Annotated in this window: 50 protein-coding genes and 1 tRNA gene (1 of these 51 cut by a window edge); 30 read left to right on the plus strand and 21 right to left on the minus strand. The window is 68.5% G+C overall.

Features of this window, described 5'->3' with window-relative positions; all coding sequences use genetic code 11:
• On the minus strand, positions 1 to 1,633 hold a 1,633-nt coding region (locus FL344_RS19875; RefSeq protein ID WP_141619634.1), incomplete at its 3' end, for a CpaF family protein.
• A gap of 178 nt (positions 1,634 to 1,811) precedes the next feature.
• Between FL344_RS19875 and ung the strand changes: the two genes are divergently transcribed.
• Complete coding sequence (gene ung / locus FL344_RS19880; protein WP_141619635.1) at positions 1,812 to 2,489, plus strand: uracil-DNA glycosylase; 678 nt, start codon at positions 1,812 to 1,814, stop codon at positions 2,487 to 2,489.
• Positions 2,490 to 2,557: 68 nt separating this feature from the next.
• The gene (locus FL344_RS19885) at positions 2,558 to 3,370 is read left to right on the plus strand and encodes an acyl-CoA thioesterase II (RefSeq protein WP_141619636.1); all 813 of its coding nucleotides are present in this window, start codon (positions 2,558 to 2,560) and stop codon (positions 3,368 to 3,370) included.
• A gap of 88 nt (positions 3,371 to 3,458) precedes the next feature.
• Here FL344_RS19885 and FL344_RS19890 read toward each other — a convergent pair whose 3' ends face one another.
• On the minus strand, positions 3,459 to 4,049 hold the full coding sequence (locus FL344_RS19890; protein WP_141619637.1) for a DUF1629 domain-containing protein: 591 nt from the start codon (positions 4,047 to 4,049) through the stop codon (positions 3,459 to 3,461).
• Between the two features lie 348 nt (positions 4,050 to 4,397).
• Here FL344_RS19890 and FL344_RS19895 point away from each other — a divergent pair, with 348 nt between their 5' ends.
• The 10 genes from FL344_RS19895 (at position 4,398) to FL344_RS19940 (ending at position 12,282) form a co-directional block, all read left to right on the plus strand.
• The gene (locus FL344_RS19895; protein WP_228565201.1) at positions 4,398 to 4,967 is read left to right on the plus strand and encodes a DUF6484 domain-containing protein; all 570 of its coding nucleotides are present in this window, start codon (positions 4,398 to 4,400) and stop codon (positions 4,965 to 4,967) included.
• 10 nt (positions 4,968 to 4,977) lie between these two features.
• A complete protein-coding gene (locus tag FL344_RS19900) occupies positions 4,978 to 6,270 on the plus strand; it encodes a TIGR02270 family protein (RefSeq protein ID WP_141619638.1) in 1,293 nt (430 codons plus the stop codon).
• A gap of 9 nt (positions 6,271 to 6,279) precedes the next feature.
• On the plus strand, positions 6,280 to 7,305 hold the full coding sequence (locus FL344_RS19905) for a DUF2169 domain-containing protein (protein ID WP_141619639.1): 1,026 nt from the start codon (positions 6,280 to 6,282) through the stop codon (positions 7,303 to 7,305).
• A gap of 1 nt (position 7,306) precedes the next feature.
• Positions 7,307 to 8,371: a beta-ketoacyl synthase N-terminal-like domain-containing protein gene (locus tag FL344_RS19910; RefSeq protein WP_228565202.1), complete on the plus strand. Its 1,065-nt coding sequence runs from the start codon at positions 7,307 to 7,309 to the stop codon at positions 8,369 to 8,371.
• A gap of 3 nt (positions 8,372 to 8,374) precedes the next feature.
• Entirely contained in the window at positions 8,375 to 9,388 is a 1,014-nt protein-coding gene (locus tag FL344_RS19915; protein WP_141619640.1) for an AHH domain-containing protein, read from the plus strand.
• 36 nt (positions 9,389 to 9,424) lie between these two features.
• Positions 9,425 to 9,973 (plus strand): DUF1629 domain-containing protein, encoded by a 549-nt coding sequence (locus FL344_RS19920; RefSeq protein ID WP_228565203.1) that lies wholly within the window; start codon positions 9,425 to 9,427, stop codon positions 9,971 to 9,973.
• Between the two features lie 9 nt (positions 9,974 to 9,982).
• Positions 9,983 to 10,366 (plus strand): DUF4150 domain-containing protein, encoded by a 384-nt coding sequence (locus tag FL344_RS19925; protein WP_141619642.1) that lies wholly within the window; start codon positions 9,983 to 9,985, stop codon positions 10,364 to 10,366.
• Positions 10,363 to 10,503, plus strand: coding sequence for a hypothetical protein (locus tag FL344_RS19930; protein WP_153881178.1), 141 nt, complete (start codon positions 10,363 to 10,365; stop codon positions 10,501 to 10,503). Before FL344_RS19925 ends, FL344_RS19930 begins: the two co-directional genes overlap by 4 nt.
• A 301-nt stretch (positions 10,504 to 10,804) precedes the next feature.
• Positions 10,805 to 12,079, plus strand: coding sequence for a TIGR02996 domain-containing protein (locus FL344_RS19935; protein WP_141619643.1), 1,275 nt, complete (start codon positions 10,805 to 10,807; stop codon positions 12,077 to 12,079).
• Positions 12,079 to 12,282, plus strand: coding sequence for a hypothetical protein (locus FL344_RS19940; RefSeq protein WP_141619644.1), 204 nt, complete (start codon positions 12,079 to 12,081; stop codon positions 12,280 to 12,282). Before FL344_RS19935 ends, FL344_RS19940 begins: the two co-directional genes overlap by 1 nt.
• Positions 12,283 to 12,307: 25 nt before the next feature.
• Here the strand turns inward: FL344_RS19940 and FL344_RS19945 are convergent, their stop codons facing one another.
• Positions 12,308 to 12,673, minus strand: a complete 366-nt coding sequence (locus FL344_RS19945; RefSeq protein WP_141619645.1) for a response regulator — start codon at positions 12,671 to 12,673, stop codon at positions 12,308 to 12,310.
• A gap of 73 nt (positions 12,674 to 12,746) precedes the next feature.
• The gene (locus FL344_RS19950; protein ID WP_194863171.1) at positions 12,747 to 14,087 is read right to left on the minus strand and encodes a Xaa-Pro peptidase family protein; all 1,341 of its coding nucleotides are present in this window, start codon (positions 14,085 to 14,087) and stop codon (positions 12,747 to 12,749) included.
• Between the two features lie 167 nt (positions 14,088 to 14,254).
• On the opposite strand from FL344_RS19950, the gene FL344_RS19955 reads away from it, so the two are divergent.
• Entirely contained in the window at positions 14,255 to 15,034 is a 780-nt protein-coding gene (locus FL344_RS19955) for a M48 family metallopeptidase (RefSeq protein ID WP_141619647.1), read from the plus strand.
• A 168-nt stretch (positions 15,035 to 15,202) separates the two neighbouring features.
• Positions 15,203 to 18,031 carry a DNA gyrase subunit A gene (gene gyrA / locus FL344_RS19960; RefSeq protein WP_194863172.1) on the plus strand — a complete coding sequence of 943 codons (2,829 nt, stop codon included), beginning with the start codon at positions 15,203 to 15,205 and terminating at the stop codon, positions 18,029 to 18,031.
• Between the two features lie 67 nt (positions 18,032 to 18,098).
• Here gyrA and FL344_RS19965 read toward each other — a convergent pair whose 3' ends face one another.
• From FL344_RS19965 to FL344_RS19975, 3 genes are all read right to left on the minus strand, one after another.
• Positions 18,099 to 18,479, minus strand: a complete 381-nt coding sequence (locus FL344_RS19965) for a DUSAM domain-containing protein (RefSeq protein ID WP_141619649.1) — start codon at positions 18,477 to 18,479, stop codon at positions 18,099 to 18,101.
• 427 nt (positions 18,480 to 18,906) lie between these two features.
• Positions 18,907 to 19,743, minus strand: a complete 837-nt coding sequence (locus FL344_RS19970; RefSeq protein ID WP_141619650.1) for a PfkB family carbohydrate kinase — start codon at positions 19,741 to 19,743, stop codon at positions 18,907 to 18,909.
• Between the two features lie 10 nt (positions 19,744 to 19,753).
• Entirely contained in the window at positions 19,754 to 20,371 is a 618-nt protein-coding gene (locus tag FL344_RS19975) for a nuclear transport factor 2 family protein (RefSeq protein WP_141619651.1), read from the minus strand.
• 144 nt (positions 20,372 to 20,515) lie between these two features.
• Between FL344_RS19975 and FL344_RS19980 the strand changes: the two genes are divergently transcribed.
• The 5 genes from FL344_RS19980 to FL344_RS20000 all read left to right on the plus strand — a co-directional run bounded on the left by FL344_RS19980 (position 20,516) and on the right by FL344_RS20000 (position 25,476).
• Positions 20,516 to 21,499 carry an iron ABC transporter substrate-binding protein gene (locus FL344_RS19980; RefSeq protein WP_141619652.1) on the plus strand — a complete coding sequence of 328 codons (984 nt, stop codon included), beginning with the start codon at positions 20,516 to 20,518 and terminating at the stop codon, positions 21,497 to 21,499.
• A complete protein-coding gene (locus FL344_RS19985; protein WP_141619653.1) occupies positions 21,499 to 23,064 on the plus strand; it encodes an iron ABC transporter permease in 1,566 nt (521 codons plus the stop codon). Before FL344_RS19980 ends, FL344_RS19985 begins: the two co-directional genes overlap by 1 nt.
• A 48-nt stretch (positions 23,065 to 23,112) precedes the next feature.
• Positions 23,113 to 24,171, plus strand: a complete 1,059-nt coding sequence (locus FL344_RS19990; RefSeq protein ID WP_141592450.1) for an ABC transporter ATP-binding protein — start codon at positions 23,113 to 23,115, stop codon at positions 24,169 to 24,171.
• A 113-nt stretch (positions 24,172 to 24,284) separates the two neighbouring features.
• Positions 24,285 to 24,551 (plus strand): YkvA family protein, encoded by a 267-nt coding sequence (locus FL344_RS19995; protein WP_194858531.1) that lies wholly within the window; start codon positions 24,285 to 24,287, stop codon positions 24,549 to 24,551.
• Between the two features lie 97 nt (positions 24,552 to 24,648).
• Positions 24,649 to 25,476 (plus strand): SDR family oxidoreductase, encoded by an 828-nt coding sequence (locus tag FL344_RS20000; protein WP_141619654.1) that lies wholly within the window; start codon positions 24,649 to 24,651, stop codon positions 25,474 to 25,476.
• A 6-nt stretch (positions 25,477 to 25,482) separates the two neighbouring features.
• Here FL344_RS20000 and FL344_RS20005 read toward each other — a convergent pair whose 3' ends face one another.
• The 3 genes from FL344_RS20005 to FL344_RS20015 are packed head-to-tail and all read right to left on the minus strand — an operon-like array spanning position 25,483 to position 29,742.
• Positions 25,483 to 26,643 (minus strand): hypothetical protein, encoded by a 1,161-nt coding sequence (locus FL344_RS20005; protein ID WP_141619655.1) that lies wholly within the window; start codon positions 26,641 to 26,643, stop codon positions 25,483 to 25,485.
• 22 nt (positions 26,644 to 26,665) lie between these two features.
• On the minus strand, positions 26,666 to 29,248 hold the full coding sequence (locus FL344_RS20010) for a VIT domain-containing protein (protein ID WP_141619656.1): 2,583 nt from the start codon (positions 29,246 to 29,248) through the stop codon (positions 26,666 to 26,668).
• The gene (locus FL344_RS20015; RefSeq protein WP_141619657.1) at positions 29,245 to 29,742 is read right to left on the minus strand and encodes a MerR family transcriptional regulator; all 498 of its coding nucleotides are present in this window, start codon (positions 29,740 to 29,742) and stop codon (positions 29,245 to 29,247) included. Before FL344_RS20015 ends, FL344_RS20010 begins: the two co-directional genes overlap by 4 nt.
• A gap of 217 nt (positions 29,743 to 29,959) precedes the next feature.
• Between FL344_RS20015 and FL344_RS20020 the strand changes: the two genes are divergently transcribed.
• A complete protein-coding gene (locus FL344_RS20020; protein WP_141592444.1) occupies positions 29,960 to 30,421 on the plus strand; it encodes a DUF2721 domain-containing protein in 462 nt (153 codons plus the stop codon).
• A gap of 6 nt (positions 30,422 to 30,427) precedes the next feature.
• Here the strand turns inward: FL344_RS20020 and FL344_RS20025 are convergent, their stop codons facing one another.
• Genes FL344_RS20025 through FL344_RS20035 form a run of 3 tightly spaced genes read right to left on the minus strand, consistent with a single transcriptional unit; the run spans position 30,428 to position 33,934 of the window.
• Positions 30,428 to 31,267 carry a slipin family protein gene (locus FL344_RS20025; RefSeq protein ID WP_141619658.1) on the minus strand — a complete coding sequence of 280 codons (840 nt, stop codon included), beginning with the start codon at positions 31,265 to 31,267 and terminating at the stop codon, positions 30,428 to 30,430.
• On the minus strand, positions 31,267 to 32,622 hold the full coding sequence (locus FL344_RS20030; RefSeq protein WP_141619659.1) for a nodulation protein NfeD: 1,356 nt from the start codon (positions 32,620 to 32,622) through the stop codon (positions 31,267 to 31,269). The genes FL344_RS20025 and FL344_RS20030 overlap by 1 nt, the downstream gene beginning before the upstream one ends.
• A 1-nt stretch (position 32,623) precedes the next feature.
• Complete coding sequence (locus FL344_RS20035) at positions 32,624 to 33,934, minus strand: glycosyltransferase (RefSeq protein WP_141619660.1); 1,311 nt, start codon at positions 33,932 to 33,934, stop codon at positions 32,624 to 32,626.
• A 214-nt stretch (positions 33,935 to 34,148) separates the two neighbouring features.
• Here FL344_RS20035 and FL344_RS20040 point away from each other — a divergent pair, with 214 nt between their 5' ends.
• Both FL344_RS20040 and FL344_RS20045 read left to right on the plus strand, forming a co-directional pair.
• Positions 34,149 to 34,367 (plus strand): hypothetical protein, encoded by a 219-nt coding sequence (locus FL344_RS20040; RefSeq protein ID WP_141619661.1) that lies wholly within the window; start codon positions 34,149 to 34,151, stop codon positions 34,365 to 34,367.
• Positions 34,368 to 34,467: 100 nt separating this feature from the next.
• Positions 34,468 to 36,066 carry an amidohydrolase gene (locus FL344_RS20045; RefSeq protein WP_141619662.1) on the plus strand — a complete coding sequence of 533 codons (1,599 nt, stop codon included), beginning with the start codon at positions 34,468 to 34,470 and terminating at the stop codon, positions 36,064 to 36,066.
• 16 nt (positions 36,067 to 36,082) lie between these two features.
• Here the strand turns inward: FL344_RS20045 and nhaR are convergent, their stop codons facing one another.
• Positions 36,083 to 36,982, minus strand: coding sequence for a transcriptional activator NhaR (gene nhaR / locus FL344_RS20050; protein ID WP_026113871.1), 900 nt, complete (start codon positions 36,980 to 36,982; stop codon positions 36,083 to 36,085).
• Positions 36,983 to 37,099: 117 nt separating this feature from the next.
• Here nhaR and FL344_RS20055 point away from each other — a divergent pair, with 117 nt between their 5' ends.
• From FL344_RS20055 to FL344_RS40055, 3 genes are all read left to right on the plus strand, one after another.
• Positions 37,100 to 37,894, plus strand: coding sequence for a sigma-70 family RNA polymerase sigma factor (locus FL344_RS20055; protein ID WP_026113872.1), 795 nt, complete (start codon positions 37,100 to 37,102; stop codon positions 37,892 to 37,894).
• 88 nt (positions 37,895 to 37,982) lie between these two features.
• Positions 37,983 to 38,055 (plus strand) — tRNA-Phe (locus FL344_RS20060).
• Between the two features lie 10 nt (positions 38,056 to 38,065).
• Positions 38,066 to 38,350, plus strand: coding sequence for an SNF2-related protein (locus FL344_RS40055; RefSeq protein WP_368667443.1), 285 nt, complete (start codon positions 38,066 to 38,068; stop codon positions 38,348 to 38,350).
• Here the strand turns inward: FL344_RS40055 and FL344_RS20065 are convergent.
• The gene (locus FL344_RS20065) at positions 38,281 to 42,117 is read right to left on the minus strand and encodes a DEAD/DEAH box helicase family protein (RefSeq protein WP_228565206.1); all 3,837 of its coding nucleotides are present in this window, start codon (positions 42,115 to 42,117) and stop codon (positions 38,281 to 38,283) included. The two genes, FL344_RS40055 and FL344_RS20065, sit on opposite strands and share 70 nt — an antisense overlap.
• A gap of 19 nt (positions 42,118 to 42,136) precedes the next feature.
• On the minus strand, positions 42,137 to 42,880 hold the full coding sequence (locus FL344_RS20070; protein ID WP_141619664.1) for a phospholipase D family protein: 744 nt from the start codon (positions 42,878 to 42,880) through the stop codon (positions 42,137 to 42,139).
• 203 nt (positions 42,881 to 43,083) lie between these two features.
• Here FL344_RS20070 and FL344_RS20075 point away from each other — a divergent pair, with 203 nt between their 5' ends.
• From FL344_RS20075 to FL344_RS20090, 4 genes are all read left to right on the plus strand, one after another.
• The gene (locus FL344_RS20075; RefSeq protein WP_186817903.1) at positions 43,084 to 43,629 is read left to right on the plus strand and encodes a hypothetical protein; all 546 of its coding nucleotides are present in this window, start codon (positions 43,084 to 43,086) and stop codon (positions 43,627 to 43,629) included.
• Between the two features lie 101 nt (positions 43,630 to 43,730).
• Positions 43,731 to 45,140, plus strand: a complete 1,410-nt coding sequence (locus FL344_RS20080; RefSeq protein WP_194858529.1) for a pitrilysin family protein — start codon at positions 43,731 to 43,733, stop codon at positions 45,138 to 45,140.
• Positions 45,137 to 46,597, plus strand: coding sequence for a pitrilysin family protein (locus FL344_RS20085; RefSeq protein WP_141592432.1), 1,461 nt, complete (start codon positions 45,137 to 45,139; stop codon positions 46,595 to 46,597). Before FL344_RS20080 ends, FL344_RS20085 begins: the two co-directional genes overlap by 4 nt.
• 155 nt (positions 46,598 to 46,752) lie before the next feature.
• Positions 46,753 to 48,369 carry a hypothetical protein gene (locus FL344_RS20090; RefSeq protein ID WP_141592431.1) on the plus strand — a complete coding sequence of 539 codons (1,617 nt, stop codon included), beginning with the start codon at positions 46,753 to 46,755 and terminating at the stop codon, positions 48,367 to 48,369.
• Positions 48,370 to 48,395: 26 nt separating this feature from the next.
• On the opposite strand, the gene FL344_RS20095 is transcribed toward FL344_RS20090, so the two are convergent.
• From FL344_RS20095 to FL344_RS20115, 5 genes are all read right to left on the minus strand, one after another.
• Positions 48,396 to 49,742 carry a DUF1615 family protein gene (locus tag FL344_RS20095; RefSeq protein ID WP_141619666.1) on the minus strand — a complete coding sequence of 449 codons (1,347 nt, stop codon included), beginning with the start codon at positions 49,740 to 49,742 and terminating at the stop codon, positions 48,396 to 48,398.
• Between the two features lie 170 nt (positions 49,743 to 49,912).
• Positions 49,913 to 50,608, minus strand: coding sequence for a hypothetical protein (locus FL344_RS20100; protein WP_228565207.1), 696 nt, complete (start codon positions 50,606 to 50,608; stop codon positions 49,913 to 49,915).
• A gap of 143 nt (positions 50,609 to 50,751) precedes the next feature.
• The gene (locus FL344_RS20105) at positions 50,752 to 51,561 is read right to left on the minus strand and encodes a hypothetical protein (RefSeq protein WP_090485701.1); all 810 of its coding nucleotides are present in this window, start codon (positions 51,559 to 51,561) and stop codon (positions 50,752 to 50,754) included.
• Between the two features lie 57 nt (positions 51,562 to 51,618).
• A complete protein-coding gene (locus FL344_RS20110) occupies positions 51,619 to 53,427 on the minus strand; it encodes an acyl-CoA dehydrogenase (protein WP_141619667.1) in 1,809 nt (602 codons plus the stop codon).
• Between the two features lie 21 nt (positions 53,428 to 53,448).
• Entirely contained in the window at positions 53,449 to 53,757 is a 309-nt protein-coding gene (locus FL344_RS20115) for a hypothetical protein (protein ID WP_141619677.1), read from the minus strand.
• 679 nt (positions 53,758 to 54,436) lie between these two features.
• Here FL344_RS20115 and FL344_RS20120 point away from each other — a divergent pair.
• Positions 54,437 to 56,392, plus strand: partial view of a PAS domain-containing protein gene (locus tag FL344_RS20120; RefSeq protein WP_141619668.1) — the 5' portion only. It continues 627 nt past the right edge of the window; the window shows 1,956 of its 2,583 coding nt (coding positions 1-1,956); its start codon is at positions 54,437 to 54,439; its stop codon lies off the right edge, out of view.

Below are 56,392 nucleotides of genomic sequence, written 5' to 3' on the forward strand. Positions count from 1 at the left end.
GGTTGGGTGAGGGTGCCCGCGAAGGCGGGGTGAAGGGCGGCGGCCGGCGCGGGGGCACCGTGCTGGGGCCGTCATCCTCCGCGAGCAGGTCCTCGGAGACCTCGACCTTGGCCTCGGTGGGGATGGCGGTGCGCGTTTCCTCGGGGGCCTCCGCGAAGGGGTTGCGCGTGGGCGGCGGCGTCGCATCGTCGTCCATGGCGGGCGGCGGGCGCGGCGGCGCCGCGGGCCGGGCCACGGGCGTTGCGGGCTTCACGGCCGGCGGAGGCTCCGGCGGCCGGGCGCGCGCCGAGGGCGGCGGGGTGGGGTGACTCGCGGGCACCTGCACCTGAACGGCTGGCGCGGGAGGCGGAGGCGGCGCGGCGGCGGCCTTGCCGGCCTTCGCGTCGCGGGCGTCCTGCTTGAGGCGCTGCTCGAAGGCGGCCCATTCCTGCTTGAAGTGGTCCGGGTCTGGCCTTCCCTGCTCGCGGTGCTTCAGGGACGGGGCCCAGCGCACCGAGTACGACTCGCCCGCGTGGAAGGTGGGCGGCGGCGGCAGGCCGTAGGTGGCCGGGTCGAAGAAGGACTCGTCCAGGTCGTGGAAGCCGTACGCGCGAGCCTTGCTGACGAAGTTGGGGATGATGCCGGTGGGCGCGTGGTAGCCCAGGATGTGGTCGTCCTCGTCCTTGGTGACGGGCGTGAAGACGAAGATGTCCTGGGTGCGGTAGTCGCCCTTCTCGTTGAGGGGCAGCACCTCCGACAGGGCAATCGTCTTGCGGCTGCCGTCGTGGAGGCGCTCGCAGCAGATGATGAAGTTGATGGCGCTGGCCACCTGGGCGCGCACGGCCACCATGGGCAGGTCCACGCCGGACATGAGGCACAGCGACTCGATGCGGCGCAGCGTGTCCGTGGGCGTGTTGGCGTGCGTGGTGGCCAGCGAGCCGCCGTGGCCGGTGTTCATGGCCTGCATGAGGTGGAAGGCCTCGCCGCCGCGCACCTCACCGACGACGATGCGGTCGGGGCGCAGACGCAGCGCGGAGTGGAGCAAATCACCCATGTCCACCGCGCCCTTGCCGAACTTGTCCGGCGGCCGGCTCTCGAAGGGCACGACGTGGGACTGGTTGAGCTGGAGCTCGGCCGAGTCCTCGATGGTGAGGATGCGCTCCTCATCCGGGATGAGCGACGACACGATGTTGAGCAGCGTCGTCTTGCCGGAGCCCGTGCCGCCGGCCACCAGCATGTTGAGCTTGGTGGCGATGCCGGCCTCGATGAGGCGCGCCATCTGCGGCGTGAGCGACCCGAACTTCATCAAGGATTGGACCGTCAGCTTCTCCTTGAAGAACTTGCGGATGGAGATGGTGGTGCCCTTGCGCGCGATGGGCGGAATCACCACGTGGATGCGGCTGCCATCCGGAAGGCGCGCGTCCAGGCGGGGGCGCTCCTCGTTGAGCATGCGGCCGACGAACTGGGCCATGTTGCGCGCAGCGCCGAGCAGGCCTTCGTCGGTGAACGATGCATCCACTTTCGTGAGCCGGCCCTTGCGCTCAATCCAGATGTCGGTCGGGCCGTTGATCATGATTTCCGACACGGCCTCGTCATCCATGTAGGGCAGGACGGGCTTGAGGAACGCGCGGAGTGACTCGGTGTACATCGTCATGGCGCCACCCAGGCTAGCGCGCTCTGGCCCCAGGGCCCAAGAACCCGTCCCGCCTGTTCGGCTGCTTTCTGGGGCAGGGGCCGCCCACCGCCGGTTTCCCGCGCGGGTGGGCGGAAAGCAGTGGGCGCTCCCGGGACCCGGTGTTTCAATGCCGCCGCCGCTGGAATGGGAGGCGTGAGTGCTCGCGGAAGGGTTGCCGGAAGACTGGAAGCAGGAGCTGAGCGCGGCGCTGGCGTCGCCGTCGTTCCAGGAACTGGAGCGCTTCGTCGAAGCGGAGCGGCGGGAGGCCACCGTCTTTCCGTCGGAGGAGGACCTCTTCTCCGCCTTCCGGCTCACGCCCTATGAAGACGTGCGGGTGTTGCTGCTGGGGCAGGACCCCTACCACGGGCCGGGACAGGCGCATGGGCTGGCCTTCTCGGTGCAGCCCGGGGTGCCGCCGCCGCCCTCGCTGGTGAACATGTTCAAGGAGCTGGAGAGCGACGTGGGCGTGCCCCGCCCGAAGGACGGCTCTCTGATTCCCTGGGCCCGGCAGGGTGTGCTGCTGCTCAACGCGGTGCTGACGGTGCGGCAGGCGAAGCCCAACAGCCACGCGGGGCACGGCTGGGAGGACTTCACGGACGCCGTCATCCGCGCGGTGAGCGCCAAGAGCGACCCGGTGGTGTTCCTGCTGTGGGGCCGCTACGCGCAGAAGAAGAAGAAGCTCATCGATTCGAAGCGGCACGTCGTCATCGAGGGCACACACCCCTCGCCGCTGTCGGCCAGCAATGGCTTCTTCGGCAGCCGCCCCTTCAGCGCCGTGAATGCGGCGCTCGAGTCCCACGGCCGTCCGCCCATCGACTGGCGCCTGTCCGCCTGAAGGGGCGGCGAGCCGCGTGAGACTCGGGCCGGACACACCGGGTCCGCGTTGATACGCTGCGGCGCGACATGACCGCTGCCTTCCTCGCCGCCACCACCCCCGAGCCGCTCTCTCCCAACCGCTACGGCATCCGCTTCACCGCGCCCTGGTACCAGGGCAAGGGCGCCTATGGCGGCATCGTCGCGGGGGCGACGCTGCGCGCGTTGGAGCACACCCTGGCGCAGGCCAACCAGCCGGGCCGTCCCGTGCGCACGCTCACCGTGCACTTCTGCGCGCCCGCGGTGGAGGGGGAGGCGGAAATCCAGACGCGCATCGAACGGACGGGGCGGCTCGTCACGCACGCGACGGCGCGCATCGAGAGCGCCGCGGGTGTGCTGTGTGTGGCCACCGCCACGTTCGGCACCTCGCGCGGCGGCGCGACGGAGTACTTCGACGTGAAGCGCCCGGTGGTGCCGCCGCCGGAAGACGTCCCCGTGGTGCCGGACGACGTGCCCATGCCCACCTTCTGCAGCTTCTTCGAGTACCGCTTCTGCGTGGGCTCGGCGCCGTACTCCGGCGCGGACGTGGCGGAGACGGGCGGTTGGCTTCGCCCGCGTGAGCCCATGGTGCTGGACGCGCCGCTGTGCGTGGGGTTGATGGACGCCTATCCGCCGTCGGTGCTCTCGCGCGTGGATGGTTTCCACGCGGCGGCCAGCGTGGACTTCACCGTGCACTTCTTCCACGACCTGCCGCGCCCGGGCCTGCGCGAGGACGCCCACTTCCTGCGCACGGGGCGCTCACGGCAGGCGGCGGAGGGGTACTCGGAGGACTTCCAGCAGCTGTGGACCCAGGAGGGCGAGCTGCTGGCTCAGTGCCGCCAGTTGGTGGCGGTGCTGGGCTGAGCGCGGGCGCGTTCTAGGCGCCCGCTACGTCTGCCCGCCGCTGTCCTCGGCGGACTTCCGGCCATTGGCATAGACCTTGGTTCCCACCTCAATCCCCCTCGGTGCTGACAGCGCCGCCCAAGGACAGGAGTCGTACCCCTCGGAGCCTTGCCGTCTCCACCGCCTGTTTCACCTTCTCCGAGACGAGGATCCACATCGTTGACTCCGCCAGCCGGAACATGGGCACGCCCATCGTCTTCGTCTCGTCGAGTACGAGCTTGTCGAACTTCATCAGCGGAGGCTCGTGGCCTGGCAGGTATTGGGACTGCGTCAGGTCCGCGCAGGCAAGCCGGCCGATGATGTTGACGGCCCGGTAGTCGGTGTACGTTTTGCCCAGCCCCGGGTGCTTCAACGCCACTTGGTACAGGTCCATGTTCTTCACTCCCACGCTCTTGAGTACCTCGATGAGGCGGGTGGAGAAGGTGGGGAGGGTGAGGATGAGGTCCGGCGGCGGGTCTGCGCTCTCTGGATGCAGTTCGCACTGAATCGGCTCCTCCACGTGTGCCTTGCTGCGCACCCCCATGGTCCAAGGCACCCCCGTCGTCGGCGTCGACGAAAGGCCGGCGAAGTTCGAGGAGTACAGGTCAATGGTCAGCCGGTAATACACGTCGGGCTCCTCCGTGAGCACTTCATGCGCCATGGGTGCTTTCGAGTGATGCCGCCCTTGCTGGTGGGCACAGATGGCCTTGCATGCTCTGTTATTTTCGATAAGGCGTTGCCGATGGCAGTCTTCGATTTTCTTGGGGCGTTATGGCTCTTGAGGGATGATCGTTTTTTTGGAAAGGAATTGGGGTGACCGACTTGTAGGTGGTTTGCTTGTGCTTGTTCGGGCTTCGGGTGAATTTCTGTTGTTGCTGCCGCCGATGTGTGGATTCGGTTGCCAAACCTGGCGGTGTGTGTGTGGGGGGAGCTTGTCATTGAGCGGTATCTTTGCTCCAATAGGCCACATTCGGGGGATTCCACCGGTTGTCCGTGGCAGGAATCTGCAGTGGGCTTCGTTGAAGTTTGGGACAAGGACGCCGTCATGAGCGTGACGATGGGAAAGCCCCCTGAAGGAGCGTCTGGAGAGGATCCGCGCGAGCGTGTTTGGGGGACCCGATTGGGGTGGCTCACTGGGATGGATGCTGCAGGTCGCTTGCTGGTTGATTTCGACGGCAACACAGAGGGGCCGCTGCCGGCTAAGCGGACGCTCGATCTGACCCCAGAGATGGTGCATGCCGCGGTGGCTGCTCGGCAGTGTGCCGTCCTCCTCTTCGAGGACGGAAATCCCCGCTTCCCATTGGTCGTTGGCTTGGAGCGAGCCCCCAGTTCCACGCCTTTGCTTGACGCCGTGCTGGAGACAACGGGCGCCGAGCGCGAATCGGCTCCGGAATCCACCGAGGCTTTCGTGGACGGACAGCGAGTCTCCATCGAAGGGGAGGACGAGATCATGTTGCGTTGCGGTGAAGCCAGCATCACGCTTCGCCGTAATGGCAAGGTTATCATTCGAGGCGTTTACGTAGAGACGAACTCCTCAGGGGTCAATCGCATCAAGGGTGGATCGGTCCAGGTAAACTGAGATTTCCACGATGATGCTCGACGTGTTGGAGGAACATCTCTCCGAGGCGGCCTTTTTATGGGCCCAGTGGGAGCGTGCGAACGTCGCGGCCAACTATACGCTTGATGAGGCTGCTGAGTTGGAAACGCGACTGCTCGCGCACCTGGATGGGCTCGTGACAGCAGGCACCTCCGCCACCGCGTTTCTAGCGCCCAAAGTGCAAGAGAGCGAAGACCCCGGGGAGGCGTTCTCGGCGGCGTGGGCGCTCCTCGCGTTGGCGCCTTCCCTCGTCCTGGAGGCGATGAAGGCGCGGGCCACCGATGCACCGTTCGCGGTCCAGTTCGCGATGACGCGCGCCCTGGAGTTGGGGGAGGCCGCAGTGGTGGAGCCGGCCCTGGCTCCCTGGCTCAACACGGCCGAGTCGATCCCGCTATCATTGGCTCTGAACGCCCTGGGGTTCCGCGGGCGCATCTCTGTCGATAGGGCATTACAACTCTTGGGGCACCCGGACGGCGTGGTGGTCGCAGCGGCTCTACGCGCGCTCAGGCCCTCTCCGAAGCAGCATGCTCCCAAGGAGTTGGGAAGACTGTTAGTCGACTCGCGTCCAGCGGTCCGGTGGGCTGCCATCATGGCCGGACTGCTTTTCGGTCTACGAGACGCATGGGATGCTTGCGAGCAGGATGCCATCACCGCACAGGGCGCGCTGCGGCGAACCGCGTGGGGCCTCCTCGCCGCTGCGGGCGATGCGCGCTTCCTTGCGCGGCTTCTTGCGTCGGCTGAGTCGGAATCGTCTCGTGAGGATGCACTCTGGGCCTTGGGATTCAGTGGGCGGATTCCAGCCGCGGAGTCGTGCATGCGATGGATGGAGGGAACGCCGCGCGTGGCTCGACTCGCGGGAGAGGCATTCAGTGCCATCACGGGACTCCGATTGGAGGGGGCCTATGCTCTCGCGGAGCCGGAACCCGAGGATGCCCTGCCCCCCCTGGAAGAGGAGTCACTCGACGCGGACCTGGGCCTCCGTGCGGAAGATGGGCTGCCACTCCCTGCTGCAGAGGAGATTGGTCGTTGGTGGGCGACGGGGCAGACGGCCTTCCATGCAGACGCGCGGTACTTGGAAGGGAGGGCGTTCACCGGCTCGGCGCTGTTGGATGCGCTGGAGCACGGGCCCATGCGACGGCGACAAATGCATGCATTGGAGTTGATGCTGCGTACGAGAGGCGCATGCACGGTCCAGGTTCAAGCATTCAGTTGGCGGCAGCGGGAAGAGCTGCTTCTGGCCGCCGCTGTACGAGAGCGCCTGCCTGCGTGGGGCGTCGGCCGCTGAGAGGGAGAAATGCTTCAGCTTCGCAATGAGACGCCGTTCTCACCAGGCATGTTCCTGTTCCCTGATGCACGAGGGGTGGACACGCTCTATGTGGTGGTTAAGGCAACGTTCACCCTTCGGGGGGGACGGCTGTTCATTGCGGAGAGCCAACAGCCTGTGGCTGTCGCGGATACGTATCGGGGCGAGCCTGGACAGTCGAGCCTCCGGACTGCGAGCGAAGCCCACCTGTTGAAGCCAGGTACAGACGTACTGGTAGAAGCGGAGGCGCACGCGCCTGGAGGCAAGCCGGTGGATTCCTGCCCGGTTCTCGTGCGCGTGGGTCCGGTGAAGCGGGTGCTCAAGGTCTTCGGCGACAGAAAGTGGAGGGGCGGGCTGTTGTCTCCAGGCATTTCCTCTCCCGCGCCGTTCATCAAGATGCCGCTGGTTTGGGAGAGGGCCTACGGTGGTGTGCATGAGATGGAAAAGGGACGGGTGGTAGGGTTGGCTACCAACCCGGTGGGGCAGGGCTTCCGGGGCAAGCGCGGAGGGGCCGAGATGGTGGGACGCGCGTTGCCCAATCTGGAAGACCCATGGCATCCCATTGGTTCCATTTCGGACACGCCAGTGCCGGTTGGGGTGGGGCCCGTAGCACCATCTTGGGAGCCTCGGAAATCATATGCTGGCTCCTATGATGACGCGTGGCGGACCCGGCGCGCGCCCTACCTGCCCTACGACTTCCGAGCAGAGTTTTTTCAAGTGGCGCCGCCAGGACTGTGTGCTCCTGAGGGGTTGAAGGGGGGCGAACTGGTGGAACTCATCAACGTGTCGCCGGAGGGCGCGCAGCGCTTTGCGTTGCCCCGCTGTGAGCTGGGCGTGACGGTGAAGATCGCTGGAGTCCCCGAGCGCCCGCAGCTCCGGCTGGAGACAGTTCTCTTGGAGCCGAGCGTCGGACGCGTGTGTATGACGTGGCGCGGCGCGGTGGGGTGCGACAAGCAGACATTGAAGGTAGAGGAAGTGCGCCTGCATCTGGCGTCGCTCGACGGCGTGGAGACGTAAGATGAGCGCGGGAGCGGAGCTTCTTGGGGTGGGAATGATGACGCCCGTGGGGGTGACCGCGCCGTCGACGGCGGCCGCCATCCGGGCTGGCATTATCCGGACACGGGAGACGCCGCTTCTGGACTTGCGTTTCCGCCCCTATATCGGTGCGTTCGTTCCTGAAGAGTACCTCCCGGTGCCGGGACTGCCAGCAGCCCGAGGGTTGGCTGTCCGTGAGCAGCGCATGCTGCGGTTGGCGCTTCCCGCGTTGAAGGAAGCGGCGGAGGGGTTGGATCGTCCCGTGCCTCTCATGCTGGGGTTGCCCGAGGGAGGTACCGCCGGAAAGCACGAACCAGTAGTTCCCTTCCTGAAAGCACTGAGCCACGCCTCCGGTGTTGCCCTGGACATGGAGCGAAGTCGCTGCTTCCCCAAAGGACGTGCCGCTGGACTGCTCGCGCTTGACGCAGCGGTGCGGTTGTTGGACGAGGGACGGGTGCCGGCAGTGCTGGTGGGGGGCGTGGACAGCCTATTAGACCCGATGACGCTGGCGGCTCTGGAAGGGGACGGCAGGATCCGCCAGCACGGTCCTGTGGACGGGCTGATTCCCGGCGAGGGGGGAGTGTTCTTGTGGCTTGGCCGAGCAGGCTCGGGAAAACGGCTCAGTCGACGCCCGTTGGCTCGCATCGTGGCGACTGCAACGGGGATTGAGCCAGGGCATCGGTACAGCAAGGAGCCCTACTTGGGTGAGGGGTTGGCGGAGGCCTGCCGATTGTTACTCGCGTCCGTACCTGCAGGGCTGTCATCTGTGCGGTGTGTGTATGCGGGCTTCAATGGGGAACGTTTCTGGGCGAAGGAATGGGGTGTGGCGTTTCTTCGCTCGCGGGAACGCTTCGTTGAATCCTACGAGATCAAGCATCCGGCGGAGAATGTGGGGGATCCGGGCGCCGCATACGGACCTCTGATGGTGGGCGTGGCTGCGCTGGGGTTGCGAAAGGGGTATTGTCAGGGCCCTGTCCTGGTTTGGTGTTCCTCGGACCATGAGGCTCGTGGCGCAGCGCTTCTTCATCAAGAGGCACCGGAGGGGTGAAGAATGTCTGAGTTGGGTGAGGGCGCGGCAGTTGGGGCCGGGGCGGATGACGGCCACCCGGCGAACTGCACCTTCTGCGAGGAGTCGCCGAGAGAGCTTAAGGGCTACAAGACCAAGCATGGCCTCCTCAAGGACGAAGACGAGCTTGAGAGGAATCTCTGGACCGGCACCGACGTCCTCGTCACCCGCGACAATAAAGTAGGCCCCATTTACCCATTGCCAGGTGGTGGCGACCTCACGATTGGGTGGCTGGCGAATGAAGGCGTGCTGGAGGAGATGGCCGTCAGAATGGGCGCCGCGCCACATCACATCATTCCTGGCAAGGCCTCCATGTCCGAGTCGACCTTGGACCAGTGGACATGTGCCAAGGAGGGGATGATCAAGGAGGACATTGGCTACAGCATCGATTGCGCAAACAATGGCGTCTTCCTGCCACATCTCCCGGAGATTTACTGGACGCGAGAGATCGCCTACGAAGTCGAGAAGGACGGTGTGCGAGAGACGCAGAAGAGGCCTATGGCCCAGTATTATGGGCAGACTTGGGAGGGGCTGAGTCCTACCTCCAAGCAGAGCATCACGTATCTCATCATGGCTGAGACGTGGCTGCAGGTGCACTTCACCGACCACAGCGCAACGTATGGTGGTGGGTCCACTCTGAGCTACGACACGGAGACCAAAGAGGCGTGTGATCAACTCAGCGACCTGATGGCCAACTTCGATATTGTCTGCGAGCGCTCGAAGGATGGTGATGGCAAGCGCTATCCGCCCTATGCGCTCGTGCATCGCATCAATGCTGCCTCCCAACGCTTCCGCCAGCGAATCACTGGACATCCGGAGACGTGGAAGTCATGGGTGTCGCCGTTCGCGAATGCCTACACCCGGGGGATTCAAACTGGACGGGAGCGTTGTGTGAAAAAGATGCTCATTGAACGCCAGTTTAAAGACGGTTATCGGCGCAAGGCTCCCAAGGGTAGCCGAAGTGGCCCTGTGAAAAAAGGACGTTCCGCCAAGAGTTGAACGGTCGTGGAGAGGCGCTTGCATATGTATTACCGCATGGACTGGAAGGTGGATTTTGCCGCGCAAGGATTTGAGATGGTCGCGACTGGTAAGACGCCGGTCACGGGCGTTCCCTGGACAATGGGAGTGCGCTATCCCAAGCCAGTGCCCCAGCCCATCCGCATCCCCTTGGACAAGCGCAGCGGTCCGGTAATGCCGGACCTGCTCGCGGGGCTGCCCATTTTCTCCGCTCGGCTGGTGGAGGTGCTCCAGGCTGCAGGTGTGAGCAATCTGGACCTGTACGAGACCGAGGTGGTCGACGAGGTTCGGAACAAGACGTACACGCACTTCAAGGCAGTCAACATCATCGGCCGAGTGAGTTGCGCGGATCTGACGAAGTCCGTCGCCGTTCCCGGTCACTCTCCGCCGTTGATGGAGTTTGAGAAGTTGGTCATCGACGAGTCAAAGACGATGGGGCTGCCCATGTTCCGCTTGGCGGAAGCGGTGCAGATGATCCTCGTTTCGGAGACCGTGAAGCAGGCCGTTTCCGACGCAAAGGTAGTGGGCGTGAGGGTGGTGTCGCTGGACGACCCGTCAGCATACTGAGGGAAAGCCATGGGAACGAAGGTCTTCGCAAACGGGCGCGGAATCTCCACGGAGGACAGTGGTGGGCAGAGCATCGTCTTCCCCGACGTGTGCAAAACGCCCAGCCCAGGCGGACCGGTGCCTTTACCCTACCCCAACATGGGGAAATCTTCCGACGCGTCAAAGGGGCCGAAGAGTGTCACCGTCAACGGGAAGATGCCCATGGTGAAGGGGGCTCAATACAAAACCAGCACGGGTGACGAAGCTGGCACGGCGGGTGGTGGTGTCATGAGCAGCTCCACAAAGGGCCCGGCGGAGTTCATGATGTATTCCTTCGACGTGAAGTTCGAGGGCAAGAACGTGTGTCGCCTGGGAGACCCGCTCTTCCATAACAAGAAGAACATCATGGGGTGATGCACGTGGACGAAAGGCTTGCTGATGGCGCAAAGGTGCACGCCTCCGCATGGAGCGCGAGCGCCAGCCGCGAGCAGGTGCGCGTCAACCATATTCACGGCAAGCTCTTACTTCGTGTGATTCCCCTCAAGGTGTAGACGGACGCGGTGATCGGCCCTTGGGCGTACACGAGAGTCCTTGGCCGGGGGACGAAGGGCGGCAAGAAATTGCCGTTAGACGGATGCGCAGTTGCCCCTGGGGTGATGTGGGTTTCTGTGCGCGTGTGCTTCGCTTGCCCCATCTTCGTTCGCGCCTGTTGAGGAACTCGGTGCATGGCGTGCTTGCTGCCGCCTGTGCTGAAGGATGGCCCGTGGAGTGGGTCGCCAGTTGTGACGGTGCTGGGTAGGGCGTGCGTTTGGCCGTGACTCTCCACCGTGACGATGTGAAGAGGGACGCAAGATGCCGGAGAGCAGTCTGCACGGTCTGTTGGAGCAGGCGCTCGCGGCGTTCGAGCAGCGCGACGAAGAGGAGGCCCTGCGCAGTCTGCTGGAGGCATGGCGCGAGTCGCGTTCGGAGCTCATCGTCACGCTGGTGAACGCGCTGTCGGACCGGCTCATCGCCGGGATGCCGCCGCTCTCCTGCCGTCCCTTCGCGCCCGAAAAGCAGTCTCACCGGCCCAGCGACCTGCCGAGGATGCTCGCGGGCTTCGAGGAGACCGCTTCCGCGGGGCTCGTGGACCCGCTGTGCCGTCAGATGGAGGCCTTCCTCAACTGGCCGGCGGACCCTCGGCTCACCTTCGCGCTGGAGTCCATGACCCGGATGAACATCTCCGCCAACCGGAAGGTGCTCGACCAGCTTGCCGCGCTCTTCATGTACCTGCGGGACCCTCGCTCCCTCGAGTCCCTCCGCAGGCTGAGCAAACGCCGGGGCATGGCGGACCGCCACGTCCAGCAATTCGCGGGCATCATCGACCGCATCGCGCGGCAGGAAGTGTCTCCGGTGGATGCGGAGGCCCTGGCCTTGTGTGCGGCGCTAGAGGAGGCCCGCATCTCCCGGGTGAAGTCAGAGGCGCGCAGCGCGCCCATTCGCGAGGCCCTGCTGGCGCGTGTCTACTCGCACCCGGATGATGACGACGCACGGCTGGTGCTCGCGGACCATCTGCTGGAGCAGGGCGACGCACGCGGCGAGTTCATCATGCTCCAGTGCGCGTCCCAGCCCGACAAGGCCCGCATCCGCGAACTGCTGGGGAAGTACTCGGAGGCGTGGCAGGTGCCGCTGGGGCCGCTCGTGGCGCCAGAGGACACCCGCTTCGAGCGGGGGTTCCCGGTAGCGGTCCGGATGAACGTCGAGCGCCGGTCCGAGTTGCTCTATCCGTTGTCACCGCCGCCGGGTCCCGCCTGGGGGACGGTGCGGGAGATTGACTGGAAATGGTCGGGGCCTCCCGATGCCGCGGCCTGGCTCGCGCACCCGCATGTGCATGCCCTCCAGCACATGCGCCGGACGCGGGCCGCCATCGCCCGGCGGCTGGGCGCGCATGGACTGGGCGTGCAGAGGCTGGAACTCGAGGGGCGGCTCGCCGTCGAGGCACCGGAGATATTCACCGCGCTGAGTGAACTGCCGCGCTTGACATGGGTGGACATCCCCAACGGGGACCTTCGCGACGTGGCGCTGTGCGCGAACTCGCCCATCGCCTGGAGCGCTTTACCCTGTCCGTGCTCCGCAAATGGACCCTGATGGCAACGCCGTTGGAGCCGGTGACGGTGTCGTTGGCGCTGCTGGAGAGGGAGCACTTCGGCCAACTCGCGGCGGCCATCCGTGCTGCAGTGGGGTTTGGCTCCCGGGGGCTGCGTATCGCGTCCCGGACGGAGCTGGACGCCGGGGAGCGGCAGTTCCTGCAGAACGCGGCCGCCGCCTACGAACGCGTGGAATGGGCGTGAGCCCGTCCCGCTGCTCGCGCTCCGCTCAGGCCGCCGTCGCGAGCTGTTTGACGAGCAGCCGCACCAGCTCCACGGGCTGGATGGGCTTGGGCAGCAGCTCCGCGCCGTAGCGGATGGCCACGGACACGAGGTCATCCAGATCCTCGTGTCCGGTGAGGAAGATGAACGGCACCCGGCAATCCTTCATCTCACGCATCACCGTGAGCACGTCGGAGCCGTTCATGTCCGGCATGTTGTAGTCGCAGAGGATGGCGGAGACGCTGGACAGGTCCAGGTTGAACGCCTCGGCGGGTGACTGCACCGTCACGACCCCGTAGCCCGCGCCCTGGAGGATGTCCCTCACCACCGAGAGCACGAAGGCGTCGTCGTCAATCACCAGCACGTTCTGCATCGGGCCCTCCCCGCGAGCGGTTCAGCGCATCCTACTCAAGCTTCTCCCACGAGATTGTCATGTGAGACATGTCTCACGGCACGGGGCGGGAAGGACCCGGGGAGGGGATGAGCACCAAGTCCTCCTGGGGTGGGATGAGGTATTCCGCACCCGTCTCGGTGACGACGGCCATCTCCTCCACGGCGATGATGCGCTGCTCGCCCTCGCCGCCGTCCGGCCACGCGAAGAACCCGTCGAAGGCGAAGACCTGCCCGGGCCGGACGATGCGCGCCGCCTGTCCCGCCGCGGGCTTGCCCTGCTGCGCGCCGGAGAGCGCCGGGCCCACGTCATGCGCCCAGTAGCCCACCGGGTGCCCAGTTCCCCACATGACGGGCGCGGAGCCGGCTTCCCGCATCCAGTCACGCTGCGCCTTGTCCACGTCCCAGCCGCGCACGCCGGGTTTCAGGGTGGCCAATGCAATCCGGCTGCCTTTCTTGCCCTTCTCCCACTTCTCCAGGGCCTCCTTGGGCGGCTGCGTCTCGCCCGGCGCCAGCACGTAGGCGAAGCGCTGGATGTCCGTTACCCACATGCCGCCCACGCGGATGCCGAAGTCCGTCTGGATGAAGTCACCCGGCTGGATGACGCGCTCGGTGGCGTGGGAGTGCCCGCGCGTGGGGCCGCTCTGGACGTTGGGGTTCTGGTCCGGCGCCCAGGCGTCGCCCACGCCCAGCTCCACCATGCGCTGGCGGAGGAAGCGGGCCACATCGACGTCGCGCGTCTTGCCCGGCACCACCGCGCGGTAGGCCTCTATTTCCATCTGGGACGTCAGCGCGGCGGCCTTGCGGAGGATGTCCACCTCCTCGGGCAGCTTCACGGAGAGCCACTCGGAGACGAGGTCCTCGGAGGACACCAGCTTCTTGCGCAGCGCGGGCGTCAGGGCCTTCTCCAGCGCGGCGCGCTGCGTGGCGGACAGGCCATCCGCCACCGCCACCGACGTAGACGAATTGACGGCGATGCGCTTCGGCTTCGCCGCCGCCAGCCGCGAGGCCACCTGCGCGTAGAGATTCGTTCCGCGCGGCAGCGGCACCACCTCATCGAGCGGCGCTACGTCGCGGAGCGCGGTGGCCTCGCCTTCCGGTGACAGGGCCACGCCGCGCACGGCCGCGCCCTGCTTGAGGAACAGGAAGGCGGCGGTGCCTCCGGCGTTCTCACAGCCGACGTGGATGGCCAGCGGGTCGTTGTCGTTCTCCCGGCAGATGACCACCCACGCATCCACGTTGGCGTGGGCCATGGCCTGGGGCAGCAGCTTCTGGATGCGCTCCTTGCGGATGCGGGGCCAGGCGTCCGGGGACGCGATGGGGTCGGCGGGCGCGGCGCTGGCGATGGGGGCGGCGAGGAGCAGGGCAGAGAGCAGGGCGTGCCGGACGCGAGTCATGCGGAGAGCGGTCCTTTCGGGAAGGAACGCCATCATCCCCGAGCGCCCGGTGGGAAGGGACGCGCGCGGCGTGAAGTCGTGTGGCGTGCGTGCGAAGAACCGTGCGAAGCCCACCATCGGGCGGCACCATGCAAGCGTTGTCGCCGTGGCTCGTTTAAGGTGTGTCCATGGCCAAGAGCACGTCCCAGAAGCGTCCGTCGAAGGCGAAGAAGCCCGCCGCGTCGAAGGCGAAGGCGAAGAAGGCCGCTGCCCCGAAGAAGGCCGCCTCGAGGACCCGCGCCGCGCCCCGTCGCGCCAGCGCGCCGGTGTCCGAGCCCGCCGTCGAAGCTCCTCGGCCCCCCATCCTGGAAGCCGAGCCCGTGCTCTCCGATGAACCCACCCCCGGGCGCCCGGGCCCCAAGGCGCTCCCGTCCGGCGAGACCGCGGGCCGCGTGTTGCCCTTCGAAATCGACCCCAAGCGCATGGAAGAAGGGCTGCGCAAGCTTCAGGGGGAGATGGTCCACTGGGCCAACAAGGGCCGGTACACGCGGGTGCGCTTCAAGTTCCGGGGCAAGCAACTGCTTCCGGACCTGCCGCTGGCCGCCGTGGTGGCCGCGGAGGGGCTCACGTTCTACTGGGGCGGCATCCTGCGCGTGCTTGTCGCCAACGTGGTGGGCGGCAGCGTGTTCCAGGTGGAGCTCGTGAATGACGCGGAGAAGCGCGTCCAGGCTGGTAAGGAGGCCTTGCTGTCGGGCGACGTGGACCAGGCGCTGGTGCTCTTCCGGGAGGCCGTGGCCATGGACCGTGACTTTCCCTCCGCGCACCTCAACGTGGGCGTGGCCTTGAAGCTGAAGGGCGACCGGGAAGGGGCCCTGGCTGCGTTCGAAAAAGCAAAGGAAAGAGACCCGGAAGGACCGGTGGGAACCGAAGCCGAGCGCCTGGCTGCTCCCCTGCGTCCGCAGGGCTGAAAAAGGCTCGCTCAAGCGTTCAAAAAAGAGTCCCTTTCAGGCATCCCGCCGTTCGAGGCGAAAGCCCCTTGTTTCCCCTGTTGACGCAGGGAAATCCAGGGGTTACGAACGCTCACTCACTGGATGGCGGCCCTGATTCGCGGGCCCCTCCGCAGACTTCCAGAGCTCATGGCTGACGACACGACTGACAAGCCGGCATCGCCCTCCGCGCCTCCTCCCCCGGACAGCGCTGGAGAGCTCATTCCCGTCAACATCGAAGACGAGATGCGCCGTTCGTATCTCGACTACTCCATGTCCGTCATCGTGGGGCGCGCGCTGCCCGACGTACGTGACGGACTCAAGCCCGTGCATCGCCGCGTGCTGTACGCGATGAATGACCTGGGCAACCTCCACAACCGGGCCTACAAGAAGTCCGCCCGCGTGGTGGGTGACGTCATCGGTAAGTACCACCCGCACGGTGACTCGTCGGTGTACGACGCCATGGTGCGCCTGGCGCAGGAGTGGAGCCTTCGCTACCTGCTGGTGGACGGCCAGGGCAACTTCGGCTCGGTGGACGGCGACTCGCCAGCGGCCATGCGTTACACGGAAGTGCGCATGGAGCGGCTGGCGGAGGACCTGCTGGCGGACATCGACAAGGAGACGGTGGACTTCGGTCCCAACTACGACGACTCGTTGGAAGAGCCGCTCGTCCTCCCGTCGAAGTTCCCCAACCTCCTGGTCAACGGCAGCAGCGGCATCGCGGTGGGCATGACCACCAACATCCCGCCGCACAACATGACCGAGGTCATCAGCGGCACGCTGCACCTCATCGACAACCCGGGCTGCACGGTCCGGGACCTGATGGAGTTCATCACCGGTCCGGACTTCCCCACCGGCGCCATCATCACCGGGCGCGAGGGCATCGTCCGCGCCTACGAGACGGGCCGCGGCCAGGTCACCATCCGGGCGCGCTCGGACATCGAGACCTCCAAGCGGGGTGACCGCGAGGCCATCATCTTCTCGGAGATTCCGTACCAGGTGAACAAGGCGCGGCTCATCGAGAAGATCGCCGAGCTGGTGCGCGAGAAGAAGCTGGAAGGCATCAGCGACATCCGCGACGAGAGCGACCGCCAGGGCATGCGCATCGTCATCGAGCTCAAGCGCGATGCGATTGCGCAGGTGGTGCTCAACAACCTGTACGCGATGACGTCGCTGGAGACGACCTTCGGCGCGGTGATGCTGGCCATCGACGGCGGCCAGCCGCGCACGCTCAACCTGAAGGAGATGCTGGACCGGTTCATCGCGCACCGCCGTGACGTGGTGACGCGGCGCACGCGCTACGAGCTGCGCAAGGCGCTGGCGCGCATGCACATCGTCGAAGGTCTGCTCGTCGCGCAGGACCTCATCGACCTGGTGGTCAGCCTCATCCGCGCGTCCAAGGACCCGGACGAGGCGCGCTGGGGCCTGATGAACATCCTGTCGCCCGCGCTGTACGAGCACGAGCGCTTCGCGACCCTCCAGCGCATCGACTACGACAAGGCGAAGGCGCAGATGGAGCTGCTCGTCTCGCGCGCGCGCAACGAGGAGCCCAGCTACGCGGGCCTGGCGCACAAGTACGAGGGCGCGGGCTTCAGCGAGGGCCAGGCGCAGAACATCCTGGAGATGCGCCTGCAGCGGCTCACCGGCCTGCAGCGCGAGGAGCTGTTCCGCGAGCTCATCGGCCTGGTGCGCGACATCGCGCGGTTGCAGGACATCCTGGCCAACGAGCGCAGCCTGCTCAACGTCATCAAGACGGAGCTCGTGGAGATTCGCGAGCGCTACGGCGACAAGCGCCGCACGGAAATCACCGGCGCCGTGGATGAGATGACCAGCGAGGACCTCATCGCCGAAGAGACGATGGTGGTGACGCTGTCGCACACGGGCTACATCAAGCGCTCGCCGCTGACCGAGTACCGGGCGCAGAAGCGCGGCGGACGCGGGAAGACGGGCGCTGCGACGAAGGAAGACGATTTCGTCAGCAAGCTGTTCGTGGCCAGCACGCACGCGTACCTGATGCCCATCACCACGAAGGGCAAGCTGTACTCGCTGAAGGTGCACCAGGTTCCGCAGGCCAGCCGCACGTCGCGCGGCAAGGCCATGGTGAACCTGGTGCAGTTCGGCGAGGGCGAGCGGCTGGCGCAGGTTCTGGTGACGCGGGACTTCCCGGAGAACCGCTACGTCTTCTTCGTGACGAAGCGGGGCGTGGTGAAGCGCACGGACCTGAGCGCGTTCGAGAACGTCCGCTCCAGCGGCATCATCGCGCTGGGCATCGACGACGGTGACGAGCTGGTGGCGGTGATGATTACCGACGGCAGCAAGGACATCCTGCTGTCGACGGCGTCGGGCATGAGCATCCGCTTCCCGGAGACGGAGGTCCGCTCCATGGGCCGCCAGGCCTACGGCGTGAAGGGAATCACGCTGGAGGACGGCGACGAGGTGGTGGGCGCCGACGTGGTGGAGGCGGACGCGGCCATCCTCACGGTGACGGAGAACGGCTACGGCAAGCGGACGCAGGAGGCCGAGTACCGGCAGCAGGGCCGTGGCGGCAAGGGCATCATCGACATCAAGACCACCGAGCGGAACGGCAAGGTGGTGGGTCTGCTCCAGGTGAAGGAGTCGGACGAGGTGATGATTGTCACCAACGGCGGCATGCTCATCCGCATGCGGGTGAAGGAGATCTCCGTCATCGGCCGCAACACGCAGGGCGTGCGGCTGATTGCCCTGGAGAACGAGCAGGAGAAGGTCATGGCCATCTCCAAGCTGCCCGAGAGCGACGAGTCCGAGGAGAACGGCGAGGCGGTGGCGCCAGCCGAGGGCGCGGTGCCCACGGCGGAGGCCAGCGCTTCGGAGGCGACTGACGCCGCTGCGCCTGCGGACGCCACGGCTGAGGCCGCGGCGCCTGCGGAAGCCGCTGCCGAGCCGGCCCCGGCGTCCGAGGAGGGTGGCACCCCGGGTGGCGAGGAGCCCACGCAGGGCTGAGTTGTTCGTTGAATTGCCGGAAGGCTGATTGACGGGGACGCGGCGGAAGTCGCGTCCCCGTTGTCATTCAAGGCTCATCATCCAGCAGGTTGAGTTGGCCCTGCGCAACGGCGCGGTAGTGCGGCACCTCCTCGGCGGCCAACACGTCCCGCATTTCCTGGCGGGCACTGTCGAGGTCACCCGCGCGCTTGTGCTGGTACATCCGGTGAAGCGCATTCACCATCCGGCTGGACCCTTCGCTGATGCGACGCGAGCACTCTCGGAGGAGTTCCAGCGCGCCCGTGTCCGACGCAAGAGCCGAAGTCGCATGGGCTTGGCTGAGGCCCACTTCGCGAGCAGTTCGCGCCAGGAGTTCCCGCACTTCGATGGTGAGCATCAGGGGCTCTCCGTTGCGCAGCACTCGGCGAGCAAGGGCGCGAATCGGGTCCCAGTCGAGTTCTTCAGCCATGCGCTATTTTCCCACGGGATAGCATTTGTCGCCGGGCCATTCCTGTTGGCCCTCGCACAGTTGAAAGCAGGAGTAACAGTGGCCCTTCCAGCCATCCTGTTTGCAGTCGCCATAGGCACGAATGCACGTTCGCTTCCACTCGGGGAGGGCTGCATTATGTGAGTCATCCCACTCGACCGATGCGGTGTCCGTTACGGCTTGGACGCCGGTCATGAGCACAGCGGCCTCGGCAGCGGAAAGTCCACATGCTTCGGGCATGCCGGGGAATCGCTGAAGGCAGCACGATACGGAATCGGAGCAGGAAGCCAGTGCGTACGGTTCGCCTCTTCTCCCGGTGGAGTGCGCGCCGCTGGAACATCCCAGGGCAAGGCTTACGAGCACACATCCCAAGGGCGTTGCGGTATTCTTGCTTTTCATTGAATGCTGCTTAGCGCAGCTCCGCAGGAAGCCGGCTGACATCCAGCTTCGGCACCCCCACCTGCGTCACCGCCTGCGCGCCAAACCAGTTCGCCAGCGCGGCGCAGCGTTCAAATGGCAGTCCACGCAGCAACCCCAGCGTGAAGCCCGCGAGGAAGCAGTCCCCCGCGCCCGTGGCATCTACTTCCTCCATCGCAACCGTGGGCACGTCGATGCGCGCATCCGCCGTGAACACCGTGCAGCCCCGCGCCCCACGCGTCACCACCAGGCACGTCCGCTGACGCACCCGCTCGATGTCCATCGCCCGGGCCTCCTCCTCGCTGGCCTTCAGCACCCGAAGCCGCTCCAGCAGCCCCGCGAAAGGCGTGTCCTCCAGGCGGAGATTGAGCACCCGCCCGTCATCATCGAATGCCCGAATCAACCCCTGCGCATCCGCCAGCACATGCCGCGCCCGCTCAGAGACATGGAGCAGCGTCTCCGGCAGCACCTCACCCGCCACCCCGCACGCCAGTGCCACGCGCGCGTCCACGGTGATGTCCGCAGGGCGAATCGGCTCCGCCTTCGCGCTGACGCGAAGCGTCCGTGTCTCTCCCTCGAAGTCCGCGATGAACTGCGTGGTGCGCGTTCCCGGAACGATGCGCGGCGGATATCGGACCTGGTCCGCGTAACGGAAGTCCTCGCCAGCCACCGCGGCCACCGCGTAGTCCAGCCCCATCGCATCCAGGACGGACGCGATGTACGCCGCCGACCCGCCGAGCGCATGTGTTTCCCGCCCGGGGCTATGCCGGAGCAGGTCGTGGCAGTAGCTCCCCACCACCAGCACATCGCGCAGGGCCGCGTCACCCATGACGCGTGTTCTACTTCCGGGTGAGGTCCTTCGGCACGGGAACCCCCGCGGCCTTGTCGTCCGTCCAGGCGATGTTGAGAATCCACCAGCGCCGCCCATCGAAGACGAGCTGCAAGCTGTTGACGCCCGTGGTCATCACCGGCCCGTCCGCGGTTTCACGCGTCTCATACGCGCTCAGCACCTGGACCATGTCTCCATAGCCAGACGCCTGCCGACGCGTCTCCTTCTCGAAGAACCCCCGCTTGTCGAAGGCCACCGCGGCGGAGGTGGCATAGTCATCCGGCGTGAAGGGCGTGGCCGCGGGTCCCTTGCCGTCCTTCGGGCGGCGGATGGGAATCATCTGCGCGCCCGGGTGGAAGAGGGCGCGGAAGCGCTGCCAGTCGCGCGCCTGGCCCGCCGGACCGCTGATGACGTCGTACATCGCGGCGATGAGGGAATCGATGGAGCGCACGTCCTCGGGGCGAGGCGCGGGTGCGAGTTGGAGCGCGCTCCGGGTTCGCTCGGCGGCGTCCTTCATCGGGTTGGGCGTGGAGACGGGTGGTTTCGGGGACGCAGACGTCTGCGCGAGGGCGGAGGGCGCGGCGAGCAGGGCGGCGGCACAGGCGGCGACGACGAGCGGGCGCGGCATGGTGTCTCCACTGGGCGGGAGGTTGCGGCCCACGAGGCTACTCCGGGCCGCGAAGGAGCGCTGTCGTCACCTGTTTCGCGCTTCACCGGGCGTCCGCGCGCAATCGGTGGAAGCGGGGGAGGCCGTCCGTTAGGGTGCCGGCCCATGGTACGACTCCTCCTGGCCTCCCTGGTCCTGACCCTGGCCTCCCCCGCGCTCGCGGCGGAGACGCTCACCATCTACTCCGGCCGCAACGAGAAGCTCGTGGGCCCGCTCCTCAAGAAGTTCACCGAGAAGACGGGAGTCGAGGTGAAGGTGCGCTACGGCGAGACGCCGCAGCTCGCCGCCACGTTGCTGGAGGAGGGGGCGAAGACGCCCGCCGACGTGTTCTTCGCGCAGGACGCGGGGGCGCTCGGCGCGCTGGCGAAGGCGGGTCAGTTGCAGGTGCTGCCCAAGGAGACGCTGGACAAGGTGGATGCGCGCTTCCGCTCGCCGCAGGGCGTGTGGGTGGGCACCAGCGGCCGGGCGCGCGTGGTGGCCTACAACACGAAGAAGGTGAAGGCGGACACGCTGCCCAAGAGCATACTTGGCTTCACGGATGCGAAGTGGAAGGGCCGACTGGGCTGGGCGCCCACCAACGCCTCGTTCCAGTCCTTCGTCACCGCGCTGCGGCTGCTCAAGGGCGACGAGGCCGCGACGCAGTGGCTCAAGGGCATCCAGGCCAACGCGCCGCGCGTCTACAAGAACAACTCCGCCATCATCGAGGCGCTGGGGCGCGGTGAAATCGACGCGGGCTTCGTGAACCACTACTACCTGTACTCCGCGAAGAAGAACAAAGCGGACCTGCCCGTGGCCAACTACTTCGTCGCGGCGGGGGACCCGGGCGCGCTGGTGAACGTGGCGGGCGTGGGCATCCTCAAGGGCTCGAAGAACACGGACGCGGCGAAGAAGCTGGCCGCGTACCTGCTGGACGCCGAGGCGCAGACGTACTTCGCGCAGGAGACGTCCGAGTTCCCGCTGGTGTCTGGCGTGAAGCTGGCCGAGGGCCTGCCGGCGCTCGACAAGGTGGGCTCGCCCGACCTGGACCTGTCCAAGTTGGATGACCTGCGCGGCACCGTGAAGCTGCTCCAGGATACTGGCGTCCTCTGATGCTTCGTCGTGCCCCGGTGGGATTATGGGTGGCTGGCGTGGCCATGGCCGCGCTGGCGTTGGTGCCCGCGATATACCTGTGCGTGCGCGCCGCGGAGGCGGATGCGGACGCATGGGGCCTGCTGCTGCGAGACAAGACGTGGGGCCTGCTGGGCCGCACGCTGGGGCTCGCGGCGGCGGTGACGGGCTGCGCGGCGCTGCTGTCGCTGCCGCTGGCCTGGCTCACCGCGCGCACGGACCTGCCGGGGCGCCGTCTGTGGACGGTGTTGTTGTGTGTGCCGTTGGCGGTGCCCACGTTCGTCAGCGGCTACGTGCTGCTGGCGGCGTTCGGCGTGGGCGGCGCGCTGGAGGAGCCCCTGACGCGCTGGGGCCTTCCGGTGCCGCCCGTGTATGGCTTTCCCGGAGCGCTGCTGGCGCTGACGGTGTCGACGTATCCGTACTTCTTCCTCGCGCTGCGCGCCGGGCTGCAGTCCCAGGACCCCGCGTGGCTGGAGGGGGCGAGGAGCCTGGGACTCACGCCCGCCCGGGCCTTCTTCCGCATCACCGTGCCCCTGCTGCGTCCTGCCTTCGCGTCGGGCGCGCTGCTGGTGGGGCTGTACGTCCTCTCCGACTTCGGCGCGGTGGCGCTGGTGCAGTACGACGCCTTCTCGCGCGCCATCTACGTGCAGTACGAGGGCGCGTATGACCGCAGCTACGCGGCGCTGCTCGGGCTGGCGTTGGTGTCCGTGACCGTGGGCGTGCTGGCTTTGGAGCTGTGGCTGCGCGGCCGTGCGGGCTACCACCGCAGCGCGAAGGGCGCCGCCCGGGCTTCCTCGCTCGTACAACTGGGCCGCTGGCGCGTGCCGGCGCTGCTCTTGTGCGGCGCGGTGGTGGCGGTGGGCGTGGGGCTGCCGGTGGGTGTGCTCGTCTATTGGGGCGTGCAAGGGCTGTCGGTGGATTCGGGGCCGATGATGGGGCCCGCGTGGAACTCCGTGAGTGCCTCCATGCTGGGCGCGGTGGCGGCGGTGGTGGGCGCGTTGCCGCTGGCCTTCCTCGCGGTGCGCTACCCGAGCCGCCTCACGGTGGCGCTGGAGCGCGTGTCCTACGCGGGTTATGCGCTGCCGCCCATCGTGCTGGCGCTGTCGCTCGTCTTCCTGGGCGTGCAGGCGGTGCCCTTCCTCTACGGCACCCTGGTCATGCTGGTGCTGGCCTACGTGGTGCGCTTCCTGCCGCAGGCGGTGGGGGTGGTGCGGGCGTCGTTGCTTCAGCTCAACCCGCACCTGCCGGAGGCCGCGGCGTCGCTGGGCCAGCCTCCGTCCGGCGTGTTGCGCCGGGTGACGGCGCCGCTGCTACGGCCCGGGCTGCTGGCGGGCGCGGCGCTCGTCTTCCTCACGGCGATGAAGGAGCTTCCAGCCACGTTGCTGCTGGCGCCCATCGGCTTCGAAACGCTCGCCACGCGCGTCTGGGGCGCCACGGCCGAGGGCCGCTTCGCCGAGGCCGCGCTGCCGGCGCTGGTGCTGATGGCCGTCTCCACGCTGGGTGTGGGGCTGCTGGTGTCGCAAGAGGGCGGCTCGTCCCCGAGTTAAGCCAAAGCGCCCGGGCCCGCGGGAACGCGGTAGGGTGCGCCGCCCGCCATGCCCCTGCTTTCGCTCGACGACGTCACCCTTCGTTATTCCTCCAGCGGTACCGCCGCGGTGGACCGCCTGTCCCTGGCGGTGGAGCCCGGTGAAGTGTTGGCGCTGCTGGGCCCGTCGGGGTGTGGCAAGACGACGACGCTGCGGCTGGTAGCGGGCTTCGAGCGCCCCAACAGCGGCACCGTCACGTTGGAAGGCCGCACCCTGGCCAGCCCTGGCGCCTTCGTGCCGCCCGAGCAGCGCAGCGTGGGCATGGTGTTCCAGGACTACGCGCTCTTCCCGCACCTGTCCGTGGTGGAGAACGTGGCCTTCGGCCTCACCGCGATGCCGCGCCAGGAAGCCCGCGCCCGCGCGAGCAACATGCTGAAGCTCTTCGGCCTGGAGGGCTTCGAGTCACGCATGCCGCACGCGCTCTCGGGTGGGCAGCAGCAGCGCGTGGCGCTGGCCCGCGCGCTGGCTCCCGGGCCGCGGGTGCTGCTGCTGGATGAGCCCTTCTCCAGCCTGGACAGCGCGCTGCGGGCCTCCACGCGAATGGAGGTGCGGCGGGTGCTGAAGTCGCTCGGGGCCACGGTGATGCTCGTCACGCATGACCAGCAGGAGGCCATGGCCTTCGCGGACCGCCTGGCGGTGATGCGGGCGGGCCAGGTGGAGCAGGTGGGCACGCCGGAGGCCGTCTACGCCACGCCGCGCACGGCCTTCGTGGCGTACTTCCTGGGCGGCACCAACCTGCTGCCGGGCGTGGGCTTCGGCAATGGCGCCCGGACGCTGCTCGGCATCCTTCCGGTGACGGGCGCGCCAGCGAAGGGCAACGTGCTGCTGTCGCTGCGGCCAGAGGCGATGCGACTGGTGCCGGACACGGATGGCGTCGCACTGGGCGGCGCGCTGCGAGCGGAGGTGCTGGCGCGCGAGTTCCAGGGCCCCTCCGCCGAGTTCACCGTGGCGTGCAACGGCCTGGAGCTCACCGTGCGCGGCGCGCCAGACCTGCCGCTGCGCGCGGGTGACCGGGCGAGGCTGGAGGTGGTGGGTCGCGCGATGGTGCTGGAGGACACTCCGGACTGAGCCTGGCTGTCCCCCGGGCGGCCGGACGGCGTACGCTGGGTGTGGGCCGAGGCCGCAATCACCCGGGCCCCTCGTGCGTAGAGGTAGGCATGAACATCGCAGGCCTTCGTGGAATGGGGAGCCGTTTTTTCCGGTACGTGCGCGACCCGCACGTAGCGCTCTGGCGGAAGCTCGCCGGCGTGATGGCGGTGGTCTACTTCCTGTCGCCCGTGGACGCGCTGCCGGACGTCATCCCGGTGCTCGGCTGGCTGGATGACCTGGGCGTGTTGTCCGCCGCCGCCTTCTTCATGGTGCGTGAGGTGCAGCGCCACCAGGTCGTCATCTCCGGCGAGGATGCGCAGCCGGGTGTCGCCGCCCCGGCGCGCAGCAAGACGGTCTGAGTCGCCGGGCACCCCCGTGACGCGGGGGGGAGAGGCTCTTGCCGGGTCCCGGGCCCCCGTGGTTTGTGCTTCAGGAAGACTGTTGCACGGAGCCTGGATGCCCGGTTCACAGGGAAGTGTCGTTCTCATCACCGGTGCGTCGTCCGGCATCGGCAAGGCGTGCGCGGAGCTGCTGAGCGCGCGTGGCCACACCGTCTACGGCACCAGCCGCCGTCCCGTGGAGGCCGCGCCGCCGGGCTACCGGATGCTGGAGCTGGACGTCACCCAGGACGACTCCGTGCAGCGAGCCGTGGAGACGGTCCTGTCGCGTGAGGGCCGCATCGACGTGGTGGTGAACAACGCGGGTCATGCGCTCGCGGGCGCCGCCGAGGACACCTCCATCGAGGAAGCGCGCGCGCAGCTGGACGTCAACTTCCTGGGCGCGCTGCGCGTGTGCAAGGCGGTGCTGCCTTCCATGCGCGAGCGGCGCGCCGGCCGCATCATCCAGGTCAGCTCCCTGGGCGGGCAGGTGGGGTTGCCCTTCCAGTCGCTCTACAGCGCCAGCAAGTTCGCCCTGGAGGGCTTCACCGAGGCGCTGCGCCAGGAGGTGGCCGAGTTCGGCATCGAGGCGACGCTGGTGCTGCCCGGAGACGTGCAGACGCAGCTCACCCAGAACCGCGTGTGTGTCGCGAAGGCGGGCGCGGGCTCCGCATATCGGGAGCGCTTCGAGGCCGTGCTGAAGGCCATCGAGTCCGGCGAACGCGGCGGCCTCGCCGCCGAGGACGTGGCGAAGAAGGTGCTGGAGGTGATGGAGCGCGGAGCGCCTCACGTGCGCTACCCGGTGGCCCAACTGGCGCAGCGCGTGGCGGTGGTGGCGAAGACCGTGTTGCCCTCGCGCACCTTCGAGCAGATCCTCATGTCCATCTACGGCCTGCGCCGCCGCTGACCGAGGCTAGAACCGGCCCACCATCGACAGGCCCGTGCCCCCGCGCGGCGTGGTGAGCGGTGCCAGCGTCACCTGAGGCGCGTCCGGCGCGTCGAAGTCCCGGGTGAGGTACGTGGTGAGGGCCAGGCCGCCCAGCACGCCCAAGCCGCTGCCCACGAGGATGGCGTCTCCCGCGTCATTGCCCGCGGTGAGGTAGACGGCGCTCGCGCCCACCAGCCCGCCGAGGATGCCGCCCGCGTCGATGATGAGCATTCGGCCTCGGGACACCGTCACGTACTTCGACAGGATGGCCATCGACAGGATGCCCGCGGCCGTGGCGCCCAGCTCGGCGGCGAAGAAACCCTTCGTGTCGTAGTTGTCCGAAGTCGCCAGGAACAGCGCCGTCACCGCGCCCGCCCAGAGGCCACCCGAGTTGGCCAGTGACACCTGTCCCGAGGTGGGATTCACCAGGTGCGCCAGCAGGACGCCCACGCCGGTGAATCCCGCCCCGCCGAGGATGGCGGCGCCCAAGGCATTGTCACCATCTAGGTCGAAGGCGAGCAGTGTCGCGACACCGAACCAGAAACCCCACACGGTGCCGGAGTTGATGACGGCGGCTTGTCCGTCCGTCACACCGCCCCGGGTGAGCAGCAGCGAGCTGGCGGCGCCCGCTCCGGCGCCCAGCAGTGACACCGCGGCGTAACCCTGCCCGCTGCAATCTCCGATGGCGCACAGGAGGACGCCTTGTGCGACCCCGTGCAGCGTCTGCACCACGACGAGCGAGGCGCGCGCGGCGCTGGAGTGAGGCTCTCGCCCCGCCTCGCTCGCGGCGGCGGTGGCCAGCCGCCCCCCGGGCGCGAGCCGTGTCCGGGAGAGCCGGGCCAGCTCGGTGGCATAGGGGTGCTGTGGACAGGCCGCGAGCACGCGCTCGAATAGCTCCAGCGCCTTCGCGTCGTTGCCGCTCACGAGCGCATCGAAGCCCGCCGAGTAATCCGCCTCGGAGCTGGCTGCACAGGCATCGGGCGTGGACACCAGGGGCGGCGCGGTGACTGTCTCCGGTGCCGTTGCCTCGGAAGAGGGCGGAGCCTCCGGAGGCTGAGCGGAGAGCGTGGCAAGCAGGATGAGCGTGGCGAGCGTCATGGCGCCCGTCACTGTATGCGAAGCGCGGCGGCGGCATGTATCAGCCATGCCGCCGCCTTTTCGCGGTGCGTCAGCGCGCGGCCAGCGTGTCGACGTGCTCGCGCAGGGCCACCTCGTTGCCCAGCCGGCCGTTGAGCCCGGCGAGCGGCTTCGCGGCCTGCTCGATGCGGCCCCGGGTGCGCGGTCCCGCCGCGGCCAGCCACGCCACGCCCAGCGCCAGCTCCGCCACCTGTGCATCGCCGCTCAGGCTGGCGGCCAGGGACAGCAGGGCCTCCACCGCCTTCTTCACCTGCGCACCATGCAGCGGATGGCTGCTGGTGATGCCCTCGCGCAGCAGCGACAGCAGGGCCAGCGCCGTGGCACGCGCCTGTCGCACGGGCTCGGAACCCTCACCGGTGCCTTCCCAGAGCCCGTTGGCGAGCTGCTGGGACAGCAGGCTCTCCGCGCCCGTGTCGACACCGCCCTCGGCGGCCGGAGCCTCGTCGCGGTACGCGTCGGATTCCTCGAGCTCCGCCTCCTTCAGCGAATCTGGAGACTGACCGCCGCCGAAGAAGTTGGAGAGGATTCCTCCCTTTTGGCGCTTCTTCTTCATGGCGTCGGCCTTGCCCTGCTCACGCCGCTCGCTCCTCATGATCATCCAGTCCGTGGTGCCGCCATCGGCATCCATGGAGGGCGCGCTCTGTGCGGGCGCGCGCCCGGGCGGGGTGATGCGCCGCACTTGAATCAGCGGACGAGCCCCAGGGGCGGGTGCGGCGGCCGACGGGGGCGGCATGGCGCCACGCGTGGCCATCCGTCCGCGACGGGGGACGGCGCCACCGAGCGCGGCCTCCTCCTCCTTCTGCGCGCCGAACATGGCCCACCCCGCGGGGGCGTCCACGGGGATGACGCGCGTCTTCGCCTGTCCCGAGTTCCGCCGGTCGCCCTTGCGCTCCTCCACCACCACGAACGAGGTGTACCGGGTGACAATCTGGTGCGCGACGGCCAGTTCGACGATGCGCTGTTTCATGGACTCCGCGCGGCGTCCGATGAGCTGGGCGGCCTCCCAGCCCCGGATTCGCTCGGCGGCCCACAACTTCTCCACCGCCGGCCGGTCCGACACGGCGGGCAGGTCCACGCGGACGGTGAGCGAGAAGGGCTCCTGTCCCGAGCGCCCCCGCAACGTCACCGTGCCCGTCCCGGGCGAGGCATAGCGGCCCAGCAGCGTCCAAGGCACGCCATCCACCAGGGGCGGTAGCTCGGCGGGCGCCAGCTCCACACAGTCCACGCCGTCGAAGCGGACCTCCAGGTCGGTGACACGCGGCGCCAGCGCACGGGAGAACTGCGCCACCACCTTGTCGTCGATGCGCTCGCCCGGGTGGATGAACTCCACGTCGCCGCCCGTCTGCTTCGCCATGTCCCGCAGCAGCACGTCGCTGACGTTGGTGCCGATGCCGAACGAGTACACCCGCGCCGTCTTCCGCGCCTCGAGCACGGCGCGCAGAATCTCCGCCTCGTTCCCCACCTGTCCGTCCGTGAGCAGGACGATGACGCCGTCGGGCGCCGCCTGCACCGCGGCGCGCATGGGCGCGAGCAGCTCCGTGCCGCCATCCGCGTTCAGCGCGGCCACCCAGCGGTCCGCCTCTTCGAGCGTGCGCTGCGTGAAGGGCACGGGCTCGGGCTGGAACGACTGGAAGCGATTCTCGAACGCGATGACGTTGAACCGGTCGCCCTCGCGCAGGTGGCGCAGGCACAGCCGGAGCGCGGCCTGGGCCTGGGGCAGGCTCTCACCGGCCATGGAGCCGGAGACGTCCACGACGAACACCACCTCCTGCTTGGGCGGCGCGGAGGCCATGGCCAGCAGGTCCGGCACCACGGTGAGCGCGAAGGTGCCCGGACCTCCCTCGCCCTTGCGGTGCGTGACGAGCGGCGTGAACACCGCGCTGCTGTCCGGGCTGCGCAGGCTCAGCACCAGGTCGCGGTCCAGGGACACCTCGCCGCGCGAGAATCCGACGCGCACGCGGGTGCCTTCCTCCCGGGTGGTGGTGATGGCGTGGGACGGGCTCTCCACCGCCACCTCGCGGCCCAGGTCCACGAGCAGGTCCATGCGCAGGCCGTAGTGCACGTTGCCCACGGGCGGGGTGATGCGGTCCGCGTCCGGCACCTGGGCCGTGGGCTCTTCACTGCCGTGGCCGGTGCGGTCGCCCGTGGTCGCGCCGGGGATGTAGCGAGGCGCCACCAGCGTGGGGAGCATCCAGCGCACGCTGCCTTCCTCGGCGGTGACGGCCTGGAGGAACTCCACCTCCACCACGGTCTCCTCATAGGGCAGCAGGTTGCCTACCTGGGCGGTGAAGACGTTGCGGCGCTCCTCGTCGAGCAGCGCGGCGCCATGGCCGGCCGTGACGGCGTCGTCGTAGGTGCGGAAGGCCTCTTCACGCTCTCGCACCACGCCTTCGATGCGTCGCCCGGCGCACGTCATGGAGAAGGCGGACAGCGTGGCATCCGAGGGAAGGGGGAAGGTGTAGATGGCCTCGACTGGCTGGTACTCCTCGTTGCGGTAGCGCTGGCGAACGCGGACGCGCGCGTGGCCGCCGAGGAGCTCGCCCGTGACTTCGACACCTTGCAGGGGGACCTGCGTGCCGTTGCGCGTGTACAGCCCTGCCTTTTCGATGGTCATGGCTTCTCCCTTTCCTGGAACTCCGCGATGAGGGCGCGAACGCGTTCCGCGAGCGCCCGGGTCTTCGTGTCCGCTGCTTCCGAGACGTGCAGCTCCAGCCCCGGGAGCAGCTCCCAGCGCTCGTAACGATTCAGGCCCGTGGCCAGTCTTCGAGGCGCGTGCGGTGGCGCCATCGGGGCCGGTCCCGGTAGCGGCTGCGCGTGCACCGGGGGCGTGGGTGTCGCGTCCGAGTCGGCGAGCTGGCGCAGCTCATCGAGGCTCAACCGCTGCAACTCCGCCTGGATGGCATCCAGGGGAAGGAACCGCGCCTGCAGGACGCGGATGGCCTTGAGCCGCACCAGGTGCTCTTCCCCGTACACGGTGTCGGGGCCCCGGAAGGGGGGCGCGGGAAGCAGGCCGCGTTGGACGTAGTAGCGCACCGTCCGCGGCGAGACGCCCACCGCCTCGGCCAGCTCCGTCAGCTTCCATTCGCTCTGTGTCTTCGGCGTGCTCACGGTTCAGACAGTACGACTCGACATTTATGGTGTCAAGTTGCCACTGATGAATTGGCAGCAGCAGTGGCCAGAGCGCGAGGAGCCTCAGCTCAGCAGTATCTCGACAGTTCTGCTGCCGAATCCTGACACCCGGCGCTTGCCTGCTGTCATGACCTGGTGGCGGGCGAAGGGCGCGGAGTTGTTGCGCCGGTCGGGGTGGGATGGAACAGAGGAGGGCATGAATGGCGTCGCGGAAGTCGTGGACCTCTCTTCCATCCGGCTCATTGGCACGGCGGTGACGCCCGCGGTGATGGTGTCGGCGTGTGGCATCGTGGCGACGGGGTTGGACAACCAGATTGCGCGCATGACGTCGCGCATCCGGGAGATGGTGCGCGAGTGGCGTCTGTTGCCGGAGGGGCACGCCCGGCGCGCGGTGCTGCGCCAGGAGGTCGCCATCCTGGACCGGCGGCACGCCATCCTCGCCCGGGCGATTGCCTTCACCTACACGGCGCTGCTGGCCTTCGTGATGACGTCGCTGCTGTACCTGACGAAGCGGCAGACGCAGGTGCCCGAGGCCCTGCCGGTGGTGTCCTTCTCGGTGGGCGTGTTGCTGCTGGGCGCGACGGCGCTGCTCGTGCTGGCGTCGCTGCGGCTGAGCCGGCGGGCCATCAAGCTGGAGCGGCAGGAACTCTTCGACTAGCGGCTGTCAGGACAGGCCGCCCGCGGGAGGGCCCTCTTCCTCATCCTCGGTGTACCGCCGGTCTTCATGTCCATCGTCGGCCCGCTCCATATGGGCCTTCACGCCGCTGAGCGTGCGCAGCAGGTCGAGCGGGATGGGCAGGATGGTGTGATTGCCACCGGTGGTGATTTCCACCAGCGTCTGGAGGTAGCGGAGCTGGAGGGTGGCCGGGTAGCGGCCGAGGACCTTGGCGGCCATGGAGAGCTTCTCGGCGGCCTGGTGTTCGCCCTCGGCGGCGATGATTTTCGCGCGGCGCTCGCGCTCGGCCTCGGCCTGCCGCGCGATGGCCCGCTGCATCTCCGCGGGCAGGTCGATGTGCTTCACCTCCACGTTGGACACCTTGACGCCCCACGGGTCGGTGCGTGCATCGAGCACCTGCTGAATCTCGTGGTTGATGCGCTCCCGCTCGGAGAGGAGCTGGTCCAGCTCCACCTGGCCCAGGATGGAGCGCAGCGTCGTCTGGGCGAGCTGGCTGGTGGCATAAAGGTAGTCCTCCACCTGGAGCACGGCCTTGTCGGCGTGGATGACGCGGAAGTAGACGACGGCGTTGACCTTCACGCTGACGTTGTCCCGGGTGATGACGTCCTGTGGAGGCACGTCCCGGGCCACGATGCGCAGGTCGATGATGACCATGCGCTCGACGAAGGGGATGAGCCAGCGGAAGCCCGCGCGTTTGAGGCCCACGAAGCGCCCGAGCCGGAACACCACGCCGTTCTGGTACTCGTTGACGATGCGCACCCCCGACAGGAAGAGCAGGAACAGGATGGTGACGGGGATGAGCACTCCGAACAGTCCGGTCAGTTGCATCAGGTCGGTACCTCGTCGACGAAGAGGGTGAGTCCTTCCATGCCCCGCACCACGACGTGTGCGCCGGAGCGGATGGGCGCGGTGGACGTGGCGCGCCAGCGCTCTCCATGAACGAACACCTCGCCGCTCTCCGGTGTCACCGGGGCCAGGGCGGTGCCTCGCTCGCCCACGAGCCCCAGGTCGCCACCTTGCTGGGGGAGCCGCCGCGTCTGCGCGCTCCGGTAGACGACGTAGGCCACCGCACCTCCCAACGCCACGGTGGTGGGCACCAGCCACGTCCACGACACGTGGAAGGAGCGGTCCACGAACCACTCCGGGTTGAAGCGGTCCACGAGGAACAGTCCGCCCAGCCCCAGCAGCACCACGCCCAAGGCGCCGAGCAGCCCACTGGTGACGAACAGCTCCGCGACGATGAGGGCCACGCCCGCCATCATCAGCAGCACCGCGCCCGCGCGAACCGGCAGCGCGGAGGACGCCACCAACGCCAGGACCAGCGCCACCACGCCGATGAGCCCCGGGGCGATGGCGCCTGGATGTGACAGTTCCACCACCAGCCCCAGCCCGGCCACCAGGAACAGCAGGTAGACGATGGCGGGATTGGCGAGCGCGTGCACGGTGCGCTGGGACAGCGTGGGCTCCAGCGTGACGATGTGCGCATCCCGGGTGGAGAGCCGCACGGATTCGCCACCCGCCACCGTCACCTGCCGTCCGTCCGCCTGCGCGAGGAAGTCCGCCTCGGTGGGCGTCACGTATTCCACCACGCGCAGTGCCCGTGCGTCGTCCGCGGACACGCTGACGCTGTCACGCACGGCGGAGGCGGCCCACTGCACATTGCGGCCCCGCTGCTGGGCGATGCTCTCCGCGAACGCGACGGCGTCGTTCTCCACCTTGCGAGCCATTTGCTCCCCGCCCACGGCTTCCGGGGACTGGCCGGAGGGGCCCACCACCGGGTGCGCGGCCCCGATGTTGGTGCCCGGCGCCATGGCCGCGACGTTGGATGCCAGCGCGATGAAGACGCCCGCGCTGCCCGCGTGTGCGCCGGAGGGGCCGACCCAGACGAGCACCGGGACAGGTGACGCGAGGAAGGCCCGGACGATGTGGCGCGTGGCCTCCAGCGAGCCACCGGGGGTGTCCAACCGCACGAGCAACGCGTCATGTCCCGCGGCCGTGGCGCGTGCCACGCAGTCGGACAGGTAGCCGCCGGTGCCGGCGTCGACCACGCCCTCCAGGTCGCAGCGAGCCACGGTGGGCTGGCCGTACCTCGTGGGGGCATCGGCCGCGGACGCGAGCAGCCCCGCCATGAGGACGCACAGGAGTGCGGGGGCCGCGAGTCGCCAGCGTGCCCGTTGGTGCATCTCACACCCCCTGGAGGCTGGCGGGGTTGAAGGAAACGGGGACGATGCCGCGCGGTGGCAGGGGGCGCACGGCCGCCAGGTGCTTGAGCAGTCGCACGTGGTCCCTGAGCAGCCGGGGCATGAGGAAGTGCTGGCGCACGTGCTCATGTCCACGCGCGCCCAACAGGTGGGCCTCGTCGGGGCGGCGCAGCAGGTGGAGCATGGCCTCGGCGCATTCCTCCACGGTGTCCACGAGGGCGCCGCCAGTGCCCTCTGGCAGTTGCATGGGAATGCCGCCCACGCGGCCACCGACGACGGGCGTGCTCTTCCACAGCGTCTCCGCGACGACGAGCCCGAAGCCCTCGCGCAGGGACTTCTGGACGACGACGTCGGAGACGGCCTGAAGCGCGTTGACCTCGATGTTCCCCACGCCCACCAGGTTGGTGAGGATGTGGATGAGGCTGTCGCCCGCGGTGGCGGCGCGAAGCTCCTCGTAGACATCCCAGCCCTCCGGGTCGTCCAGGGCGAGTGAGCCCGCGAGCGCGAGCTGGAGGTCGGGGACGTGGGGACGCACGCGCTGGTAGGCGCGGACGACGCCGAGCGGGTCCTTCCAGCGGTCGAAGCGGCTGACCTGGGTGACGAGCGGCCGGTGGGTGCGGATGCCAATCCACTCCAACACGTCGCGGGAGAGGGCCTCTGGCAAAGGGTGGTTCTTGGGACTGAGCGGGTCGATGGCGGGCGGGTAGATGCGGACGTCGGAGATGGGGAGTTGCGGTGGAATGAACTCCCGCATCGTGAAGATGGCGGCGTCGTAGGCGTGCAGGTAGGGCGACAGGAAGTCCCAGAAGGCCGGGTTGGGGTGCGAGGTGTCGATGTGGCAGCGCCATATCCAGCGCGCATCGAGATGAGGACTCAGCGCCGCGAGCACGGCGGGCTGCGGGTCGTGGACGAAGACGAAGTCGTAGTTCTCCGAATCCGTGACCAGCCGGTGGGCATTGAGCTGGGCGTTGGCCAGGTAGGTGGCCTTCTCGCGCTCTGTGAGTTCGCCGGGAGCGCCTTGCAGGCCGTTGTGGATGCGCTTGGTGACCTGGAAGAAGGTGTCGTCGCCGTGGATGAGCTTCCAGTCCGTGACGATGCCCAGGTCGTTGTAGAGCGGGACCAGGGAGCGGAGGATTTCGGAGACGCCGCCGCCGTAGGGCGTGGCGCTCAGGTGCATGCACCGGGCACCGCGCAAGTCCTCGGAGAGCCAGTGCAGTTCGTCGAGGATTTCGTCGGGAGCAATCCCGCGATAGGTGGCAAGCGAACGCTTGCCAATGTCCACGACGTCCAGCATGGCCTCGGCCTCCCGGGTGAGCGCTACAGCGCAACGGTGCGCATGGGAAGCGGCATCATCCGCGCCGCGTGGTTGCCGGGCCGCCCTCCGGGACCGAGGGCGGGCGCCTGAAGGTGTGCCCGGGCATCCGCTGGTGGACGTCCGCTGTCGTCGACAGATTGTCGATGGAGGGCACGCTCCCTCGGGGCCGTCCGCAACTCGACAAGGAGGCTACATGCGCCGTGCCGTTCTCATTGCCCTGGGCGTGGCAGTTGCTGCGCCCGCTTGCAAGACCACGCAGCCCGAAGGAACGGAGGACCGTCAGCCCCTGATGGGCCCGGACCAGATTCGCGAGCCCGTTCAGACTGTGCCGGATACCCCCGCGGGCCCCGCGACGCCCCTGCCGGAGACCGACGCGGGCACACCGGAGACGCAGGAGACGCAGGCGGAGTAGTCCGCGCCCGGACCGTATTCGTCGCCACACGTGTGACAGTGACAGCGCATCCTGACTCCCGCACAGTTCGCGTCCGAAGCGGCACGCGGAAGGAGTCACGGTGCAGGCGACAGTCTACCTGGCGGAGCGGGTCTGGACGTTGGATGCGGCGCGGCCACGTGCCCAAGCGCTGGCGGTGCGGGATGGGCGGCTGCTGGCCGTGGGGACTCGCCAAGAAGCGGAGGCCGCCGCGGGCCCGACTGCGCGCCGGGTGGACCTGGGCGCCGCCACCGTGGTGCCGGGCCTCGTGGACGCGCACGCGCACATCCACGGACTGGGCCGGAGCCTGACGACGGTTCGGCTGGAGAAGGCGGGCTCGGTGGATGAGGCCATCCGCCGACTGACCGAGGCGCCCGCCTCCAGCTTCCAGGGAGACTGGTTGCTGGGAAGAGGGTGGGACCAGAACGAGTGGCCTGGTGGCGCCTTCCCGGGCCGCAAGGAGCTGGACGCGCGCTTCCCGTCGACGCCCGTGTTCCTCACCCGGGTGGACCACCACGCGGCCTGGGTGAATGGCGAGGCCCTGCGGCGCGCTGGAATCACCCGCGACACGCCGGACCCGGAGGGAGGCCGCATCCTCAAGGACGCGCACGGCGAGCCCACGGGCGTGCTGGTGGACAACGCCATGGACGTGGTCGCCGCCGCGATTCCACCGCCTTCCAGGGCGCAACTGGAGACTCGGCTGCGGGCAGCGCTGACCCGTTGCGCGCAGGTGGGGCTGACTGGCGTGCACGACGCGGGCATGGAGTGGGATGCCTTTCGCGTGCTCCAGTCATGGGACGCCGCGGGCACGTTGCCTCTGCGCGTCTATGCGATGGCGGCGGGCCAGGGGGACGCGCGACACGCGTACCTCGAGCAGGGGCCGTGGCAGGGGCGGATGCTGGCGATGCGCTCGGTGAAGTTCCTGGCCGACGGTGCGCTGGGGAGTCGGGGCGCGGCGCTGCACGACGACTACTGCGACGAGCCGGGGCAACAGGGCTTGTTGTTGCTGCCACCCGAGGAGCTCGCCTCTCGCGCCCAGGCCTTCATGTCCCGGGGCTTCCAGGTGTGCATCCACGCCATTGGAGACCGTGCCAATACCTTGGTGCTGGACGTGCTGCTGCGCGGCGCCGAGGTGACGGGCACGCAGTCGCTTCGGCACCGTGTGGAGCACGCGCAGATTCTCCGGCGCGAAGACATCGTCCGCCTGGGAGCCGCCGGGCTGGTAGCGAGCGTGCAGCCCACCCATGCGACCAGCGACATGCCGTGGGCCGAGTCCCGGCTGGGCCGCGAGCGGCTCAAGGGCGCCTATGCCTGGCGCAGCCTGCGCGACGCGGGAGCGCACCTGGCGCTGGGCAGTGACTTCCCCATCGAGAATCCGGATGTGCTCGCGGGGTTGTACGCGGCGCGCACGCGGCAGGACGCGGCCGGCTGGCCCGAGGCCGGCTGGATGCCGGAAGAGCGGCTGACGGCGCGCGAGGCGCTGGAGGGCTTCACCACCGGGCCCGCCTGGGCGTCCTTCGACGACGCCCGGCGCGGCCGGCTGGCTCCGGGGATGGACGCCGACTTCGTGGCACTGTCGGAAGATCCGCTGGAGGGGCCCGCCTCCGCGTTGGTGAAGGCGCAGGTCCTCGCCACCGTGGTCGCGGGCGCGGAGGTGTACCGCGCGCCATCTCTGGACTGAGCGCGGCGCCTTGGGCTCACTCGCCGAAGATGTGCGAGCGCGCCGCCTCGGCGATGGTGACGACAGCCGGGTGGCGAATCTTCCGCTCGACAGTGATGGCGTAGAAGCAGGTCTCGATTTCGTCGGTGCGCCCGATGACGGAGCAGTTGAACTGACGCTCCACCTCGGCCTCGATGGCGCTGGGCATGGCGAAGACCCCGTGCCCGCGCTGGCCGAAGGCCTGGAGCAGGGCGCTGTCATCGAAGTCACCCGCGATGACGGGGCGCAGGCCCTTGCGCTCGAACCACAGGTCCATCGAGCGGCGCGCGGAGGACTCGACTGACGGCAGCAGCACGGGCGCGCCATCCAGCGACTGAGGGAAGTTCTCCCTGAGTTCGACCAGCTTCCCCGCCGCGAAGAAGGACACGCCGCACTTGCCGAGCAAGTGATTGAACGAGCGCACGCTCACCGGCTCCGAGCTGGGCGCATCCGCGAGCACCACGTCCAGCTCATGCAGGGCCAGCGAGGCGAGCAGCTGCGGCAAGGGCCCTTCGCGGCAGATGATGCGCAGCGACGGGCCTGCTTCGAGCGCGGGCTTGAGGAGCTGTTCGGCCACCAGCTTGGGGATGACGTCGAGCACGCCGACGTTGAGCCGCAGTTGCTGCCCGGGCGGCAGGCCGGAGACGACGTTCTTCAGCTCGTTCCCCAGGCGGAAGATTTCGTCCGCATAGCGCATCACCGTGCGGCCCACGTCAGTGAGCACCAGCTTGCGGCCCTGGCGCTCGAACAGCTTGTGGCCCAGCGACTCCTCCAGGAGCTTGAGCTGGCTGCTGATGGTGGGCTGCGCCAGGTGCAGCTCCTCGCCTGCCTTGGCGATGCTGCCCGCCCTCGCAACCGTCCAGAAGTACAGGAGGTGATGGTAGTTGAGCCAGCTCATACCCATAGAGATAGTCGAAGTGTTGCCGTTAAACTACCTAATTTTCTTATAGAGCCCCGGCCCTTAATTTCCTCTGCGTCGCGCCGCCGTGTGGGCGCGCCCAACCGGAGGAGGTCCATGGAAGCCATCAACCTGAACGTGTCCTTTGAATCCCCTGAGCTCGTGGTTCCGGCTGAGGTCGCTGAAGCGCGCGTCCGTGAGCACCTGAAGTTGGTGCGACGGTTGGCGTGGAAGTACCGGTGGACCGGCCTGTCGATGGAAGAGCTGGTGGCGGAAGGCAACGTTGGGTTGATGGAAGCCGCGGGACGTTTCGAGGAACGCGGGGTGCCGTTCGCGGCCTATGCCAGCCAGTGGATCCGTGCGCGCATCCGCGCCTACGTGGGCCGCAACTGGAGCATGGCGGGCGGCCGGGCGCCGTGGGTGGTGTTCCAGCTCCGGAGGGAGCGGTCGCGGCTGGAGGCCCGGTGGGGGGAGGGCCACCCGGAGGTGGAGAAGCGCCTCGCCGAGGCCTTGGGGAAGCGGGAGGACGAGGTGGCCCTCGCCATGGAGGCGCTGTCGCGGGACGTGTCGCTGGACGCGCCGGTGTCTCCGGACTCGGAGGCCACGCGGCTGGAGGGGCTGATGGCGGATGCCGACTCGCAGGAGGACCAGGTGGACCGGGCGAAGTGGGCGCGGCGGCTCCGGGCGAGCGTGGACGCGGCCTGGCCGGAGCTGGATGCCCGGGAGCGCGCGCTGGTGGAGGAGCGGATGCTGGCGGAGGACGGGGTGAGCGCGGAGCTGCTGGCGCGCCGGTTCGGGGTGACGGCGGTGCGTATCCGGCAGATCGAACAGGGTCTGCGGGTGAAGCTGCGCCACAGGCTGACGGCCGGTCTCACGTCCTGGGACGGGGAGGCGATGTCCCTGGCGGCCTGACGCCTGCCTGCCCGGGTGGCGGAGAATGCTGTTGACGGAGGAGGGAAGGGCTCGCTATGAAGGCGCCGTTCCGCGCGGTGCCTCTTACGCCCAGGTAGCTCAGTCGGTAGAGCAGGGGATTGAAAATCCCCGTGTCGGTGGTTCGATTCCGCCCCTGGGCACTTAGCGGAGATGAAGGCCTCTGGACTCAAAGTCCAGAGGCCTTTGTCGTTTCAGGCGCCGTGCGTCCCTGCTCCAGGGGGGGGCGCCCAACACGCGGGCCCGCGCGTCGCGCTGACGGGCACGCCCATGGAGAATCGCCTGTCGGAGCTCTGGAGCCTCTACGCGCTGCTCTTCCCGGGCTGCTGGGCAGCCGCGAGACCTCTTGTTCGCGCTTGGACGGAGGCTCACCCGGACCTGGGGCGCTCCAAGGCCCACCGGTCTTCATCGTCTCGCCAGACAGCGGCTCCCTGGTAGGTCCAGCCACCGGACGCGGTCTCTTGTGTGAACACGAAGGCTGTTTCACTGGGGTGGTGGTCTGGGACGCGCAGCCCCAGGCGGCCGGGAGAGGTGAAGGCTTGCGCGTCCTTGATGAACAGGAACAGGTGGCCTTCATGGCGCCCCGTTCTGGGCGCCGCGCTCAATCCAAAGTGGGAGCTGAGCTGCTCCTCCGTGAGCGTCGTGCCCAGGGGAGGTGCCAGCCGTTCGGGTGGAATGACCTCGACGACCAGGGCGATGGGAGATGTCGCTTCACCCGCCTGGAAGGACTCACGCAGGGGATTGTCGGAGCGGAGCAGCCAGTGCCCGTCTTGCCGGACGAGCCGCTTCACCTGATAGCGGAAGCCTGTGATTGGGTCGGGGACCTGGACGAGGGCCACCTTCCCATCCAGGGGCCCCGCCCCCACGGCTTTCGCGTCGCGCATCACCAGCCAGTCACCATCGCGGATGGGGTGCGGGCCTCCGTCCATGGAATCACCAGACGCGCGCACCGCGAACAGCCCTTCGCCGTGCGCTCGGCTTGGAAGGCGGACCCTCGCCGCTTCCGGAGCCTGGTCGATTGAGATGGGGTGCTCCACGGCGCCCGCGGCCGCGCGCAGGCTGGGAAATGCGACCAGTGTCCCCCAGGGCGCGAGGGGGCTCGGCTCGGCCTGAGCCGGGGCCGCGCTCCACCCGTCAGGGCCGAGCGTGAACCGGACGCGAAAGGCCGTGCCTGGCATTCCGGCGGTGGGGCCAAACCATTGGCGCAACAGGTCCGGCAGTTGATTCTGTTTCGCGCCATCGGGTCGCGCGACGTTGACGGCAATCTTCACGAAGTCGAAATGCCAGCGCGCTCCATCGTCGAGCCGGACCGCGGTCGTTCCCAGAGGCAGGTCCGAGCGAGCACTCCGCTCCGGGAGCTTGAGGATGGGGCCCCGGCTATTCGAGATGACCCTGGCATCAAAGGCGGAGTCCTGCACCTGCGCCTGTTGGCGGCGCCGATACTGTGCGAGCCGGTAGTCCACCAACTCGCGAGTCATGGCCTCGAAGGACTTCTGGGCCGATGGGGCCATGGGAAGGCGAGGGATGAACCGCTCTTCCTCGACGCGGAACCACCTCCCGCCCTTCGTCCATGCCTCAACGGGGTTCGACTTCCAGTACGTGAGGAACCGGGCGGGATTCGGGAGCCGTGGGTCGCCCAGGGCCTTGACCGCTTCGAGGTCCCGGAGCAACTCGGGGGAGCGTTGGAGAATGGCCAGGCATCGCCGGGCAAGCTCGGGTAGCGGCAGCCCCTGTTCCAGGGCATCGGCTTCGAGCAGCGCTTCCACTACGACCATCTTGAAGCACTGGCTCATATTCGTGAGCTCGAGCTCCTTGAACCAGTCGCGGCCTTTGTCGAGGCTCCGAGCCTCGTCGTCCGTCAGGTCGCCCTCCGACCTCACGAAATCGAACCACCCCGGGTGCGCCTTGCGCAGCGTCGCGGGTGAGTACCCACGACGGTAGAGCTCTCCGATGGTGGGCCGCAGTCCCCGGGCATCGCGCAGCTCGCGGTAGACACGCTCGACCTCCTGCCCCCCTCCGGAGAGGAAGTGCCGGAGCATCTCCTTGGCTTCGAGCTCCACTTCCACGGTGCAGCCAGCAGGCAGCGCGGGTTGCCGGTCCGAGGTGAGAAAGTCACGCAGGGAGGCCGGAGGCTTGCCCACGGCCAGCAGGGTTCGGAGCCGGTCGAGAAACAGCCGGTGATTCCCGACGAAGTCGATGAGGATGACCCGCTCTTTTCCCTCGGCCTTTCGCAGTCCTCGCCCGAACTGCTGGAGGAACACCACGGGGGACTCCGTGGGGCGGAGCATCACCACGCGGTCGATGCTCGGGACGTCGACACCTTCGTTGAACAGGTCCACAGCGCAGATGGCATCCAGCGTGCCATTCGCGAGCTGGCGCAGCGACTGGGCACGGTCCGCCGAGCCAGCCCCGGCGTGGACGGCCACGGCGCGAATCCCCTGGCCTCCCAGCCATTGCTGGACGAAGTGGGCATGGGAGATGGAGCAGCAGAACACGAGCGTGCGGCTGGCGGGATGCTTCTGCCACGCACGCCACAGTGTCTGCATGCGTGCTTCGGTCTCAACCGCCTGGGTCAACAGCGCCACGTCGAAGCGGCGGCTCTTCCAGGGGATGTTCTCGTAGGGCACCGTGTCCTTGAGTCCGAAGTACTCGAACGGTGCGAGCAGTCCCTCCTGGATGCCTTCTCCAAGGTCCGAGCGCCAGGCGAGGTGGTCATCGAAGAGGCCGAGCACATCGCCCTCGTCAGCGCGCTCCGGCGTCGCCGTGAGCCCGAGCATGAACGCCGGCTCCACGCAGGCGAGGATGGACCGGTAGCTCGCCGCCGTGGCGTGGTGGACCTCGTCCACGATGACGTAGTCGAACGCGGCCGCGAGGCGGAGCGCCTGAAGGTCTTCTGGCCGCGAGAGCTTCTGCACCGAGGCGAAGACCACGTCACCCGCGAGCTGCGCGCGTTGACCCACGTACCAGCCGAAGCGGAGGTGGGGCTGCTGGCGACGGAACGTCTCCGCGGCCTGAACGAGGAGCTCTTCCCGGTGCGCGAGGAACAGCACGCGGCTCGCCCGCCCCCGCTCCTGGCTGAACTGTTCCACGTCGAGCGCCGCGAGCAGGGTCTTCCCCAGGCCCGTCGCGAGGACGACCAGCGCGCGTTGCCGTCCCTCGCGCCGGCCACGCGCGAGCGCACCGAGCGCCTGACGCTGGAGGCTGTGTGGCTCGCGACGGGGCAAGGGGGCGTCTGGCTCCGCCTCACCTGCCGGAAGACGCAGTCGGGCCGCCGGTGCGCGGCGAGCGTATTGCTCGACCCAGTTCGCGTCCAAGAGGGAGGCCCGGCTCCACCAGCCCTCGAATGCGTCCACCACCTCGTTCCAGGCCTGCGGGTCCCGGTCCCGCTCGACGCGCAGGTTCCATTCGACGCCCGTCTTCAAGGCGGCGCGCGAGATGTTGCTCGAGCCGACGTAGGCCACAGCGAGCCCGGTGCCAAGGAAGCGCCAGGACTTCGGGTGGAATGACGTGAGTTGGAGCTTCTCCACCTCCACGACGCGCGCTTCAAAACGGCCACGGCCTGGCTCCGCCTGGAGCGCGGCGTCCTCTTCCATCCAGTCGAGCAGCCGTCGAAGTGCATCCGCCTGGGTGATGGCCAGATAGTCACCCGTGAGGATGCGCACCGTCGCACCCCGGGTGAGCGCGGCTTCCACGGACTCGCGCAGCAGCTCCAGTCCGCTGTCTTGCACGAAGGCCGCCAGGACCGAAATCTCCACCGCATCCGCGAACAGCGGCTCCAGGTGGTGCAGGAACGGGTCGTCGAGGCCTCCCGTGGCCAGGGGCTTGTTTCGCCCGGCGAGGTAGTTGCCCTTGCCTGGAATGACGTGCCGGACTCCGCCGCGAGGGTCGCCCATGTCGCCCTGGAAGCGAGGGATGACGTGCACATGCAGGTGGAGCACCGTCTGGCCGGCCGCCGCGCCCACGTTGATGCCGATGTTGTACCCGTCTGGATGCAGCTCGCCATCCAGCCCGCGTTTCACCTCGTCCACCAGCTCGAAGATGGCGCGCTGTTCCTCGGTCGTGGCATCGAACCAGGTCGCGACCTGCCGCCGGGGAATCACCAGCGTGTGTCCCGGGCTCACCGGGAAGCCATCCCGGATGGCGAAAGCGAGCGCGTTGGCCGCGACCCACTGCGATTCAGGGACTGACAGGAACGGAGATCTCATCGTCACGGGGCGCTGAAGGCTACCTGAGCATTCCGTAGCACTTACGGCACAGGGGCTTGTTCTTGCTGGCGGCGAAGTCCATGCCGCAATGGTGGCAATGGTTGTCTTCGTAGTTGGGGTCGCCGTATCGGCGCCAGACGTTGAAGTCGCTGTCGCAGTAGGGCCTCTCCGGGTTGAAGCCGATTGCGTCGCGGCAGCGGATGCAGAATCCCTGCGTGGCGTGCCGGGGGACGGGCGTGGCGCTCCTGCGACGCGGCTCGGTGGCCGGCTTGAAGGGGACTTCCTTGCGGTGTGGGGTGATTTCGCTCTCGATGAACTCGCTGATTCTCACGTACTCGGCGCGACCGGCTGAGATGCAGATGCCGACTTCAATGCTGTTGTTGAAGGAAGACTCAATGAGGTTGAGCGACGTGATGAGAGCGTGGCGTTCGGAGTAGTAGAGCTTGGCGTGCAGGTCCCTGACGACGAACAGGCGCATGCCCGCTTGCATGAGGCTGACCAGGAGCTCCACGCCTTGCTGTGAGGGGCCCCGTGTGCTCTCGTCACCCTCGCGGATGACCAGGGTCACGGCTACCTCCCGTTCGAGGGCTTGACGAATCTTGCGCTCAATGTCTCGCAGTTTCTCGATGCTGACGTAGGGACTGATCAGCGTGACGTGCTCTTGGGCTTCATCGATGAGGCCGTGAAGTCGGCGGACCGTGTCGACTTTTCCCAATACCTCAAGCGCATCGGCATCGCGTGAGCGAAAGAAGTTCTCGAACATGGGTGGGGCGGGGAATCAGGGGGTAACGCACAGCGGCTGGAGACCGGTGGCCGCAGATGCTCTTGGAGTTCCTTGGCATACCAGTAATTCCAGGGCACGAGAAAGGCGCCCTCGTTTCTCCTCCTTCCCGACGCTGCCCCACGATGCCGGGTGCACGGGCTGCCCGGAGCAGGGTAGAGAGGGAGCTGGAGGAACGAAACGAGATGGACGCGAACGCAGTGGCGGAGCTCGAGAAGGCGGGCGTGAAGGTGGACCAGCCCGAGCGCCTGTACGTGGCGGTGGAGTGGGATGCGGACGGCAAGCACGTGCGTCCGGTGGGGGAGCGCGTCCAGATTCGCGCGGGCGAGCAGCTGGCCCATGTGACGCTCAAGCCCATCTCCCAGCTCTTCGTGGGCGACGTGAAGCCCCCCAGCTTCGCCAAGGCGCCGCCGCCGGAGTATCAGCCCTTCTTCCTCCTCATCGAGGCCACCGCCGCCGGCTACTGCCGCGCCGTGCGCAACACCGAGACGGACCAGGAATTCGAGCGGCTCTACCGCCACCTCCTGCGCCGCCCCGACGGCACCGACCGCAACCCGCTCTTCTCGCACCTCCAGGGTGCCGTTCGCCTCTACATGTCCCTGCGCGACGTCAGCCAGGCGGAGTTCGAGGCTGTCATCCAGCGCCTCCACCAGTCCGCCAGGCACTTCCAGACGCACACGGGCAGCATCAACTACTTCCAGGAAGTGCTCCGCGAAGTGCTCGGCGCCTGAGCCGCGGCGTCATCCACCCCTCCTGGTCAACCCAGGAGGGTGGCAACTGGAATATCGTGCGCCGCCGCCCGTTTCCGGGCGCTCTTCCGACAGGAGCACGGATGTTCCGTCAGTCGTTACTCTGGACCTCGTGTCTGGCCCTGCTCGCCGGCCCCGTGGCCTGTGCGCAGACGCAGGGCGGCAAGCCGGTGGCGAAGTCCGCCGTGTCCGCCGCGCCCAAGCTCGGCGCCGGCATCGAGTCCCGCACCCTCAAGAACGGGCTCAAGGTCATCGTCTGGCCCGACCACGACATTCCCAATGTCGTCCTCTACAACTGGTTCCGCGTCGGCAGCCGGAACGAGTACCCCGGCATCACCGGCTTGTCCCACTTCTTCGAGCACATGATGTTCAACGGCGCGAAGAAGTACGGCCCCGGTGAGTTCGACCGCGTTATGGAGGCCAACGGCGGCGCCAACAACGCCTTCACCTCCGAGGACGTCACCGTCTACATGGACTGGTTCCCGCGCTCCGCGCTCGACGTCATCTTCGACCTCGAGGCCGACCGGCTCCAGCACCTGGCCATCGACCCCAAGGTCACCGAGTCCGAGCGCGGCGTCGTGTACTCGGAGCGCCGCTCCGCCATCGACAACGACAACATGGGCGCCCTGATGGAGCAGGTGCAGGCCACCGCCTTCGTGGCGCACCCGTACCAGTTCCCCGTCATCGGGTGGCCGTCCGACATCGAGTCGTGGCGCATCGAGGACCTCCAGCGCTACTACAAGACGTACTACGCGCCCAACAACGCCACGCTCATCTTCACCGGCGCCGTGACGCCCGCGGAAATCTTCGCGCTCGCGGAGAAGTACCTGGAGCCCATCCCCTCCCAGCCCGCGCCGGAGCCCGTCCGCACCAAGGAGCCCGAGCAGCAGGGAGAGCGCCGCATCGTCGTGAAGAAGCAGGCCCAGGCCCCGCTCATCCAGCTGGCCTACCACGGCATCTCCGGCAAGGACGCGGACGTGGAAGCGCTCACGCTGCTCCTGAGCATCCTCACCAACGGCGACTCCTCGCGGCTGCACCGCCGCCTCGTCGAGGAGGAGCGCGCCGCCCTCCGCGTCAACACCCACTTCAGCCCGGGCTTCGACCCGTCGCTCGTCTGGGTCTACGCGGACTTGCCGCCCGGTGCCGACGTCGCCAAGGTGGAAGGCCTGCTCACCGAGGAGCTGGCCCGCGTCGTCAAGGACGGCGTCAGCGACGCCGAGCTCAAGAAGGCGCGCAACATCACCCTGTCCCAGTTCTGGCGCAGCCTGGAGACCAACAACGGCCGAGGCCGCGCGTTGGGCGCCGCGGAGACGTTCCGCGGTGACTACCGTCAGCTCTTCGAAGCGCCCGGCCGCTATGAGCGCGTGACGCGTGACGACGTCCGCAAGGTCGCCGCGCGCATCTTCAATTCGCAGCGCCGCACCGTTGGCTGGCTCGTGCCCGCCGACGCGCAGGCCGCCACCCCCGACTCCCGCAAGGAGGCCTCGCGATGAGCGCCCCCCTCTCCTGGAAGGCCGCGTTCACCACGCTGCTGCTGTCCTCCGTCCCCGCCGCGGCCCAGGGCTCCGCCGCTGCTCCGAAGCCCGCCACGGCGGCTGCGGCGCAGCAGGGCGTGACGCTCCCCAAGGCCACCACCGTCACGCTGAAGAACGGCGCGAAGCTCCAGCTCGTGGAGCGCAAGGAGCTGCCGCTCGTCTCGTTCAGCGCGTGGGTGCGCGGCGGCGCCCTGGGCGACCCCGCTGGCAAGGAAGGCCTGGCCGCGCTCACCGGCGAGCTGTTGCAGAAGGGTGCCGGCAGCCGTGACGCGCGCCAGTTCGCCGAGGCCGTGGACGGCGTGGGTGGCGAGCTTCAGGTGGCCGCCAACCTGGAGGCCCTGGTCATCAGCGGCCAGTTCATGTCGCGCGACACCGGGCTGATGGTGGAGCTGCTCACCGACATGCTCACGCGCCCGCGCTTCGACGCGAAGGAGCTGGAGAAGGTCCGCGCGCGCAAGGCTTCTGAGATCGCCGCCGCGAAGGATGGCGACCCGCGCATGCTGATTGGCGCGTACTTCCAGGCCTTCCACTTCGCCGGGCACCCGTATGGCACGCCTGTCAACGGCAGCGAGGCGTCACTGCCCGGCCTGTCCCGCGAGGACGTGCTCGCGTACGCGAAGAACCACCTGGGCGCGGACCGGCTCATCCTGTCCGTGGTGGGTGACTTCGACGCGAAGGCGCTCGCGAAGAAGCTGGAGTCCTCGCTCGGCGGCTGGGCGCGCGCCGCCACGCCCGCGCCCACCGTGCCCGCCACCGCCGCCTCCAAGGGCCGGCGCGTGCTGCTGGTGGACAAGCCGGACGCCACCCAGACGTACTTCTGGATTGGCAACACCGGTATCTCCCGCGATGACCCGGACCGGGCCTCGGTGCGGGTCGCGGAGACGGTGTTCGGTGGACGCTTCACCTCGCTGCTCAACACGGAGCTGCGCGTGAAGTCCGGCCTCAGCTACGGCGCCAACTCCGTGTTCATCCGTCACACGCGTCCGGGGCCCGTCATCATCGCCTCGTACACGAAGACGGAGTCCACCGGCCGCGCCATCGACCTGGCGCTGGAGACGCTCGCTGGCTATCGGAAGTCCGGCATGGATGACGCCATGCTCGCCTCCGCGAAGTCGTACGTGCTGGGGCAGTTCCCGCCCACGCTGGAGACCGGGACGCAAGTGGCGGGCAAGCTGTCGGAGCTGGCCTTCTACGGCCTGGATGCCAGCGACGTGGATGGTTTCGCCAGCGCCGTCTCCGCCACGACCCGCGAGGGCGTGCACGGCATCATCCAGCGCAAGCTCCCCGCGCCGGAGGACCTCACCTTCGTCCTCATCGGCAAGGCGTCGGACATCCGGGAGGCGGCTCGCAAGTACGGCACCGTCACGGAGATGAAGATTTCCGACAAGCACTTCGCGCCGCCCGCGAAGCGCTGAGACTCGCCGCGCACCGCCGGCCCCGGACATTGTCGGGCCGGCGGTGCCTTCGGGGCGGAGTCCTCCGTCCCGAACGCAGCCCATCTGGCCGCCCAGCAGGAGATGTCAGAGGCCCTCGGTAGGGTGCTCGGCGCTTCATCCTCCATGGGGGTCATATGCGTTTGCGTCACTGGTCGCTGCTGCTGGTGCCCACCTGTGCTGCCTGGCTTGGCTGTGCGGGTGGCGAACCGGGTTCCGCTTCGGACTTCGGCGACGGACAGTCGCCCGTGAGTACGGACCGTCCCTCGGGCGACGGAACGGGCACGGACGAGCCGCGGTCCGACATCGGTGAGCCCGGTGATTCCGACGACGTGGTGTTGGTGACGCAGACCACGCGCTTCCACACGTCGGTGGGGGTCGCTGAGCGCCAGGAAGACCTCTCCGCGAATCCTCCTGAAATCTACGTTCCCTCCGGGAACACGTTCAGCGTCGTGTCGGGCTCGGCGTCTCCGGAAGGTTGGCGCTTCACGGGCATCCCGTCCGGTGCGTACTACCTGCGAACGGGCAACAGCTTCGTCGTCACGTCCGCGCGCGCCGTCGACATTGGCAGCAACCGGCTGGGCCGTCCCGATACGGTCTTCAGTGATTTGTTCTGGTCGCCCGTCCAGGTGAACCTCGTCAACCTGGCGCCATGGGTGCCCTACGGAGGCCTGACGCAGCCGGGCTCGAGCCTGCAGGTCGCGTCCGCACAGGTGGACCTCTATGGCGGCGTGAATGTCTTCGACGAGGTGCTTGAAGGACAGACGCACCTGCTCAGCAACAACGCGGAGGTGTTGGTGAGCAGCGGCTATTCGCTGCCTGTCTTCGAGGCTGGCCGGGGAGACCGTCTGTACGTGAGCCAGCACGGCCAGATGGACGCGGGGACGCTGCCGGACGGGACCCCGCTGGCATATTCGGCCCTGGTGCGCAGCGTGGAGATGGGGGCGTTCGACTTCGCCCCGGATGGCATCACCCCCATGCCGTTGACGGGCGTCATGCGCCCCGTGCCGATGACGGAGTTCCCCATCGAGTGGCGCCTGCCGGACTTCACCCGGTATGCACAGGCGGTGCACCCGCTCGCCACGGCCAGCTACCCCTCCTTCTTCGTCATGCCCGCGGCCCACGGCCTGAGCGACGGCTGGGTGGGGTACTCGGGGGAGGCGCTGTCCCTGATGTTTCCGCGGGGCACTTCGTTCAACTTCACCCGGCGCTTGTCGTACGGCAACCCGTTCCCATCCTCGTGGGAGATGGTGGGCGGAGCGCAGTACTCATTCCGCGTCCAAGCGGAGGTGCCGGGGGGCTCCGGGCTCTGGGCCTACCTGTCCGGCAACATGTATACCTACGAGCGACTGGATAGCCTCGTCGCAGGGCCCATCCTGCCGCGCGTGTCTCCGCCGCGTGAGCTGACCATTGACGGTCTGCCCGCCAGTGATTCCCGTGAGGTGGGCTCCGCGAGTCCCGTCATCGCGTGGCTGCCTCCCATGGTGGGGTCACCCGCCGCCTACCGGATTGCCATCTACCGGTTCCGGGAGGATGTCCGTATCAGCGTGCTGCATGGCAGCGTGACCGTGCCCGGCTCGCTCACCCAGGTGCGGCTGCCGCCCGGGACGCTGGCGCCAGAGGGCATCTACTACCTGCGTGTCTCGGCCGTGGAGGCTCCGTACTACGAGATGGAGCGCTTCCCGTTCAGCACCGTGGACCGGTTGCCCCAGGCGCGCGCGGACACTCTCAGCTCGTTCTTCACCACGCCGTGAGGCGCGGTCGCTGAACCCGGGGCCCGCTACTTCGCCGTCAGCGCGCGGTAGCGGGTCATGCACTTCTGGAAGCGCTGGTCCACCGAGCGCGCGAACCACGCGGTGGTCAGCTCCCGCTTCAGCTTCGGGCTCTGGAGCGTCACCCGGGGAAGCTGGGCATAGGACGGCGATTCGCCCGTTTCCCGCTGGTAGACACGTTTCACCGCGCGGAACGTGTCAGTGGATTCGAAGTCCGGCTCCTTCTCCTTGCGCACGTCGCGGCGCACCTGACGCTCGCTGAGCTCCTCCGGGGCGAAGCGCTGACGGAAGGCGAGCAGCGCCAGCAGCGACTTGCTGTCCTCGCTGCGCGGCTGCCCCTGCTTGTCGTAGAGCTGGAGGTCTCCGTCGGGCGCCAGGGGGTGGCCGGTGAGACGGCTCACCTGTGACTGGAGCGCGGCGTTGCGGGAGGCATAGACGCCCGCGTTGTAGTCCGCGAAGCGGAAGAGGGGCTCGGGGTATGCGGCCTCGTAACCCAGCAGCCGCGCGGTGCCGTAGCGCACGCCGCCCGCGCGGGTGTACATCGACTCGCGCACCTCGGCCGGGTCCGCGTCCTCGCCCGCCTTCTGCATCGCGTAGCGCACGCTCACCTGCATGGAGCCGGCGGTGGTGACGGGGTTGAACTCGTGCAGGTTCCCCGAAGCGAAGACGCCACTGGCGAAGTCCACGACCTTGAAGGTGCTCGGGAATTCGTTTTCGTAGTACGCGAGCATGTCGCGGAAGAGACGGTCCAGGTCGCGCTCGGTGCGCAGCGCGCGCAGCCGTTCGTCGAACGTCTTCTTGCTGCCCTTCGCCCGGCCTTCCAACACCGACGCCAGGACCTTGCGGCCCAGGGGGCCCAGCTTGTTCGCGTGCTCCTCCAAGCGCGCGCGGACCATCTTCGGAAGCCCCGCGACAGCCGGGTCGACCTTGTAGCCGGACTCCTGTTCGATGACGGCCAGCACCGAGCACACCGCGGGCGGTGACGGGGCAATCTCCTCCACCTCCAGCGCGGCCAGCACGTCGCGCGCCCAGCCCTCGCGGTCCTGGAGCTGTGGCGGCATCAGCTTCGCGACCTGTGACGCGGAGAGCCGGGGCGGTGGTGGAATGGACGGCTGGGCCGAGCCCGCTCCGCGCGGCGCGCATGCGGTCATCGAACCCAGTGCCACCAGCATGCCCAGCCAGGCGCGGCCACGGTGTACGGACGGTCGCACATCGGTTGTCTCGTGGGCACCGGGGCCCGAGTCGCGGCGGGGCGCCTGCGTCCAGGTGGGCTTCGCAGTGAGTGTCACCCACAGGCCGCGCCACGCACGGCGCCAGCCGGACGTGTGGGACCGCGGTGGAATGGGCTCCTGCATGCGCTCGCCTCCGAGGCTTGGGCCCCGATATCTCAGGAGGCGCGCGGCGCTGGCGAAAGCCATGGGCTCTTGCGCTTGCCCGGTGTGCGGACGAGCGACCGGGCTTCAGGCGGTGATGACGCCGGGCAGGGCCTCCTTGTTGGCAGGCCCTACCACGGCGCGGGCTTGTCTCAGCGGCGGATCTGCACGTCGCGCGCGACGGTGCGGCCACCCATGAGGACGAACTGCGCACGCACCGGCGTGCCTTCCCGCAGCTGACGCAGCGGCACCTTCCGCCCCTGCCGCAGGCCACGGCTGCGCGGGTCCAGCTCCAACTCGTAGACGCTGCCCTCCCGGTCCTTCACGATGAGGGTGTTCTGCTTCACCTTCGTGACGCGCCCGTTCACGGAGCTGGAGGCGATGATGACGTCCTCCAGGGGCGTATTGCCCGAGCCGCCCTGGCCCGTCTCCACCGTCGCGTCCTGCGCCGCACGCGCCGCGCCCAGGTACCAGTCCTCATCCTCCCGGGCCTGGACCGCCTCGGAGCCAATCATCACCCGGCTCGGGGGCACCTGCGGCTGCGTCCACGGCGCGGAGGACTCCGCCATCGGATCCGGGGCGCGCACGGGTGTGCCCTCCAGCGGAGCCACGGACGTGTCGCTCAGGGCCGTGGGCGCTCGCGCCGGGGTGTTCATCCGGGGCGCCCGTTCCTGCACCGCCATCGCGGGCTGGAGCGCCGCGGGCTCTGTCGAGCCGTTCACCGCCATCACGGGCTCGCGTTCAATGGCCCTGGCCGTCATGTCCGCTTCCACGCCGCTGGGCGGGACCACCGCCGCCCGAGGCTCCCGCTCACGGCAGCCCGTCGTCAACGCGAAGAGTCCCAGCATTCCCACCCACGCCCATCCTCTTCCCATCCTGTGCCCCTCGAGTTCCCACTCGTTCCGTTTCGCGGCTTCCAATGCAAACTGTGTGCGCCGGCCCCTCGGTGGGAGCCGTGCGTTGGAAATCCGCGATGACGATTGGACACTCGTTACGCCGCCAGCGCGCGGGCCACGGCCTTCACGTGTGAGCGCACCAGTTCGCGCGCGCCCATCAGCTCCGTGGCGTCCTTCGGCGCATAGCCCAGGCACAGCACCACGTCGTCTTCCGGCGACGCGCGCACGCCCAGCTTCACGTAGTCCACGGTGCGCGGCACGGGCTCGCCATCGGCGTCCCGGTTGAAGCGGCCGAACACCGTGGCATTCGTTCCCCGTCGCGGCGCCGTCTCCTTCAGGGCGAACATCCGCCGAATCGCGGCGAGCGCCTCCGGCTGCTCCATCAGCACTTCCGGACGCGCGGGCCCGGCCAGCTCCCACTCCAGCAGGCGCAGGCAGCCGCGGACGAACTCCACGTCGGTGATGACCAGCCCGTACAGGTACCAGTCCGCGCAGGCCACCTGCACCAGCCTCGCCTGGGCGTCCGTCAGCCAACCGAACGAGGGACAGGTGAACGTCTCACAGACGGACGAGCGGTACACGCCGCAGTCCCGCAGGTCCGTTCCGCCCGTCACCAGTGGGTGGGCCAGGCAGCCTACCTGCTTGCGCTCGTTGTCCAGGAAGCCCAGCAGCGGACACACCCGCACGGCGGAGAACATGGGCTCGGCGCGCCGGGCCGCCAGCAACTCACGGGCGGCTTCCTGCCACGCCGAGGCTTCCCAGGGCACGCGGCGCAGCCGCTCCGTCTGCATGGAGAGCTGCTCCGCCACGGCCAGGCGGGAATGGTCCCGGAAGTTGTAGAGGCCGCAGCAGGCTCCGCACGACGCGCCTCCACCGGGCTGGCACAGGTGGAAAGAAACAGTCACGCTTTACATCTTACGAGCTCCAATGATTCATGCAGGAGAATCGTCGGGAGCGTCGTCTCAGAACCATTCCGGGCGCATGCGCGCGTAGGAGTCCTCTCCTGTCCGGCACAGCCGGGCGAGCAGTGGCACTCGGGGCAGCTCCACCGCGAACCAGTACTGCGCCGCGGCCAGCTTGCCCTCGTAGAAGTCAGCGTCCGGGGCGCCGCGCCCCAGCGCCTCTTTCGCCGCCGCGGCCTGGGCCAGCCAGCGCCAGGCCACCGCGAGCACGCTGAACAGCTCCAGGAAGTCCGCGCTGTGCCGCAGCATCAACTCGACCTCGCCGGACATGCCCCGCGCGCCCAGCTCCGTCACCACGGTGGTGGTCTCCGCAAGAGCCTGTTCGAGCGCTTCGCCCCACTCCGGCGTCACGCCCGCCGCGCGTGCTCGCGCCACCGTGGTGCCCACTTCCTCCGCGAAGGACCGGAGCGCCGCGCCGCCTCCGGCCACCACCTTGCGCCCCAGCAAATCCAGGCCCTGGATGCCGGTGGTGCCCTCGTGGATGCTGTTGAGCTTCTGGTCTCTCAACCAGGCCTCGGGCAGGTACTCGCTGGAGTAGCCGTAGCCCCCATGCACCTGCACCGCGAGCGCATTGGCCTCGAAGCCGCGCTCGGCGGGGAACGACTTGGCCACGGGTGTCAGCAGGTCCACCAGCAGGCCCGCGCGCTGGCGCGTGGCTTCGTCCTGGCCATGTCCCGCGAGGTCCGCCTGGTACGACGCGGCGAGCAGCAACGACAGGCCTCCTTCGACGATGGCCTTCTGCCGCAGCAACATCCGCCGCACATCCGCGTGTTCGATGATGGGCGTCTGCGGCCGCGTGGCGTCGCGCACGCCCGTGGGCCGGCCCTGGGGGCGCTCACGCGCGTAGGCCACGGCCTCGTGGTACGCCACCGTCGCGGTGGCCACCCCGTTCATGCCCACCATGATGCGCGCCTCGTTCATCATCTGGAACATGCACGCCAGCCCCCGGCCGGGAGGCCCCACCAGCCAGCCGTGGCAGTCACCCGATTCGCCATAGTTGAGGGCCAGGCTGGGGATGCCCTTCCAGCCAATCTTGTGGATGACGCCCGCCACGCGAACGTCGTTGTCCACCAGCGTGCCGCCCTCCGGCCGCCGCGAGGGCACCGCGAAGAGGGAGATGCCCCGCGTGCCGCCCTCCGCGCCTTCGATGCGCGCCAGCGTCAGGTGCACCACGTTCTCGCTGAAGTCCTGGTCCGCGCCGCTGATGAAGATTTTCGAACCCTGGATGCGCCAGCTGCCGTCCGGCGCGGGCGTCGCGCGGGTCCGCACGTCCGCGAGGCTGCTGCCCGCCTGCGGCTCGGTGAGGGCCATGGTGCCCGTCCATTCGCCCCGGTACATCGGTTCCATGAACGTCGCCTTCACCTCCGGTGTGCCGAACACCTCCAGCAGGTGCGCCGCGCCCAGCGTCAGGCCCAGCCAGGCGTAGACGCTCAGGTTGGCCGCCATGAGATAGGCGGTGGACACCGCGTGCACGGTGAGCGGCAGTTGCTGTCCGCCGACGTCGGGCGGGCGCGTGGCGGTGAGCAGGCCCAGCTCCACCAGACGCGGGTACAGCTCGCGCATCAGCGGGTGGACGTGGACGCGCCCGTCGCGGAAGGACGGGGGCTGGGCGTCCATGTCGCGGTAGGTGGGGTAGAGCACCTCGCGCGCGAAGCGACGCGTGCTGTCCAGCAGCAGGCTGAAGGTGTCGCGGGAGTGCTCCGCGAACGCGGGCAGGGCACACAGCGACGTGGCATCCAGCACCTCGTAGAGCTGGAAGTCCACGTCGCGGTCCGACAGCAGCGGATTGGGGCGGGGCGCGGTCGTCATGCCCCGGTGTTAACAGGCGCGTCAGTAGGACGCGAAGGCAGACTCGAAATCGAGGTCGTCGTCTGGAGCGTCGTCCCGGATGTCGCGCACCGCGTCGGGCAGGGCGGTCCACTCCTCCGGTGGACTGTCGTCACCCTCCAGCGGCAGGACGGACACGCCGAGCAGCGCCATGGTCAGCGCCGTCTCCATGGACTCCATCAGCGGCTCCTGGGAGCGGTGCCACCAGCGATGGTGCCCCCGCTTCCGCCGACGCAGCCGCTCCAGACAGGAAGGGCCCAGCACCTGGACGCCGGCGCCGCCCAATGCGGTGAGCGACAGTCCACAGGTCATGGAGGACACGCCATGCGGCCGTCCCCGATAGGGGCGCAGCGGTGCGTGTGTGTCCAGGGGACGGGACGTCGCCGGCGGGGCCGCCAGGGGCCGCGCGGATGCGCGCGTACCACCCCGCACGCGCCACGGCGCGGGACGAACTCGACGGGGAGATGGGCTCCACATGGGGGTGTCACGCTCCTCACGCGGCCTATCCCTCTCAGGCGATATCCGCTTGCGGAAGGTGGTGTCCCTCCCCCGAACCCGCCATGTGGGAGTTGCTCGTTCCCTGGCCGGAGGGTGGCAGTGCGGCAAGGACAAAGAGGGCCTGCCTGCCCGCCTGCCCACTCCCAGCCGCTCCGCGTACAGCGGGCGGACGCCGATGCCCAACGTCCTCCATCGCCTCTCATTGCGTCGCGATGGCAGGGTTTTGCGCCTGCGTGCCATGGTTCCCATGTTTGATGTCTTTATATGGGAGATGTCTGGAGCTGTTTGTCGTGGCGAGCGATGGGGTTGTCTGGTTTGTCCGTGTAATGACAGGCATCTGCGACCGCGGGGCATTGACACGGGAGGCTGGCGCGCCCGCCTCCCTGGCCGCCCGGCGTGGGACCCGCCCCGCCTGGGGACTGTCGGCTGTTGAAAAGCCGTCTCCCGCCAGGAGGGTGTGGCCCGTGCGGGCTGTTAAGGTCGGGTGCCTTCCATGACGCACCCCCTCCGTAGTCCTCCGGCTGCGGCCCCGGAATCCCAGCGCCCGGTGCCGGCGCTCCCTGGCGCAGACGCCTTGCAGTTGCTCTTCGAGAGCATCCCCCAGCTCATCTGGGTCACCCGCGCGGACGGCCACCACGAGTACTTCAACGCCCGTTGGTACTCCTATACGGGCCTCTCCCCCGAGCAGTCACTGGGGGCGGGCTGGCGGTTGGCTTTCCACCCCGATGACCTGGAGGTGGCGGGCCGGCGCTGGGCGGAGTCCCTGCGCACTGGTGAACCCTATGAGGTGGAGTACCGCTGCCGCCGGCATGACGGCGTGTGGCGCTGGCACCTGGGACGGGCGCACCCGGTGCGCGACGACAGCGGACGCATCGTCAAATGGTTCGGCACCTGCACGGACATCGAGGAGCAGAAGCGCGCCGCGGAGTCCCTGCGCGTGCTGGCCGAGGCGGGCGCGCTGCTGTCGTCGTCCTCGCTGGATTACGAGGCCACGCTCGCGGCGCTGACGCGGCTGGTGGTGCCGTCGCTGGCGGACTGGTGCGCCATCGAAATCGCCTACGAGGATGGCTCCACGCGCCAGGTGGGCGTGGCCCACGTGGACCCGGAGAAGGTGCGCTACGCGGAGGAGCTGCGCGTGCGCTACCCGCCGCGCCATGAAGACCCCTCCGGCGTGTTGGTCGTCATCCGCACGGGGACGCCGATGGTGCTCAATGATGTCCCGGACGCGCTGCTGGTGGCCGGGGCTCGTGACGCGGAGCACCTGCGCATCTTGAGGCAGCTGGGGCTGTGCTCCGCCATGATGGTGCCATTGACAGCGCGAGGCCGCACCATTGGCGCGCTGTCGCTGGTGCACGCGGAGTCAGGCCGGCGCTTCGCCCAGGCGGACCTCCTGCTCGCCACGCAACTGGCGGAGCGCGCCGCGGTGGCGCTGGACAACGCCCGGCTCATCAAGGACGCGCGGCGGATGGAGCTGCGCTTCCGCTCGCTGGTCACCGCCTCCACCCAGGCCGTCTGGGTGACGCGCCCCGACGGCGACATCGAGGAGGACAGCCCTTCCTGGCGCGCCTTCACCGGACGGACGTATGCGCAGTGGCGGGGACACGAGTGGCTTTCGGCCGTGCACCCGGAGGACCGGGACGGGGCGGCGCGGAGCTGGTTCGCCGCGGTGGAGCAGCGCCGCCCCTATGACACGGAGTACCGCCTCTCCCGTCCGGAGGGGCGCTACACCCCCGTGCGCGTGCGCGCGGTGCCGGTGCTCAATCCGGACGGCGGCGTGCGCGAATGGGTGGGCACCACCACGGACATCTCCGCCCAGCGCCAGGTGGAGGACGCCGCCCGCCGTCTGGAACGTGAGGCGGCCGCCCGAAGGCTGGAAGCGTTGCGCGCGGAGGTGAGCCTCGCCCTGGCTCGCGAGGCCGCCTTGCCGGAGATTCTCCAGGACTGCGCTGACGCCCTGGTGACGCACCTGGGGGCGCAGACGGTGCGGCTGTGGCTGTACTCACGCGACAGTCACACCCTGGAGCTGGCGGGAAACGCGGGCCCCACCGCGCCGCCGCGCGACAAGTGGATGCGGGTCCGGGTGGACGGCCCCAGCATGGTGAGCGAGGTGGCCCGCCTGCGCACCCAGCTCCGCGTGGACGACCTGACCCACGACACGCGCGTCCTGGACCGCGCCTGGTTGGAGGAGACGGGCGTGCGCGCGTTCTCGGGCATGCCGCTGACGGTGCGTGGGCAGTTGGTGGGGGTGCTCGGCGTCTATTGCAGGGAGCCGCTGGGCGAGGACGCGGCGGCCGCGCTGGCGGCGGTGTCGGACGCCATCGCCCAGGGCGTGGAGCGCCGCCGCGCCGAGGAGGGGTTGCAGCAGCGCGCCCAGGAGCTGGCGCGCTCCAATGAGGAGCTCCAGCAGTTCGCCTACGTGGCCTCGCACGACTTGCAGGAGCCGCTGCGC

The sequence above is a fragment of the Myxococcus sp. AB036A genome (assembly GCF_006547355.1).
GTDB lineage: Bacteria > Myxococcota > Myxococcia > Myxococcales > Myxococcaceae > Myxococcus > Myxococcus virescens.

Bases quoted from the DNA above. Each gene is read 5' to 3' on its own strand.
- FL344_RS40055 (WP_368667443.1), top strand. From the start codon at position 38,066: ATGAAGGCCTCTGGACTCAAAGTCCAGAGGCCTTTGTCGTTTCAGGCG.
- FL344_RS20075 (WP_186817903.1), top strand. From the start codon at position 43,084: ATGGACGCGAACGCAGTGGCGGAGCTCGAGAAGGCGGGCGTGAAGGTG.
- FL344_RS20035 (WP_141619660.1), bottom strand. From the start codon at position 33,934: ATGCTGGACGTCGTGGACATTGGCAAGCGTTCGCTTGCCACCTATCGC.
- FL344_RS20020 (WP_141592444.1), top strand. From the start codon at position 29,960: ATGAATGGCGTCGCGGAAGTCGTGGACCTCTCTTCCATCCGGCTCATT.
- FL344_RS20000 (WP_141619654.1), top strand. From the start codon at position 24,649: ATGCCCGGTTCACAGGGAAGTGTCGTTCTCATCACCGGTGCGTCGTCC.
- FL344_RS19935 (WP_141619643.1), top strand. From the start codon at position 10,805: ATGCCGGAGAGCAGTCTGCACGGTCTGTTGGAGCAGGCGCTCGCGGCG.
- FL344_RS20100 (WP_228565207.1), bottom strand. From the start codon at position 50,608: ATGCTGGGACTCTTCGCGTTGACGACGGGCTGCCGTGAGCGGGAGCCT.
- gyrA (WP_194863172.1), top strand. From the start codon at position 15,203: ATGGCTGACGACACGACTGACAAGCCGGCATCGCCCTCCGCGCCTCCT.
- FL344_RS19990 (WP_141592450.1), top strand. From the start codon at position 23,113: ATGCCCCTGCTTTCGCTCGACGACGTCACCCTTCGTTATTCCTCCAGC.
- FL344_RS20070 (WP_141619664.1), bottom strand. From the start codon at position 42,880: ATGTTCGAGAACTTCTTTCGCTCACGCGATGCCGATGCGCTTGAGGTA.
- FL344_RS19940 (WP_141619644.1), top strand. From the start codon at position 12,079: ATGGCAACGCCGTTGGAGCCGGTGACGGTGTCGTTGGCGCTGCTGGAG.
- FL344_RS19885 (WP_141619636.1), top strand. From the start codon at position 2,558: ATGACCGCTGCCTTCCTCGCCGCCACCACCCCCGAGCCGCTCTCTCCC.
- FL344_RS19955 (WP_141619647.1), top strand. From the start codon at position 14,255: ATGGCCAAGAGCACGTCCCAGAAGCGTCCGTCGAAGGCGAAGAAGCCC.
- FL344_RS19995 (WP_194858531.1), top strand. From the start codon at position 24,285: ATGGGGAGCCGTTTTTTCCGGTACGTGCGCGACCCGCACGTAGCGCTC.
- FL344_RS19920 (WP_228565203.1), top strand. From the start codon at position 9,425: ATGGACTGGAAGGTGGATTTTGCCGCGCAAGGATTTGAGATGGTCGCG.
- FL344_RS20090 (WP_141592431.1), top strand. From the start codon at position 46,753: ATGCGTTTGCGTCACTGGTCGCTGCTGCTGGTGCCCACCTGTGCTGCC.
- FL344_RS20065 (WP_228565206.1), bottom strand. From the start codon at position 42,117: ATGAGATCTCCGTTCCTGTCAGTCCCTGAATCGCAGTGGGTCGCGGCC.
- FL344_RS20080 (WP_194858529.1), top strand. From the start codon at position 43,731: ATGTTCCGTCAGTCGTTACTCTGGACCTCGTGTCTGGCCCTGCTCGCC.
- FL344_RS20010 (WP_141619656.1), bottom strand. From the start codon at position 29,248: ATGACCATCGAAAAGGCAGGGCTGTACACGCGCAACGGCACGCAGGTC.
- FL344_RS20005 (WP_141619655.1), bottom strand. From the start codon at position 26,643: ATGGCTGATACATGCCGCCGCCGCGCTTCGCATACAGTGACGGGCGCC.
- FL344_RS20030 (WP_141619659.1), bottom strand. From the start codon at position 32,622: ATGCACCAACGGGCACGCTGGCGACTCGCGGCCCCCGCACTCCTGTGC.
- FL344_RS19905 (WP_141619639.1), top strand. From the start codon at position 6,280: ATGCTTCAGCTTCGCAATGAGACGCCGTTCTCACCAGGCATGTTCCTG.
- nhaR (WP_026113871.1), bottom strand. From the start codon at position 36,982: ATGAGCTGGCTCAACTACCATCACCTCCTGTACTTCTGGACGGTTGCG.
- FL344_RS19980 (WP_141619652.1), top strand. From the start codon at position 20,516: ATGGTACGACTCCTCCTGGCCTCCCTGGTCCTGACCCTGGCCTCCCCC.
- FL344_RS19970 (WP_141619650.1), bottom strand. From the start codon at position 19,743: ATGGGTGACGCGGCCCTGCGCGATGTGCTGGTGGTGGGGAGCTACTGC.
- FL344_RS20040 (WP_141619661.1), top strand. From the start codon at position 34,149: ATGCGCCGTGCCGTTCTCATTGCCCTGGGCGTGGCAGTTGCTGCGCCC.
- FL344_RS19910 (WP_228565202.1), top strand. From the start codon at position 7,307: ATGAGCGCGGGAGCGGAGCTTCTTGGGGTGGGAATGATGACGCCCGTG.
- FL344_RS19975 (WP_141619651.1), bottom strand. From the start codon at position 20,371: ATGCCGCGCCCGCTCGTCGTCGCCGCCTGTGCCGCCGCCCTGCTCGCC.
- FL344_RS20095 (WP_141619666.1), bottom strand. From the start codon at position 49,742: ATGCAGGAGCCCATTCCACCGCGGTCCCACACGTCCGGCTGGCGCCGT.
- FL344_RS19915 (WP_141619640.1), top strand. From the start codon at position 8,375: ATGTCTGAGTTGGGTGAGGGCGCGGCAGTTGGGGCCGGGGCGGATGAC.
- FL344_RS20085 (WP_141592432.1), top strand. From the start codon at position 45,137: ATGAGCGCCCCCCTCTCCTGGAAGGCCGCGTTCACCACGCTGCTGCTG.
- FL344_RS20025 (WP_141619658.1), bottom strand. From the start codon at position 31,267: ATGCAACTGACCGGACTGTTCGGAGTGCTCATCCCCGTCACCATCCTG.
- FL344_RS20115 (WP_141619677.1), bottom strand. From the start codon at position 53,757: ATGACCTGTGGACTGTCGCTCACCGCATTGGGCGGCGCCGGCGTCCAG.
- FL344_RS19900 (WP_141619638.1), top strand. From the start codon at position 4,978: ATGATGCTCGACGTGTTGGAGGAACATCTCTCCGAGGCGGCCTTTTTA.
- FL344_RS19890 (WP_141619637.1), bottom strand. From the start codon at position 4,049: ATGGCGCATGAAGTGCTCACGGAGGAGCCCGACGTGTATTACCGGCTG.
- FL344_RS19950 (WP_194863171.1), bottom strand. From the start codon at position 14,087: ATGACTCGCGTCCGGCACGCCCTGCTCTCTGCCCTGCTCCTCGCCGCC.
- FL344_RS19945 (WP_141619645.1), bottom strand. From the start codon at position 12,673: ATGCAGAACGTGCTGGTGATTGACGACGACGCCTTCGTGCTCTCGGTG.
- FL344_RS19985 (WP_141619653.1), top strand. From the start codon at position 21,499: ATGCTTCGTCGTGCCCCGGTGGGATTATGGGTGGCTGGCGTGGCCATG.
- FL344_RS19965 (WP_141619649.1), bottom strand. From the start codon at position 18,479: ATGGCTGAAGAACTCGACTGGGACCCGATTCGCGCCCTTGCTCGCCGA.
- FL344_RS20110 (WP_141619667.1), bottom strand. From the start codon at position 53,427: ATGACGACCGCGCCCCGCCCCAATCCGCTGCTGTCGGACCGCGACGTG.
- FL344_RS19925 (WP_141619642.1), top strand. From the start codon at position 9,983: ATGGGAACGAAGGTCTTCGCAAACGGGCGCGGAATCTCCACGGAGGAC.
- FL344_RS20055 (WP_026113872.1), top strand. From the start codon at position 37,100: ATGGAAGCCATCAACCTGAACGTGTCCTTTGAATCCCCTGAGCTCGTG.